The 57671-nt window shown below is 47.2% G+C and carries 48 protein-coding genes and 1 riboswitch (2 of these 49 running past the window's edge); of the genes, 26 read left to right on the top strand and 22 right to left on the bottom strand.

What is annotated here, in order from left to right; all coding sequences use genetic code 11:
* The 5 genes from OI18_RS10825 to OI18_RS24435 all read right to left on the bottom strand — a co-directional run.
* Window positions 1–271, bottom strand: partial view of a pirin family protein gene (locus OI18_RS10825; protein ID WP_039139806.1) — the start only. 599 nt of this gene lie to the left of the window's left edge; only the first 271 of its 870 coding nucleotides appear in the window; the start codon lies at window positions 269–271; its stop codon lies beyond the left edge, outside the window.
* Between the two features lie 63 nt (window positions 272–334).
* Window positions 335–919: a Crp/Fnr family transcriptional regulator gene (locus tag OI18_RS10820; RefSeq protein ID WP_240312757.1), complete on the bottom strand. Its 585-nt coding sequence runs from the start codon at window positions 917–919 to the stop codon at window positions 335–337.
* 9 nt (window positions 920–928) lie between these two features.
* Window positions 929–3133 carry a PAS domain S-box protein gene (locus tag OI18_RS10815; protein WP_082037925.1) on the bottom strand — a complete coding sequence of 735 codons (2205 nt, stop codon included), beginning with the start codon at window positions 3131–3133 and terminating at the stop codon, window positions 929–931.
* Complete coding sequence (locus OI18_RS10810; protein WP_039139802.1) at window positions 3130–3564, bottom strand: response regulator; 435 nt, start codon at window positions 3562–3564, stop codon at window positions 3130–3132. The genes OI18_RS10815 and OI18_RS10810 overlap by 4 nt, the downstream gene beginning before the upstream one ends.
* Window positions 3565–3614: 50 nt before the next feature.
* The gene (locus OI18_RS24435) at window positions 3615–5981 is read right to left on the bottom strand and encodes a PAS domain-containing sensor histidine kinase (RefSeq protein WP_082037924.1); all 2367 of its coding nucleotides are present in this window, start codon (window positions 5979–5981) and stop codon (window positions 3615–3617) included.
* Between the two features lie 259 nt (window positions 5982–6240).
* On the opposite strand from OI18_RS24435, the gene OI18_RS10800 reads away from it, so the two are divergent.
* On the top strand, window positions 6241–6876 hold the full coding sequence (locus OI18_RS10800) for a response regulator (protein ID WP_039139801.1): 636 nt from the start codon (window positions 6241–6243) through the stop codon (window positions 6874–6876).
* Here the strand turns inward: OI18_RS10800 and cobT are convergent.
* The 3 genes from cobT to OI18_RS24525 form a co-directional block, all read right to left on the bottom strand.
* Window positions 6863–7891: a nicotinate-nucleotide--dimethylbenzimidazole phosphoribosyltransferase gene (gene cobT, locus OI18_RS10795; RefSeq protein WP_052273090.1), complete on the bottom strand. Its 1029-nt coding sequence runs from the start codon at window positions 7889–7891 to the stop codon at window positions 6863–6865. The genes OI18_RS10800 and cobT overlap by 14 nt on opposite strands.
* Before the next feature lie 20 nt (window positions 7892–7911).
* The gene (locus tag OI18_RS10790; RefSeq protein ID WP_039139800.1) at window positions 7912–9858 is read right to left on the bottom strand and encodes a TonB-dependent receptor plug domain-containing protein; all 1947 of its coding nucleotides are present in this window, start codon (window positions 9856–9858) and stop codon (window positions 7912–7914) included.
* A gap of 110 nt (window positions 9859–9968) precedes the next feature.
* Window positions 9969–10186: riboswitch (cobalamin riboswitch) on the bottom strand.
* On the bottom strand, window positions 10158–12212 hold the full coding sequence (locus OI18_RS24525; RefSeq protein WP_052273089.1) for a TonB-dependent receptor plug domain-containing protein: 2055 nt from the start codon (window positions 12210–12212) through the stop codon (window positions 10158–10160). Its footprint overlaps the riboswitch before it by 29 nt.
* Window positions 12213–12288: 76 nt before the next feature.
* Here OI18_RS24525 and OI18_RS10780 point away from each other — a divergent pair, with 76 nt between their 5' ends.
* The 5 genes from OI18_RS10780 to OI18_RS10760 all read left to right on the top strand — a co-directional run bounded on the left by OI18_RS10780 (window position 12289) and on the right by OI18_RS10760 (window position 18853).
* Window positions 12289–13650 (top strand): APC family permease, encoded by a 1362-nt coding sequence (locus OI18_RS10780; RefSeq protein WP_039139799.1) that lies wholly within the window; start codon window positions 12289–12291, stop codon window positions 13648–13650.
* A gap of 29 nt (window positions 13651–13679) precedes the next feature.
* Window positions 13680–14840 carry a trans-sulfuration enzyme family protein gene (locus OI18_RS10775; RefSeq protein WP_039139798.1) on the top strand — a complete coding sequence of 387 codons (1161 nt, stop codon included), beginning with the start codon at window positions 13680–13682 and terminating at the stop codon, window positions 14838–14840.
* An 81-nt stretch (window positions 14841–14921) separates the two neighbouring features.
* Window positions 14922–16391 carry a TolC family protein gene (locus OI18_RS10770; RefSeq protein WP_052273088.1) on the top strand — a complete coding sequence of 490 codons (1470 nt, stop codon included), beginning with the start codon at window positions 14922–14924 and terminating at the stop codon, window positions 16389–16391.
* A gap of 35 nt (window positions 16392–16426) precedes the next feature.
* Window positions 16427–17812 carry an efflux RND transporter periplasmic adaptor subunit gene (locus OI18_RS10765; protein ID WP_039139796.1) on the top strand — a complete coding sequence of 462 codons (1386 nt, stop codon included), beginning with the start codon at window positions 16427–16429 and terminating at the stop codon, window positions 17810–17812.
* Window positions 17813–17815: 3 nt separating this feature from the next.
* Complete coding sequence (locus OI18_RS10760) at window positions 17816–18853, top strand: NAD(P)H-dependent glycerol-3-phosphate dehydrogenase (protein WP_039139795.1); 1038 nt, start codon at window positions 17816–17818, stop codon at window positions 18851–18853.
* A 9-nt stretch (window positions 18854–18862) separates the two neighbouring features.
* On the opposite strand, the gene hemW is transcribed toward OI18_RS10760, so the two are convergent.
* Window positions 18863–19987, bottom strand: coding sequence for a radical SAM family heme chaperone HemW (gene hemW / locus OI18_RS10755; RefSeq protein WP_039139794.1), 1125 nt, complete (start codon window positions 19985–19987; stop codon window positions 18863–18865).
* Between the two features lie 51 nt (window positions 19988–20038).
* Between hemW and OI18_RS10750 the strand changes: the two genes are divergently transcribed.
* From OI18_RS10750 to porN, 8 genes are all read left to right on the top strand, one after another.
* Window positions 20039–21805 carry a ShlB/FhaC/HecB family hemolysin secretion/activation protein gene (locus OI18_RS10750; RefSeq protein ID WP_039139792.1) on the top strand — a complete coding sequence of 589 codons (1767 nt, stop codon included), beginning with the start codon at window positions 20039–20041 and terminating at the stop codon, window positions 21803–21805.
* Between the two features lie 14 nt (window positions 21806–21819).
* Window positions 21820–22800, top strand: a complete 981-nt coding sequence (locus OI18_RS10745; RefSeq protein WP_039139789.1) for a DUF4271 domain-containing protein — start codon at window positions 21820–21822, stop codon at window positions 22798–22800.
* A 36-nt stretch (window positions 22801–22836) separates the two neighbouring features.
* Window positions 22837–23631: a uroporphyrinogen-III synthase gene (locus OI18_RS10740; RefSeq protein WP_052273087.1), complete on the top strand. Its 795-nt coding sequence runs from the start codon at window positions 22837–22839 to the stop codon at window positions 23629–23631.
* Window positions 23632–23761: 130 nt separating this feature from the next.
* Window positions 23762–25819 (top strand): thioredoxin domain-containing protein, encoded by a 2058-nt coding sequence (locus OI18_RS10735; protein WP_039139787.1) that lies wholly within the window; start codon window positions 23762–23764, stop codon window positions 25817–25819.
* A 155-nt stretch (window positions 25820–25974) separates the two neighbouring features.
* Window positions 25975–27264 carry a T9SS ring complex lipoprotein PorK/GldK gene (porK, locus tag OI18_RS10730; protein ID WP_039139930.1) on the top strand — a complete coding sequence of 430 codons (1290 nt, stop codon included), beginning with the start codon at window positions 25975–25977 and terminating at the stop codon, window positions 27262–27264.
* A gap of 117 nt (window positions 27265–27381) precedes the next feature.
* On the top strand, window positions 27382–28149 hold the full coding sequence (gene porL / locus OI18_RS10725) for a type IX secretion system motor protein PorL/GldL (protein WP_039139785.1): 768 nt from the start codon (window positions 27382–27384) through the stop codon (window positions 28147–28149).
* A gap of 73 nt (window positions 28150–28222) precedes the next feature.
* On the top strand, window positions 28223–29755 hold the full coding sequence (porM, locus tag OI18_RS10720) for a type IX secretion system motor protein PorM/GldM (protein ID WP_039139782.1): 1533 nt from the start codon (window positions 28223–28225) through the stop codon (window positions 29753–29755).
* Between the two features lie 25 nt (window positions 29756–29780).
* Entirely contained in the window at window positions 29781–30827 is a 1047-nt protein-coding gene (porN, locus tag OI18_RS10715; RefSeq protein ID WP_039139779.1) for a type IX secretion system ring subunit PorN/GldN, read from the top strand.
* Window positions 30828–31172: 345 nt separating this feature from the next.
* On the opposite strand, the gene uvrC is transcribed toward porN, so the two are convergent.
* Genes uvrC through gpmI form a run of 7 tightly spaced genes read right to left on the bottom strand, consistent with a single transcriptional unit; the run spans window position 31173 to window position 39969 of the window.
* A complete protein-coding gene (gene uvrC, locus OI18_RS10710; protein ID WP_240312756.1) occupies window positions 31173–33056 on the bottom strand; it encodes an excinuclease ABC subunit UvrC in 1884 nt (627 codons plus the stop codon).
* Window positions 33034–33624, bottom strand: a complete 591-nt coding sequence (locus OI18_RS10705; RefSeq protein ID WP_039139778.1) for a hypothetical protein — start codon at window positions 33622–33624, stop codon at window positions 33034–33036. The genes uvrC and OI18_RS10705 overlap by 23 nt, the downstream gene beginning before the upstream one ends.
* Before the next feature lie 24 nt (window positions 33625–33648).
* The gene (locus OI18_RS10700; protein ID WP_039139776.1) at window positions 33649–35031 is read right to left on the bottom strand and encodes a hypothetical protein; all 1383 of its coding nucleotides are present in this window, start codon (window positions 35029–35031) and stop codon (window positions 33649–33651) included.
* Window positions 35032–35088: 57 nt separating this feature from the next.
* Window positions 35089–35667 (bottom strand): RNA polymerase sigma factor, encoded by a 579-nt coding sequence (locus OI18_RS10695; RefSeq protein WP_039139774.1) that lies wholly within the window; start codon window positions 35665–35667, stop codon window positions 35089–35091.
* 60 nt (window positions 35668–35727) lie between these two features.
* Window positions 35728–37929 (bottom strand): TonB-dependent receptor plug domain-containing protein, encoded by a 2202-nt coding sequence (locus OI18_RS10690; RefSeq protein ID WP_052273086.1) that lies wholly within the window; start codon window positions 37927–37929, stop codon window positions 35728–35730.
* 1 nt (window position 37930) lies between these two features.
* A complete protein-coding gene (locus tag OI18_RS10685; RefSeq protein WP_039139772.1) occupies window positions 37931–38422 on the bottom strand; it encodes a heme-binding domain-containing protein in 492 nt (163 codons plus the stop codon).
* 20 nt (window positions 38423–38442) lie between these two features.
* A complete protein-coding gene (gene gpmI, locus OI18_RS10680) occupies window positions 38443–39969 on the bottom strand; it encodes a 2,3-bisphosphoglycerate-independent phosphoglycerate mutase (protein ID WP_039139771.1) in 1527 nt (508 codons plus the stop codon).
* A 185-nt stretch (window positions 39970–40154) separates the two neighbouring features.
* Here gpmI and OI18_RS10675 point away from each other — a divergent pair, with 185 nt between their 5' ends.
* From OI18_RS10675 to OI18_RS10665, 3 genes are all read left to right on the top strand, one after another.
* Complete coding sequence (locus OI18_RS10675) at window positions 40155–40544, top strand: DUF4783 domain-containing protein (protein WP_082037920.1); 390 nt, start codon at window positions 40155–40157, stop codon at window positions 40542–40544.
* A 109-nt stretch (window positions 40545–40653) separates the two neighbouring features.
* Window positions 40654–41514, top strand: coding sequence for a carboxylating nicotinate-nucleotide diphosphorylase (nadC, locus tag OI18_RS10670; RefSeq protein ID WP_039139767.1), 861 nt, complete (start codon window positions 40654–40656; stop codon window positions 41512–41514).
* 24 nt (window positions 41515–41538) lie between these two features.
* Window positions 41539–41883 (top strand): translation initiation factor, encoded by a 345-nt coding sequence (locus tag OI18_RS10665; RefSeq protein ID WP_039139765.1) that lies wholly within the window; start codon window positions 41539–41541, stop codon window positions 41881–41883.
* 100 nt (window positions 41884–41983) lie between these two features.
* Here the strand turns inward: OI18_RS10665 and OI18_RS10660 are convergent, their stop codons facing one another.
* Window positions 41984–43435 carry an NADP-dependent isocitrate dehydrogenase gene (locus OI18_RS10660; RefSeq protein ID WP_039139926.1) on the bottom strand — a complete coding sequence of 484 codons (1452 nt, stop codon included), beginning with the start codon at window positions 43433–43435 and terminating at the stop codon, window positions 41984–41986.
* A 145-nt stretch (window positions 43436–43580) separates the two neighbouring features.
* On the opposite strand from OI18_RS10660, the gene apaG reads away from it, so the two are divergent.
* Window positions 43581–43967 carry a Co2+/Mg2+ efflux protein ApaG gene (gene apaG / locus OI18_RS10655; protein WP_039139763.1) on the top strand — a complete coding sequence of 129 codons (387 nt, stop codon included), beginning with the start codon at window positions 43581–43583 and terminating at the stop codon, window positions 43965–43967.
* A gap of 24 nt (window positions 43968–43991) precedes the next feature.
* Here apaG and OI18_RS10650 read toward each other — a convergent pair whose 3' ends face one another.
* A complete protein-coding gene (locus OI18_RS10650; RefSeq protein WP_039139761.1) occupies window positions 43992–45761 on the bottom strand; it encodes a peptide MFS transporter in 1770 nt (589 codons plus the stop codon).
* Between the two features lie 160 nt (window positions 45762–45921).
* Between OI18_RS10650 and purD the strand changes: the two genes are divergently transcribed.
* Both purD and OI18_RS10640 read left to right on the top strand, forming a co-directional pair.
* On the top strand, window positions 45922–47205 hold the full coding sequence (gene purD, locus OI18_RS10645; RefSeq protein ID WP_039139760.1) for a phosphoribosylamine--glycine ligase: 1284 nt from the start codon (window positions 45922–45924) through the stop codon (window positions 47203–47205).
* Between the two features lie 30 nt (window positions 47206–47235).
* The gene (locus OI18_RS10640; RefSeq protein ID WP_052273085.1) at window positions 47236–48231 is read left to right on the top strand and encodes a tryptophan 2,3-dioxygenase; all 996 of its coding nucleotides are present in this window, start codon (window positions 47236–47238) and stop codon (window positions 48229–48231) included.
* Between the two features lie 7 nt (window positions 48232–48238).
* On the opposite strand, the gene OI18_RS10635 is transcribed toward OI18_RS10640, so the two are convergent.
* Both OI18_RS10635 and OI18_RS10630 read right to left on the bottom strand, forming a co-directional pair.
* Window positions 48239–49084, bottom strand: coding sequence for an alpha/beta fold hydrolase (locus OI18_RS10635; RefSeq protein WP_052273084.1), 846 nt, complete (start codon window positions 49082–49084; stop codon window positions 48239–48241).
* A gap of 30 nt (window positions 49085–49114) precedes the next feature.
* A complete protein-coding gene (locus OI18_RS10630; protein ID WP_039139924.1) occupies window positions 49115–50266 on the bottom strand; it encodes an MFS transporter in 1152 nt (383 codons plus the stop codon).
* Between the two features lie 207 nt (window positions 50267–50473).
* On the opposite strand from OI18_RS10630, the gene OI18_RS10625 reads away from it, so the two are divergent.
* The 6 genes from OI18_RS10625 to OI18_RS10600 all read left to right on the top strand — a co-directional run bounded on the left by OI18_RS10625 (window position 50474) and on the right by OI18_RS10600 (window position 57178).
* On the top strand, window positions 50474–51499 hold the full coding sequence (locus tag OI18_RS10625) for a rod shape-determining protein (RefSeq protein ID WP_039139756.1): 1026 nt from the start codon (window positions 50474–50476) through the stop codon (window positions 51497–51499).
* A gap of 17 nt (window positions 51500–51516) precedes the next feature.
* Window positions 51517–52371, top strand: coding sequence for a rod shape-determining protein MreC (mreC, locus tag OI18_RS10620; protein WP_039139754.1), 855 nt, complete (start codon window positions 51517–51519; stop codon window positions 52369–52371).
* Window positions 52364–52897 (top strand): hypothetical protein, encoded by a 534-nt coding sequence (locus tag OI18_RS10615; protein WP_039139753.1) that lies wholly within the window; start codon window positions 52364–52366, stop codon window positions 52895–52897. Before mreC ends, OI18_RS10615 begins: the two co-directional genes overlap by 8 nt.
* A gap of 77 nt (window positions 52898–52974) precedes the next feature.
* Window positions 52975–55074, top strand: a complete 2100-nt coding sequence (gene mrdA / locus OI18_RS10610; RefSeq protein WP_039139752.1) for a penicillin-binding protein 2 — start codon at window positions 52975–52977, stop codon at window positions 55072–55074.
* Window positions 55071–56414: a rod shape-determining protein RodA gene (gene rodA, locus OI18_RS10605; protein WP_039139751.1), complete on the top strand. Its 1344-nt coding sequence runs from the start codon at window positions 55071–55073 to the stop codon at window positions 56412–56414. Before mrdA ends, rodA begins: the two co-directional genes overlap by 4 nt.
* Before the next feature lie 29 nt (window positions 56415–56443).
* A complete protein-coding gene (locus OI18_RS10600) occupies window positions 56444–57178 on the top strand; it encodes an MBL fold metallo-hydrolase (RefSeq protein WP_039139750.1) in 735 nt (244 codons plus the stop codon).
* Here OI18_RS10600 and OI18_RS23765 read toward each other — a convergent pair.
* Window positions 57175–57576 carry a hypothetical protein gene (locus OI18_RS23765; RefSeq protein ID WP_052273083.1) on the bottom strand — a complete coding sequence of 134 codons (402 nt, stop codon included), beginning with the start codon at window positions 57574–57576 and terminating at the stop codon, window positions 57175–57177. The genes OI18_RS10600 and OI18_RS23765 overlap by 4 nt on opposite strands.
* Window positions 57577–57583: 7 nt before the next feature.
* On the bottom strand, window positions 57584–57671 hold the 3' portion of the coding sequence (locus tag OI18_RS10590; RefSeq protein WP_039139748.1) for a hypothetical protein. Its footprint extends 671 nt past the window's final position; 88 of the gene's 759 nt are visible here — the last part of the coding sequence; its start codon lies beyond the right edge, outside the window; its stop codon occupies window positions 57584–57586.

Genomic DNA, 57671 nt, shown 5'->3' with positions numbered 1-57671 from the left:
TCCCACTGTTGCCTGTACTGTCGTGGTGGGCGACACTACCTTTATATGCAATGGTGACAGTTTCAAATCCTTTGTGTGGGTGAACACCAACTCCTTTGACGGTTTCCGATGGACCAAAGTTATACTCAGCGTTGAAGTCAAGCATCAGGAACGGACTCATCCGCTGCTGCGTAATGCCAGCCCCCGGTATATAGTTGAATACGCGGAATCCGTCACCAACCATGCCAGGGCGTGAAGGCCTGGAACTGATTTTTTCTATTGTCTTTTTCATATCGCTCGTTAATTTAACGACTCAAAAGTACAATGGGGATACAGGCAGGGCCAATAACCTAGGTTAAGCCTGTTGCTTTAACATCTTGCTCAGGAATTCGGGCGTAACGCCGATGTAAGAGGCAATCATTTTTTGTGGCAGCTGCATGATAAGTGTGGGGTATAACTCACAGAATGTGGAATAGCGATCTTTGGCAGGAAGGCTAAGGTTGTTGATCAGCCTCTGCTGGTAGGCTGCTATGGCATTTTCAGCAAGGATCCTGAAGAAGCGCTCAAATGCAGGAATTCGGGTATAAATATCATCCAGCTCCGGCTTGGGGATTATGGCCAGTTCGCTGTCATAGATAGCGTCTATATTAAGTAAAGCAGGTTCCTGGTAGATATAGCTTTTCATATCACCCACCCACCAGCCGGGAGGGGCAAATTGCAGGATATGCTCGAACCCGTTCCTGTCAATTGAATAGAGTTTCAGGCAACCGGACAACACGAATGTAATCGCCCTGCTCACATCACCTTCCTGCAGGTACAATTGTTTCCTCTTAATCTTTTTGTACTGGATTCTTGACAGGAAAAATGCTTTTTCTTCTTCAGACAGTTTTACCTGAGCGGATATTTTCTCCAGCAAAAGGTCATATTTCATTTGTGCCATTCAGCAAATCTACTCTTCCATACTGAAAGTGACAATGAGATTACAACCGGCACCTGGCGAAGTATGGATGTCAACTGTGCCGTTAAAAAGGGATGCACGTGTTTTGATGTTCAGGAGTCCCACTCCGGGTTGTTTCTTTGTAGAATCGAAGCCGGCACCATTGTCGCGGATCGATAGTTCAACCTGGCTTTCATCCCTGGTAAGGGATAGATCTATTTCAGTAGCCCTGGCATGTTTCTGAACATTGGTAAACTGTTCCTGCACGATGCGGTAAATGGTCAGCTTCAGCTTATCGGGAAGGCCCTGTTCGCAAAAGTTTTCCAGGTTATGGGAGATGGAAATTTCTGTGATCCTCGACGTAGTTTCAATGATGTGGTCAAGGGCGTCACTGAGTTCGGAATCGTGAAGTGGTGGAGGTATAAGCGAATGTGACAGGCTCCTGATCTCGTCAATGGCCGCATTGATCAGCTTGTCGGTTTTTTTAAGGTGCGGTCCCGACATGCCGACTTCATTAAGGGCAAGGCCAAGATACAGGCGGGAACTTGCAAGGATCTGGTTGATGTTGTCATGCAGTTCGCGACCGATCTCCTGGCGTTCATTTTCCTGTGCAGAAATTACGGCATCGGTTATTTCCTGTTGCTTTTCGACGCGTTCGCTTTCCAGCTGCTTTTCAAGTTTGATCCTTTCTGTTACATTGTTTCCCAGTGCAAGTATTGTGGGTTTGCCCTCATACTCGATCCGGTGAGATGCAAATTCTATAAACATTTTTTCGCCGTTTTTATTGAAGAGCCTTGTGATCCTGGTCTGCCTGAAATTTGGATCTGCAAGTACTCTTTCCGCGAGTTCGCGGATATGTTCCGGTTTTTCCGCAATCCTGTTCATAATGGTGGAAGACAACAGCTCTTCGCGCGTATAACCGGACTGCCTGATGGTAGCATCATTTACTTCAAGCACACGAAATGTCTGCGGGTCCCAGATGATGATAGAGGCGGGGTTGTTATCAAAGAGATACCTGAAACGCTCTTCCGATTGCCGGAGATTCTGCTCCGCATTTTTTCGTTCATTGATATCGCGGTAGTTCACCACAATTCCGCCCACGGCGGGCTCATGCAGCTGGTTATGTAACGTTGCCTCAACCCAGCCGTAAGTGCCATCGGCTTTTCGCATCAGCTGTTCCACATATTGCGCCGACTCTTTTTCTGCAACAATCTGCTTCATTACGAATATCATCCGTTCGCGGTGAACCGGGTGAACGAGGTCGTATGCATTCATGCCAATTGCGTCCTGGCGTCTGTATCCCAGGATGCGGGTTCCGGAGGGACTGAAATCGCGGATGATACCGGTAGAGTCTACTATTGCCAGTCCATCCCAGCTGTTTTCAATCAGTGAACGGAATCTCATTTCGCTGTTCCGGAGGTTTAACTCCGTAAGTTTCTTCTCAGTAATGTCCTGGCTCGCACCAATCATTCGTATTGCCGTACCGTTTTCATCCCTGATGATATGCCCACGATCCAGGATAAACGCATAGCTTCCGTCATCGCGGCGAACCCGGAATTCAAATTCGAAATTCTCAGCGTCCTGGGAGATCCTAAGTGCATGGATGGCCTTCGATACTCTTTCCACATCTTCAGGATGAACCCTGCTGTCCCAGTCCGACTCAGTTCCCACTTCTGATTGCGGGGCTTCGGATTTAAGGATCTTTTTCCATCCTTCCCTGTTCCGGTAAACTGTTCCTGTCTCAATGTTCCAGTCCCATACCATGTCATTTGTTGCCCGGCTTACAAGGTTGTAGCGTTGAATGCTTTCCTGCAATGCCTGCATGCTGTGCATTCTTTCAATACTATAGAAGATGGTTTTTGCCAGCAGTTTTCCGTCGAAGTCACCTTTTAGCAGGAAATCCTGCGCTCCCAGTGTAATTGCTTCGAGTGCCATCCTGGTATCGGCGACTCCCGAAAGTATTACCACCGGAATGCCGGGTGCCTGGTCACGGATCGTTTTGAATGACCCGATACCGTAGCCGTCGGGTAATGACAGGTCGAGAAGTAAGATGTCGACCTGGTGTTTCTCCAATAACTGTACAGCTTCCCTGATTGTTCCTGCGGCATAAATATGATTGTACGTGATGCCACTCGACCGGATCAGCTCACGCAATAACACCTGGTCTCCAGGATTATCTTCAACCATCAGTATGTTCATTAGGAAATTGCGTATCATACCTGGTTTTTCGGAAGTGTTACTGTACTGTTCCAGAATCCCCCGACCTTGTGAACCACATCTGCAAAATCCCTGTAGCTGACAGGTTTGGTGATATAGCAGTTTGCGTGGAGGTTGTATGCGTCAAGAACATCATTTTCGGCAGATGAAGTAGTCAGTATGACGACAGGAATTTTCTTCAGCAGATCATCGTGTTTGATCTTATTTAGTACCTCCTTGCCATTTAGTTTGGGAAGATTGATATCGAGCAGGATGAGATCAGGGGTTTCAACCGAGAAATATCGCCCCTCTTTTTTAAGGAACAGCCAGGCATCCCAGCCATTATTGATGACTGTAACCCGGTTTTTCACTTTACCTTCTTTCAACGCCTCGAGTGTCAAAATAACATCTCCTTCATTATCCTCAATAAGCAATATGTGAATTTCCTTCATTTACCTGGTGATTATAGGGTATGGATAGTTGTAAAAATACCACAATCGGATCATTTCGGGAGCGAAAAGTAAAAGCTGGAACCCTTGCCTGCTTCGGATTCCACCCAAATTCGCCCGTTATGCTGTTCAACTATTTTTTTACAGATTGCCAGACCGATACCGGTACCGGAATATTCGCTTTTCGAATGCAGCCGTTGAAACAGGATAAAGATTTTTTCTGAGAACATCTTGTCAATCCCTATCCCGTTATCCTTAACGTAAAACTCCCATGATGCAGCTTCTTCTTTTACGCCGATGCTGATTTGCAGCCTCTCTTCACCGTGATATTTCAGTGCATTGCTGATTAAATTCAGCATAAGTTGTGCCAGTTGAGTTTTCCTGGTGTTGGGAAGTACTGGTAGTGTCCCGGTTATGATCACCGCATTCAGCTCTTCAATCCGCTCATTCATTACCTGCAGGGCTTCGGCCATTACTTCGTTCATGTCCGTATTGCCGGTTAATTCTTTGTTCGAACCGGCACGCGAGTATTCGAGCAGGTCGAGGATAAGCTGTTTCATCCGGTTGGCTCCGTCTACGGCAAAATGGATGTATTGCAGGCCTGTATCATCAAGCAGCGGAGTGTATTTTTTTTCGATCAGCTGGAGGAAGCTGGTAACCATCCGCAGCGGTTCCTGCAGGTCATGGGAAGCGATGTATGCAAATCTTTCCAGTTCGGCATTCGATACCGCCAGTTCGGAGGCGCGTTCACTTAGTTCTTCGTTTATGGAGAAAAGTTTTTCTTCAGCTTTTTTTCTTTCGGAAATGTCGCGAATAAATGCACAAAAAAAATCTTCACCGCCCTGGCGTATAGCCGAGACAGTTAGTTCTATGGGGAATTCGTTGCCCATTTTGTCAATAGCGCTGAGTTCTATCAACGTATTTAACATGTCACCGGTTCCGGTGTTGCGGTACACTTCGATTCCGCGTTCATACCATTTGCGATAGAAGGCCGGTACTACCAGGTCAACGACGTTTGTTCCTGCGATTTCTTCCTCCTTCCAGCCGAAGATCTTTTCTGCCTGCGGGTTCCAATACGTAATATTACCATTCAGGTCAATACAAATGATTGCATCCAACGCTGCGTTCATGATCAGCCTGCTCTTCTCTTCACTGGCCCTGATGATCTCTTCTGTTTTCTTCCTTTCCGTAATATCCTGTACGGTACCTTCCAGCCTGATGGCATTGCCGTTTTTATCTTTTGTTACTGTGCCTCTTTCATACACATACCGGACGCTCCCGTCAGGAAGCATGATCCGGTGTTCCAATTCGAGATCGGATTCACCGTTGAGTGCCTTCTGCTGGTGACAGTCAAATTTTTCCAGGTCATCCGGATGAATTGTCGCCCTGAAACTGTCAATGCTTAACTTAAAGTAATAAGGACTGGTGCCCCAGATATTATATACTTCGTCTGTCCAGAACAGTGTATTGTTAACCAGGTCCAGATCCCAGTAACCCAATCTTGCGATCTTCTGTGCCGCTTTCAGATTTTGATTGAGACGCAGCACCTGGTATTGGTGATTGATCTTTAGTGTAATGTCCCTCGCAAAACAGGAAATTCCAATCACTTCCCCATCGTTGTAAAGCGGATTAAGGCTGAGGTCCCACCATACTTTCTGGTCCGGATCGGCGTGATCACTGTGCATGTCTACCTTGAATGCTTCGCCCCGGAACCCACGGTCGTATAAACCTTCCCAATAGGCCAGGTGTTCAGGAGAATATTTGTCCTTCATCATCAGTGACTCCCCGATCCGCAGTTCAACGCCCGTTACAGTCCGCATCCGGTCAAGAAAGGCATTGTTTGCCATGATCAGCCGGTAATTCCGATCTACACTCCAGATGAGATCGTCTGTGCTGTTAAACAGCGCTTCCCTGAACTGCCTTTCAAAGTCGTCCTGTACTTCGGACAGGTGTTTTTCGCTGATATCGTTTGCTAATACGAGTGATGCTTTACGCCCACTATATTCAATCTGGTGTGAAGTGATCTCCACATATATGGCTTCGCCATTTTTTTTGAAATGTTTCCAGGTGCCGCGATAAACAGTGTTCAGGCCTTCCGTTTCCCACGTCAGTGTTTTCAGCTTTGGAATGTCAACAATCGGCCGGATATCCTTGATGGACATTTTCAGAAATTCTTCCCTGCTGTACCCATAATGACAGATTGCCCTTTCGTTTACTGCGAGAAATTTCTTGGATTCAGTGTCAATGATCCACATAGGCATCGGGCTCTTCTCGAATATTTGCCTGTATTGAACCGACAGATCATCGTTCAAACGCGAAAACTGTTCTTCCCTTTGCTGCAGCAGGGCTTCAGCCTTTTGCAATTGCTTTCGCAACTGCTCCAGTTCTTCCTTCATTTGTTCATTGACTTCCCTGTTCATGACCGCAATGCTTGTGAATGAATATAGATAATGATATAAAAAAAATGGACACAAAATCTCCTTGTGAAAAAGAAATTTTGTGCCCTTGCTGTCTCCTAAAACCTTTTAAGGACGATCTGGTAGGTCAGGGATTCAGTTTTTCGGTTTGGACTGGATACTGGACTTAACAACGGATGGTTGCGAGTGCAAATATCGGAAGGCAGGTGATTTTGATCAATAGTAAAAAGATGTACTTTAGTGTCGTTAGATTTCTACACTGATGAGGAATTTTTTATTGATCGACGATCATGAGATAGTCAGAGCGGGAATTGCAAGTGTATTGTCTGAATTGTTTAAGCCAAGTAACATCTATGAAGCCAGTGACGAAGCGACAGCAATTCAGCGGCTCAAGGAACGTCCTTATGATCTCATTATCATGGATGTATATATCCCGGGTACAGACAGCTTCGGTCTGATGGAATACATCCGTGCCCAATACCCTGAATTTCGCGTGCTGATTTTTTCCATGAGCGCAGAAAACATTTATGCAAGCCGCTTCCTGAAGGCCGGCGCCAAAGGTTTTGTCTCAAAGAATTCCGGCCTTGCGGAACTGAAAAAGGCCATCGACCTGGTGCTGAATAACCGTAGATATATCAGTAGTGATCTTGCCGAGCACCTGGCATCAGGACTTAATGATAAAAATTCGACTAGCCCGTTTGAAAAACTGAGCGGTAAAGAATTTGAAATTACCATGATGCTGATCAGTGGAAAAACTACGACGGAAATCTCCCGCCAGCTTGGGATCAGCACATCTACAACGGGAACGCATAAGGCCCGCATCTTTACCAAGCTGGGTGTAAAGAACCTGCTTGAACTCGTTGAGATGGGAAATGCTTTTAATCTCAGGAAACAGTAACAGCCGGATGTTGCATTTCACCCAGCTCATTCAACACTAGTACAGCAGATTGAATTAAAGGGATTGCAAGAGCGGCTCCAGTGCCTTCACCCAACCGCATTCCAAGTTGCAGCAGGGGTCTTACCTTGAGGTAATGGAGCATGCGATGGTGACCCTGCTCACCGGATACATGTGCGAAAATACAGTTGTCGATTACGGATGGCTGCACTGCATGGGCAATGAGCAATGCGGCAGTAGAGATAAATCCATCCACAACGATCACCATGTTATTTTCAGCCGCCGCCAGGTAGGCTCCCGTCATCATGGCGATTTCATACCCGCCAAAATATTGGAGTGTTTTTAACGGTGACTTTAATTGTACTACAGATTCATGCTGTTGCATTACCTGTCTCAGCGTCTGGAGTTTTATGGCTAATTGTACATCGTTTGCTCCTGTTCCCCTGCCTGTACATTTTTCCAGGGGCTCATGGGTGATGGCTGACATGATCAATGCAGCCGACGAAGAATTGCCTATTCCCATTTCACCAAAGCCGATAGTATTTGAGCCGCTTTTTGCAATGCTCTCAACGAGATGTTTTCCGATAGCTATTGCCCTTTCCATTTCTTCAAAGGTCATAGCGGGACCTTCCCTGTAATCCCGCGTTCCCGGGGCTATCCGGGCATCGATAAAGCAAGCTGTGTTTTTTAAATGCCCCAGATCAGCATTCACTCCGGCATCAACAACTTTAAATGAGATGTTGTGCTGGCGGCAGAGCACGTTGATAGTTGCGTCGCCGTTCACAAAATGTTCCATCATACTGCCGGTTATTGCGGCAGGATAAGGATTCACAAGTCCGCTTGCGGTAATCCCGTGATCGCCTGCAAACAGTACGATGCATGGATTCACGATAGCCGGATCGGGCCGTCCCTGGATGAGACCCACTTTAATCGCGATCTCTTCAAGTAGTCCCAATGATCCGACTGGTTTGATCTTGTTGCTGATCCTTTGCTGTAATGCTGATCTGAGGTCTTTCATAATGCTTGATTGTGAGGGATCTATTTCCCCCAGTTGAACACAATTCCACCTGTCAGCAGGAAAGGTATTGAGTTGTATCCCCTGATCTCGGTGAACTTTTTATCCGTAAGATTCTGGGCATTGGCAAATACTCTTATCCGATCATCCGGGGAATAGGATAATTGTGCGTTGAAGATCACATAAGCATCGAGTTTTACATCCGGAACCTGGTAACCGCCGACATCATACCTGCTGCTAACATATTTGCCGCCAACAGCTGCATAAAATCCGTTCCTGAACTGGTATCCTGCCTGCAGGTTTAACTGGTGGTCAGGCCTTTTCAACAGGTAGCTGTAGCTGCTGTCTTTGAATGTAAGCCTGCTTTGTGAATCTTCCGTCGGATCGAGATAGGTATAATTTCCGGTAATCACCAATCCTCTTACAGGAGTCCAGCTGCTTTCCAGCTCGATACCGTTTACCGTCTGCTCATTGATATTGAAGTACTGGAAGTTATTATAGTCGAAATCAAGTCCGTCTGTAATGTTCCGGTGAAAGAAAACTACCCGGTTGCTGATCCTGTCATGCTGCTGCTGGATTCCCACTTCAAATGTGGTGCTCTTTTCAGGTTTCAGGTCCTTGTTGCCATAGGAAGAATACAGCTGGTAAAGTGATGGTGTTTTGTATGCAGAAGCGATGCTTCCGAAAACCCTCAGGTTGCTGTTGATGCTGTATGACGGATTGAATGTGTAGGTGAAATTTTCGCCGTACCTCGAATGTTTATTGTATCGGCCGCCGAGTTCAATGTTCAGTTTTTCTGACCGGCTCCGGTAGAACGCAGATGCGAAACCGGAGTATTGGTACAGTGATGTGTCATTGAAGGCGCTTTCGAAAGGGCCCCAGGCACTGATCGAAAGATATTCATTGTTCATGCTGCTGAACCGGTAATCCCCGCCGGCAAGAAAGCTGACGCCGGCACCAAGATTATATGTGGCGAATGCTTCAATAAACTGGTTCCTGCCAAAATAGTCATCATTCGAAAATTTGCTGAACCCGCCCTGGTGAAGGCTGTCATCATTGATTATCCTTTTGATATCACTGTACTGGTAGGTTGCGTTTACGAACAACCTGTTACGGTTGTATTGAAGTTTGCTACCTGCGATGAGGTTTTTACTCCTTGTTGTGAAGTCACGGTCATCAGTAAATGCCGAAGCGTCATTATCTGTCCTGTAGTTGTTGTAACGGAAAAAGCCAGCAAGGGATAATGCAGGTACAAACTGGTACTTCAACAGGGCCCCGGTGTTGTATCCATCGAATCCATCGTTATCATAATTGTTCGTGCCTGTGCTGTCCTCCGCTGAAGAAAATCCGCGCGTTTTAAGGCTGTTGTAAGTAGCGGAATACGATAGCTTTCCAGTCTTGCCGGCAAGTTGCATACCTCCGTTGAGTGTGCGGTTATTACCGGCACTTACCATTCCCTTCAGGTTCAAGGGACCAGCCTGGTCCTTGCGCTGGGTAATGATGTTGATCACACCAGCCACAGCATCACTGCCATATAAAGTTGACTGTGCACCCCTGGCGATTTCAATCCGCTCCACATCGTTCAGCGAGAGCAGGTTCAGATCAAATTCGTTGCTGATCAGTGACGGATCATTTACCGGAATGCCGTCGATCAGAACCAGTGCCCTGCCGGATGCGGCTCCGCGCACATAAATTGTCTGGTTGGTACCCATTGTATTAAGCGCACCGTTGATGGTAATGCCCGCCTGTTCATTCAATACCTGTCCAAGGCTCTTACCTGCTGATTTGTTGATCTGATCTTTATTGATCACTGTAATTACCTTGCCCGTAGTGCTTTGTTTCTGGGGTGTTTTGTTTGCAGTAACCACCACTTCGTCCAGTGTTTTGCGGGTTGTGCTGTCGTTGTTGTCCTGGGCAAATGCCTGGCCGCTGACCATTGCAGCAGCCACCATGATCCATTGTTTTTTCATGTGTAGAAAAAAATAGGTTGTTGTGACTGCTTCCGGAAAAAGGAATAGAAGAAATATAAATGACCGGCACCCCGGTCTTTTACATTAGCAGCTTTTCTCCCGAAAGCGAAAATGAATGTTATGGCCTGGCAGGTCTTCTGGCTTGTTTGCTGTTGAATACCTTCCCGCCGTTTGATCCGGCAGTGGTGTGAAGATTGAACAGGTCAATGCAGATAAACTACTATTGACAAAAACTTACAGCTACGGGGATAGCGCCGGAATTGCACCGGACTTCCCTTTTAATCTGGTGAACATATTATTCACCTGAACCGGGCGCGCTGCGAAGGTAAGTCCTTTTTCAAATGAAACCCGAGGCCCACGTAATAATTCCTTTTTGCTGCTGCATTGTAATAACGTCCTCCTGCTGCATTGATATCATTTCCCAGGCTGTATGTTACATTCAAAAGATTATCGGCGCCGGCGAACCAGCTGAAATTCCTGAACAGCTGACTACCTATCCTTGCAGCCACAAGATGAAATGCATCAGCTTTTTCTGTGTTGCCATCATTCAGCCAGATGGGATCAGTATACTGATAGCTGCCATGGATATATGAATTCCATGGTCCTTTCACATCTATTCCTGCCTGGAAAACCTGCTTTGCCACTCCGGGAATGCGGTTGCCGCTGAACTCGGTTTGCAACTGTACGAATTCATCATAAGTATATTGCTGAAGTGCATAACTGAGCCATGCCTGGATGCCCCAGGGTCGATCAGGGTATGATAGTAAATTATAAGTGATATAGGATTCAAATCCGAACTGTTTTGTGGAACCCGCGTTCTCGAAATAGTCTGCACCGCTGCCATCGCGACGCTGTACAATTGCATCATTCAGGCGGAAATAATATACATTCAGGTCATACCACAATTTTTGATTGAGGATGCGTCCCCTGGCTCCAAGTTCATAATTCCAGCCCCATTCAGCCTGGAGCCCCGAGTTGATGATACTTGTAGACGGCAACAGTTCGGAGGTAGTGGGAGGGGAGAAACCTTTGGCGACCACACCGTAGACGGTGACAGCCCCAAATTGTTTTGATAAAGCAAACCTCGGGGCCCATTCGCCGTTGTACCGGGTTTCAAAGATTGTGTTCGGAACTACCGTCTCACGCCTGATCTCCACACTGTTCCGGTTCCAGCTTAGACCTGCAGACGGTACCCAGCCGCCCGGTAACATGAACTTTACCTGTGCAAAGACCAATGCATTCTGTGGAGTGATCGCATCTGCTGTCTGCAGGCTGTCGGGTTGTCCGCCGGCATTTTTAAATACCTCGGTTTTGAAATGTCCCTGCTGGTATTCGCCGCCGCCCGTCAGTATCATGACGGATTTCCCTATATCCCGGCGGTAACTGGTACTGAACCTGCCCCCATAATGAGGTTCGGTCCTTTTTTCATAATTACGGATAGTTGGATTTGTAACACCTGTCCATGCGCCATACACGGCGAAATCAAACTTTAAATTATCAGTTGCATTAATTTGTTCATGTATGCCACTATAGAAAGTTTTTTGCCTGATTGCCGCATTAGCTGTTTCAGCCGACGGGAACATTCCCGCGGCCGGCCTGGCCTGCCGTGGATTGTCTTTGTATTGTGAAAGTGTAAGCGCGCCCGGTGTCTGGTACCAGAGATCGCTGTACAATGCCAGGATTGAAAGCGACGCTTTCTCTCCCTGTTTTATTTTGCCCGTCCAGCTCCCATATGTACGTCGCATACTTGTGTGATCCCTGTATCCATCGCTGTGCTGGTTACTGAACTGGATTCGGTTATCCATTGCTGTTGAAGAAAGATCAGCTGCCGCATCAAACTGGTTCAGTCCATAGCTGCCATGCAGAAAGCGAATGTTAAGCAGATCCTGAGCGGCGGTATCACTGCTGCCAATCAGTACACCACCTGTTCCGGCCCCGTACGCGCTTCCGGCGGGTCCCTTTTGGATTTCCAGTGTATTGAATGCCAACGGGGAAAACAGGTTCAGGTACGTATTCCCACCTGGATCGGTGAAAGGCAGCTGGTTATAATATAAACGGACGTTCCGGACACCAAAGGGAGAGCGGAGTGAGCTTCCCCTGATGGCCAGCCTGTAACTTCCCGGCGAACGCTCTTCCATTCTTACTCCCGGTATGGTGTTAAGTGAAGGAAGCATGACGGCGGGTGAATATCGTTCCCAGTCAGCCTGCCTGACAAGGCCAACAGCGGAGGATGCGTTTCTGTATGGTACTGATTGGAGGTATCCCTGCACTATCACGGAATCCAGTGAGGTTACCTGGGCGATATTATTAAATGAGAAAAGTAAACATATGATAAGGATGCGAATTGATTTCATGCAATAAAGTTAAGCCTGTCTCCATCAATCCTCAGTCATTCATTCGCCGATTCACATATTCTCCTATCTTCATTGGATGACCAGCAAGAACCAATTAAAACTGTTTGACCTTACGATGATCGTTATCGGTCTCGTTATCGGGATGGGGATTTTCAGGACTGCTACCACATCGGCGCAGGCTGCGCTTACTCCCGGCGTTTACTTTGCCGCATGGATAGCAGGCGGCGTCATTGCGCTTTGCGGTGCGCTGACTTATGCCGAAATAGGATCAAGGTTCCCTATCACCGGGGGATATTATAAGGTTTTTGCTGAATGTTATCACCCTTCGGTCGCGTTTGCGATCAACTGCATTATCCTCATCTCAAATGCTGCATCGCTCGCCCTGGTGGCATTGATCGGCAGTGAATATATATCCCAGTTGCTCTTCGCAACACCACCGACAGATTTCGTAAAAGCCCTGATAGCAATGGGAGCAGTGGCAATTTTTTATGGCGTAAACCTTGCCGGTCTCCGGATGAGTTCGCAAACGCAGAATGTGCTGATGCTGATCAAAATTTCAATGATCGTAGTGCTGATAGCGGGACTTTTTTTCCCGGGGGCAGACAGTTCTCCAATCACCTCTTCCCTTAAGCCCGCTGCTGATGCCGCTTTTACGACAATGGATTATATTAAATCTTTTGGCATTGCATTGGTCGCGGTGTCGTTTACCTATGGAGGTTACCAGCAGACAATCAACTTTGGTGAGGATGTGAAGGACCCCCGCAGGACCATTCCCCGCGGAATATTCATCGGTATCCTGGTGATTATTGGCCTGTACCTGCTTGTGCAGCTGGCTTACGTGCACATGATTGGTTTCTATCAGCTCAAAACTACCAGCGGAATTGCCGCTGTTGTGGCAGAGAAGATGTTTGGCGCAACCGGGAAGTTCATTTTTACCATCCTGCTCTTCCTGGCTGTACTGGCCTATGTGAATGTATTGCTATTAAGTAATCCGCGGGTAATGTATGCGATGAGCAAGGATGGAATTCTACCTGCGGCGTTTAAAAAAACAGATCAGAAGCGGGACGTGCTCACCGTGAGCCTTACCGCTTTTGCTGCGGCAAGCATCCTTGTTCTTTTCTTCGCCAATACTTTTGATAAGATTCTTGGATTTACCATTTTCCTTGATTCCATAGGGATGGCATTTTCTGCTGCGACCATTTTTATCCTTCGCAAGCGTACCCGGCATCTTGATAACACCGGCATTTATACCATGAAACTATTTCCCCTGATGCCGGTCATATTTATTTCAGCCTATGTGTTCGTGGGAATCAGTATTCTTTTAAGTACTCCGCATCTTGCTTACACCGGGCTTGCTGTTTTCGCCCTATTTTTACTGATTTATTTCCTGGTAGTGAAGGGAAAGAAGCCCGGACAGCAGGTTAAATCAGCGTTGTAACCCAAACCCAAAAAACATTTACAGAATTTATGGATCTCTCTTATATATTGAATGAACTTGGAGAGGAAAGAAGCCAGTATTTCAATGCAGTGGCTCCGCCGATCATGCAGACAAGCAATTTTGCATTCCGCAAAGTTGATGAATTAGGAAAGGCTTTTGACGATGAAATGAGCGGCTACCTCTACAGCCGCGGCATCAATCCTACACTCGACATCTTGCGTCAAAAACTTGCAGCGCTCGACGGCGCGGAAGATGCGCTGGTATTCAACAGCGGCGCTGCAGCTATTTTTGCAGCCGTTCTGGCGAATGTGAAAACCGGTGATCATATTGTTTCCGTTAAGAGTCCCTATACCTGGGCACAACGGATGTTTGATGTGATCCTTCCGCGTTTTGGTGTGGAAACCACTTACATCGACGGAACACAGATTGAAAACTTTCACCAGGCAGTTCGTCCGAATACTACCGTTATATACCTGGAATCCCCGAACAGCTGGTCTTATGCCCTGCAGGACCTTCGCGCGGTGGCTGCCTTTGCCAGGGAGAAGGGCATCGTGACGATCTGTGACAATAGTTACTGCACACCAGTCTACCAGCGGCCGGTGGAAATGGGGATTGATATTTCCCTGCAGTCTGCCACCAAATACATCGGCGGTCACTCAGATGTGGTAGCCGGGGTCATCAGCGGTTCGCATGCCATGATGAAAAAGATCTTCGACAGTGAATACCTGAATATCGGGAGCGGGATCCAGCCTTTCAATGCATGGCTGCTGATACGCGGATTGCGTACATTGCCAATCAGGTTGAAGCAGGTAACGGAAACCACCAGCCGCGTAGTGGAATACCTTAAAAACCACCCAAAGGTCGAAGAAGTAATTTTCCCGCTTGACCCCTCTTTCCCTCAATATGAGCTGGCAAAAAAGCAGATGGATGGCGGCTGCGGCCTGCTTACCATCGTATATAAAACAGATTCCCGCAAAGAGATCGTGCGGTTCTGTGAATCACTTCAGCATATGATGATGGCTGTTAGCTGGGGCGGGCATGAAAGCCTGATTATTCCAAGATGCGCAGGAATTAAGCCGGAACATTTCAATCCTGAAAAAAAGGAGCACCGGATGATCAGGATCTACCTGGGACTGGAATCCGCAGACTACCTGATCGCAGATCTGGACCAGGCTTTCGGGGCCGGGTGAATGGGTGAATTCACCATTCTTCAAATTACCGTTTCCCTTGTGAGCGTGAATTCTTTATTTTTAAGCCCTTAACCGTTTTTCATGAAGATTCTGAGAAAGATCTCATTGTTATTGCTGTCCGGTACCCTGGCTGGAATGCAGTCACAGGCCCAGGATTTGTGGGACCTGCGTCGCTGCGTTGAATATGCACTGCAGAATAATATCTCTGTTCGACAGGCTGATATACAAAAAAAAGATGCTGACCTGGTATACAACCAGAGTCTGAAGTCCCGGATTCCCAATGCAGATTTTAATACGAATACCGGTTTGCAGTTCGGACGTTCAATCGACCCCACAACCAACCTCTTCACTAACCAGCAGTTATTGTTCCAGGGATTTCAGTTCAATACAAGTGTAACCATTTTCAACTGGAACCAGGTGAATCATAGGATTGCTGCGAGCCGCCTGGAGACACAGGCATCTGCCGCTGATGTGGAAAAAACGAAGAATGACCTCGCTTTAAGTGTAGCCACTGCATATCTTACCGCCCTTCTTTCCAAAGTACAGATAGATATTGTAAATGTACAATTGAAGCAAAGCCAGAACCAACTGGGCGACACGCGTAAACGGGTATCAGCAGGTTCATTGCCCGAATTGAATGCAGTTGACCTGGAGGCCCAGGTTGCCCGCGACAGCTCAACTGTTATTGGCGCGGAAGCACAATATGCATTGAACCTGATCGCGCTGAAGACACTTCTGAATATAGATGCATCTCAGCCTTTCGCAATAGCAGTACCACCGGTGGAACTGATCCCCGTTGAACCAATTGCAGACCTTGAACCAGGTTTCGTTTATGGCATGGCGGTTAAAAACTTTCCGCAGCAGAAAGCAAACGAACTCAGACGACAGTCTCTTGAACGTGCTATCAAACAGGTTAAAGCCGGGCTCTACCCCTCGTTGTTTGCGTTCGGCGGCCTTGCTTCAAACTTTGCGAATTCAAATATCAAAACAACCGGGGCGGAATTTATTGGATACCGTGACCCAAGTCCGTTAAATGGCGTTGTAAATGTAGATGGTACATTAATTCCGGTTCAGGCACCTGATGTGAAAATCATTCAGAAAAATATCGGCCTGGCTGAAATGTGGAGTGGCTGGGGTTCACAGATTTCGAACAACTTCAGGCAGAATGTCGGACTTGGTATTAATGTTCCTATTTTCAGCGGATACCAGGCGCGCACCAGTTACATGCGGTCAAAACTAAACCTGAAGGATGCCAATCTTATAATTGAACAGGCAAATCTTAATTTAAAACGGGATATTTACAACGCATACACCAATGCCGTGTCGTCTTTGCAGAAATTTAATGCCAGCAAGTCGACAGAAGCGGCCGCCCAACGATCCTTTGATTTTGCTACCCGCCGTTATGAACTGGGAATGTTATCAACGCTCGAACTGATCACCAGCCAGACAAATTTAACCCGTGCTAAAATTGATGTGGCCAATGCGCAGTTTGATTATGTGTTCAGGATGAAAGTGCTGGAATTTTATAAAGGGCAGGGCATCCGTCTTTAACCTCCTAAACCCGTCAACCTACATATATTTGAGATATGAATAAGAAAGTTATCTGGATCATCATAGGCGTTTTTGTTTTGATCGCTGCACTCTTTGGCATGAAGAAAGCCGGTGTACTCGGCAAGGAAGAAGGCATCAGGGTCAGCACCGAAAAAGTGGAAAAGCGAACTATTATTGAGACCGTGAATGCCAGTGGTAAAGTTTACCCTGAAGTTGAGGTGAAAGTGAGTTCAGATATTTCCGGTGAGATCATCGATCTGCGTGTAGAGGAAGGGGATAGTGTTAGCAAGGGACAGGTTCTCGCCCGCATTTTTGCCGATGTGTACCTGACGCAGCGCGACCAGGTAGCTGCTGACGTTATGAGGCAGCAGGCACAGGTTGATAACAGCCAGGCGCAGCTTGAGGCACTTAAGTCAGCCCTGAGCCAGGCAGACGCCCAATATAAAAGACAGCAGCAACTTATGCAGGAAAAAGTAATCTCCCGTTCTGAATTTGAACAGGCGGAGAATGCTTACAACACTGCAAAGGCGAATTATAATGCTGCATTGCAGGGTATCAGGGGAAACCAGGCTGCAGTAAGAAGTGCACAGGCCAACCTTGAAACAGCGAATAAAAACCTTGGCCGCACCACGATTGTGGCCCCGATGAATGGCGTTGTTTCCCTGCTGGCGGTGAAGAAGGGGGAACGCGTTGTGGGTACAGCGCAAATGACCGGTACGGAAATGATGCGGATCGCAGACATGGATAAAATTGAAGTCCGCGTGGATGTGGGTGAGAATGATATTCCCAAAGTACATCTCGGCGATTCAGCTTTGGTGGAAATTGATGCGTACAACACCCGCAAATTCAAAGGCATCGTAACCCAGATCGCAAGCAGCAGCACAACGCTGGGAACGGCCACCGCTGCCGCCTCTACTGATGTAACAAACTATAAGGTACATATCCGGTTGCTGCCGGAATCCTATAAAGATCTGCTCGACCCTTCACGGCCCAAGAATTTCCCGTTCCGCCCGGGCATGAGCGCGAGTGCTGATATCCAGACCAAACGTGCAGAGAATGTTTTGGCTGCCCCGATCAATGCAGTTACAACCCGTGAAAAGGATTCAGACAAGGCAGTCGCTGAAACAAAAACTTCCGTAGCGGCCAATGAAGATGCCAATAAGCCGGAGGAAGAGCGCAGGTCGATCAGTTCCGAACTGGATGAAGTGGTTTTTGTACTGCAGGCAGACAAAACAACGATCAAGCGGATAAAAGTCCGGACGAATATCCAGGACATCAACTATATCGAAGTACTGAGTGGCCTGAAGCCGGGGGATGAAGTGGTTACAGGTCCCTATTCGCTTATTTCAAAATCATTGAAAGATGGTGATAAAGTGAAGATTGTTAAAAAGGAAGAGTTGTTTGAATCTAAAAAGAAATAAAGCATGCGGTTGGGCATAATAGGCAGTGGAAGCTGGGCGACGGCATTGGCTAAGATCGTTACGGATAACCGGCTTCCGTTGAACTGGTGGGTTCGGAATGAGCAGATCGTTCAACACTTATCACAGCGCAAACACAATCCCCATTATCTTTCATCGGCGACTTTCGATACCTCCAGGATCCGGTTGAGCACCGATATCAGTACTATCGTAAAAGACAGCGATGTGCTCGTTGTTGCAGTGCCTTCTTCCTTTGTGGAAGAAACACTCGCACCACTTTCGCCGGACGCATTTAAAGGAAAAGCAGTAGTCTCGGCCGTAAAGGGTATGCTTCCGGTACAGAATATTCTTCTTAATGAATGGTTCGCCCAGAAATTCAGTCTTCCCCTGGGTGATTATTTTACCATAATGGGTCCCTGTCATGCGGAAGAAGTAGCCAACGAAAAGTTGTCCTATCTCACATTTTCAGGCCTTGATGAAAGCAGGGCAGCATCAATCGCAGACAACTTCAGGAATTATTATATTAACACGGTTGTAAATGAAGATGTTATCGGCGTACAGTATGCAGCTGTGCTGAAGAATATTTATGCGCTGGGTGCGGGAATTGCCCATGGCCTCGAATACGGCGATAACTTCCAGAGTGTACTGATCGCGAATTGTGCAGATGAAATGGCCGGGTTTCTCCGGAAAGTCGGAATTAAACACGTGGAAGTTGGTGTGCACGACGGCGAAAATCCCATCACCCACAAAAAAGCGGCGAACTATGCAGCCTCTGTTTACATGGGTGACCTGCTGGTTACCTGTTATTCCTTATTTAGTCGAAACCGGACATTCGGCAATATGATAGGGAAGGGGTATTCGGTTATGTCGGCACAACTGGAAATGAATATGGTGGCCGAAGGCTATAATGCCAGCAGGTGCCTGCACGTCGTAAACCGTGAAGTAAAAGCTGATATGCCCATCGCTGAAACGGTTTACAGGATCCTTTGGCAACACCTCCCGCCTGCAAAGGGGTTCGAACTTATAGAAGAAACATTGATCTGATCGGGAAAATCAGCAAAAAAGATCGGCTGCTATACCATCCGCAAACAGCTTGCCTTCATTGGTAAGCCGGATGACACCGTTTTCCTGGATAAGTTGACCGGAACTTTGGTATTTGCCAATACGGTCACCCACAGCTTTCGCATATTCATCACCGTATTCATCGCTGATCTTTCGCATGTCCATGCCTTCAGCGGTCCGCAAAGAAGTCATGATGTACTCATTGATGCGGTTACTGGTTGTCAGTACCTCTTCTTCAGAAACAGGAATGTCCTTTTCAATCCCCTGCATGAAAAGCGCGTTGTTTGCCAAATTCCAGCTCCTGGTTTTACCATTATAAGAGTGTGCGCCCGGTCCGAATCCGAGGTAGGGCACGCCCTGCCAATATGCACTGTTGTGCCGGCTCCGGAACCCTGGCCGCGCAAAATTGGAGATCTCATAATGCTCGTAACCCGCCGCCCGTAGCCAGTCCATCAATAACAGGAATTGCCTCGATTGCTGCTCCGGGTCGGTATCGGCTGCCTGGTGAGTCCGGATCATTTTTTCCAGCCGGGTTTTCGGTTCAACGGTAAGTGCATAACAGGACAAATGAGGTACACCGAGACTAATGGCTTTCTGCACGTTCTCCTCCCAGGCTTTATCACTTAGCCCCGGCGTTCCGTAAATCAGGTCAATAGTCAGGTTGTTGAAACCTGCGTCACGAGCCAGCTGGATACCATTTAACGCTTCCCCGGAATTGTGAGCCCTGTTCATCCAGGCCAAGTCTTCATCGCGGAAAGACTGCACCCCGATACTGAGCCGGTTAATGCCCGATTTTTTCCAGGCTGCAAGAGACTCCCGGGTAATATCGTCAGGGTTAACTTCAAAAGTGATCTCGGCTCCGGCCGAAACATCGAAGCTTCTGAATAACATTTCCATCAGGTGATCCAGTTCCTCTTCCGTGAGTAATGAAGGCGTTCCCCCACCGAAGTAGATCGTCTCTACCGGCTGACCCTTAAGTTTATAGGCTTCCCGCGAAATTTCCTTCAATATCGCGTCTACCATTGCGTTCTTATTTTTCAATAGCGTAGAAAAATGGAAATTGCAGTAATGACATGCTTTTCTGCAGAAGGGGATATGAAGGTAGATGCCTGCCAAGGGGTGCGTATCAATTTATCTTTTACCGGATTTTCCGCAAAGGTAAGCAGTTTGAAATGGTTGACCGGACTGGTGCTTACCCTGTTCTGCCACACTGCATACTCCCAGTTTACGCTTAATGTAAAATCCGTTGAACGCGACCCTGTTGGGGTTGGTGCCGTAAACCTGACCACAAGTTTCAACGACCGCCAGGCCTGCATCAGGTATATCGAACAGATCCCTTCAAGCCTTCTTAAGAAAGGGTATGCGACCGCATCCATTGATAGCCTGACTGTTGACAGCAGCGAGGCGACTATATACCTGTATGTCGGACAGAAATACCATTGGGGAGAGATCAGGGTGCACGGCCTTCTGCCGCGGGAATTCCAGCAGACAGGAATACTTCTTCCGAAAAGCTCAGTGATGCCCTTCAATAGCCAGGCAATTGAAACAATGGAACATGAACTGTTGCTGTGGCTGTCAGATAACGGGTTTCCCTTTGCCAAAGTCAGGCTCGACAGCATCCGGGTCAGCGAAGGGCTTATTTCCGCCGTTCTTATGGTTGACAAAGGAATGCCTTATTTAATGGATAGTATCCGGGTGAATGGAAATGTGAAGATTTCTGAAAGGTTCCTGCACCGGTACCTGGATCTGCCAAAAGGTAGTCCCTATAAAAGAAAAACTTTTGAAGATATCAGTCCCCGGCTTCGCGAATTACCATTCTTACGCGAAAAAGAGCCATGGGTAATGAATTTCGGGGGTAACGGGGCAGTACTGGACCTTTTTCTTGAACAGCAGCGAAGCAGCCAGGTTAACGTATTGCTGGGCCTGCTTCCCACCACGGGCGCGGATGGAAAGAACAAGCTGCAATTTACCGGTGAAGCTACCCTGAACCTGAAGAATGCACTCGGAAATGGCGAAACAATCGGGTTGAACTGGCAACAGTTGCAAGTGAAATCACCGAGGCTGAACCTCTTATACCAGCAACCTTATCTTTTCGGGAGTGCATTTGGAATAAGTACCCAGTTTGACCTTTTCAAGAAAGACAGTTCGTTTCTGAATATCAATGGAATTATCGGGTTGCAATACGCAGTAAGCGCAAGGCAAAGCGGAAAAGTCTTTTTACAGTTGTTCAGGAGCAACCTGGTTACTGTGGATACACAACAGGTGAAACAGACACATAAGTTGCCCACTGATATGGATATGGGCATATATAACCTGGGGGTGGATTATGACCTGTTTACCACTAATTACCGGCGCAATCCCAGGAAAGGGTGGGAGGTTTTTGGGAGTCTTTCCGCAGGCACCCGTACCATTAAACGAAACAATGGCATACTCGAAATAAAAGACCCGACTTTCAATTACGCTTCCTTATATGATTCAGTAGACCTTAATTCTTACCAGTTCAGGTTGAAGGGGCGTGTGGCCAGGTACTTCCCGATCGGGAAACAATCCGCAGTACAGTTGCTGGCCTCCGGCGGCTGGGTTCAGAGTCCCTCGCTTTACCGGAATGAACTGTTTCAGCTGGGAGGCTATAAATTGTTGCGGGGCTTTGATGAAGAAAGTATCTATGCTTCAAGCTACCTGGTATCCACCCTGGAATACCGGTATCTACTGGGTATGAACTCCTACTTTTTTGTATTTACTGATCTTGGATTTACGGCAAACAACAGCAGCATGGGAAATACCACGAACAACTTCCTCGGTGCGGGGGTGGGAATTGCTTTTGAAACTACTGCGGGCTTTTTCAATATGTCCCTGGCTGCCGGGAAAAGGGACGATACAAAATTCAACCTCAGGCAAACCAAGATCCACCTCGGCTATGTGAATTATTTCTAAATTGCAGCCACTCAATGAAGCGACGTCTACTTTTCATTATATCCCTGGTGATCCTGAACGCTGTTCTCTTTGCGCAAAGCGTTGCAACACAGCAACCTGTACCAGCTAAAGACAGCATTGCCAGGCAAATTCTGCCGGCAAAACGAGACCCGGCCCGGCCACCAAAAAAGGACACGGCAAGGGTGCTTGCCAGGCCGGATAGCCTTGTGGCGCAAAACCTCACAGATTCAACAGCTGCAAAAACCCCTGTGGATTACAGCACATCCGCATATCACAGGGTCCTGAAGGAAAACCCCGGGTTTAATTTCTTTGGCAAAGCTGTGATCAGGACCATTACGGAGCGGCGGATCGCAGGCAAAGAGGGGCTTTTTTACCTTTTTAGTGGTTTATTTATATTACTCGCGCTGGTAAAAGCGGCGTTTGGCAAGTATTTCCAGAACCTGTTCGCCGTTTTCTTCCGGGCCTCCATGAAACAGAAACAGATCCGGGAACAGCTGCTTCAGACCCCGCTTGCATCGTTGTTACTCAACCTGTTATTCGTCGCTGTGGGCGGCTTGTATGCTGCCTTTATCATCCATAATCGTGGGGGTAGTCACGGTATTAGTTTCTGGCTCCTGTATGGTTATTGCGCAGCAGGACTGGCACTGGTTTACCTGGGAAAATTTTTTGTGCTGAAGGTCCTGGGCTGGACACTCCGGATGACGGCATCAACCGATACGTACATTTTCATTGTCTTCCTGTGTAATAAGATCCTGGGGATTTTTCTCCTTCCCGTGCTGATGGCAGCGGCTTTCGGTGATGCGGGGACTGTAACCGTGGCCATGACGGTTTCGTATGTACTGGTAATAGGAATTTTCCTTTACAGGTATATAAGTGCATACGGTTATATAAACAGGGAGGTTAGAACTAGCCGTTTCCACTTTTTTTTATACCTTTGTGCCTTCGAAGTAGCACCCTTACTGTTGATTTATAAGGTGTTATTGAAATTTGTGTAGAAGTTAATTAACTTTAAGAAATTTTAGCTCAACAAAATGCTAAAGAACGAGGCTAAGAAAGGAGCTGCAGCTCCGATCAAAAAAATCCTGATTACCCAGCCCAGGCCTGAAAGCGACAAGTCGCCTTACTTTGAATTGGGTAAAAAGTACGGCATTTCGCTTGACTTTCACCCTTTTATCCGCCTGGAAGGCATTCCCTCCAAGGACTTCCGAAAACAAAAGATAGACATCCCCCAGTACACGGCTGTGGTCTTTACGAGCCGAAATGCAATCGATCACTTTTTCCGGATCTGTGAGGAAATGAAAATCAGTATCTCCCAGGATACGAAGTATTTCTGTATCACAGAAGCTGTTGCACTTTACCTGCAGAAGTTTATCCTGTATCGTAAGCGCAAAGTTTTTTACGGGGCTGATGGTACGAACAAAAGCATGTTTGATGTCATTAACAAGCACAAGGAAAACGAGAAGTTCCTGTACCCCTGTTCTGAGAATCAGCAGGACAATGACATCGTTAACTGGCTGAAGACACATAAATGTGAATTCGTTACGCCATTCATGTACCGCACCATTTCCAACGACCTGCAGAGCGTCCTGGGCAGTCACGAATATGATATTATCTGCTTTTTCACGCCAAGTGGAGTGAAAAGCCTGTTTGATAGTTATCCTGGTTTCCAGCAGAACGGAACCCGGATTGGTGCTTTTGGGAACAATACTTCCAAAGCCGTGGAAGAAGCAGGTTTAGTGCTGGATATCAAGGCGCCGCTGCCACAGGCACCTTCGATGGTTGCAGCACTGGAGCAATATCTTTCGCTTTTGACTAAGAAAAAATAATTCGAACTAAGGGTTCGTCAGGAAAGCATCCCAACAGGGATGCTTTTTTTATTTCCGGCGTCTTTACTTAACCGTTATATGGCTGCTGTTATGGGGAAACCGTACATTGCATATCCAAAATTTTAATGCTGTGCAATTCACGAATCGCCTTGCTGCTGAAACCAGTCCCTACCTGCTTCAGCATGCACATAACCCGGTAGACTGGTACCCCTGGGGTGATGAGGCGCTGCAGGCCGCCCAACAATCGGATAAGCCAATACTTGTAAGCATTGGGTATGCTGCCTGCCACTGGTGTCATGTGATGGAAAGGGAAAGTTTTGAAGACGCGTCGGTGGCTACCCTGATGAATGAGCATTTTGTGAACATCAAGATCGACCGCGAAGAACGGCCAGATCTTGACCATATATATATGGATGCGGTTCAGTCAATGACCGGAAGCGGCGGCTGGCCGCTGAACGTTTTCCTGACCCCTGAAGGGAAACCTTTTTACGGGGGTACATATTATCCACCGGTCGCCGCCTTCAACCGGCCGTCATGGACTGATGTCGTGAATGGGGTTTCCAATGCCTGGCGCGATCGTCGGGACGAGATCAACCAGCAGGCAGAAAACCTGACCAGCCACCTGGTGAACGCAAGCCAGTTCGGGGTTGCGCAAAGTGCGGCAGAAGCAGCTGGATCGCGATCTTTTACTGAGGTACAGGTCCACGAAATCGCCGGGTTACTGATGAAAAATGCGGATAGGGCTCACGGTGGTTTCGGTCAGGCGCCGAAGTTTCCCCAAACTCATATCATCTCCTACCTGCTGCGTTATGAACATTTTTATAAATCCGGCAATGAACTTGAACAGGCACTACTGAGTCTTGATAAGATGATCGCTGGTGGAATTTATGACCAGTTGGGAGGTGGTCTGGCAAGATATTCAACAGACGGGGAATGGCTCGTTCCCCATTTTGAGAAAATGCTCTATGACCAGGCACTGTTTATCGGTGTGCTGGCAGACGCCTTCCGGCTTACTCATGATAAGAAGTATGAACGGGTGATACACCAGACGATGGAATTCATTCAAAGGGAAATGTTGTCGCCTGAAGGAGGATTCTATGCTGCGCTTGATGCCGATTCAGAAGGCGAGGAAGGCAAGTTTTATGTTTGGGAGAAAGGCGAATTTGATGAATTGCTTGGTGATGACTCAGACCTGGCCTGTGCCTGGTACGGTGTGACAGCAGGAGGCAACTGGGAGGGAGTTAATATCCTGACCGGAACCATGGAACCCGGGCAATTATCCGCCGCTTTCAACCTGGATCAAGCCCAAACGTCGGACAAACTGGATCGTATTTCTACTATATTAATGTCTGCACGTGACAATCGAATCCGTCCCGGTCTTGATGATAAGTTGCTACTGGGATGGAATGCCATGATGAATACCGCCTGCAGCAAAGCTTATGCTGCTACCGGAACAGAAGCTTATCGTGAACTGGCAATCCGGAACATGGAGTGGATGCTGAAAACTTTTAGTACTCAAAGTGGCGATCTTCTGCATACATATAAGAGCGGACAGGCAAGGTTTTTCGGATTCCTTGACGATTATGCATATCTGGTACAAGCTTTGATTTATTTACAGGAACTTACCGGAAACCAGGATTATATTATTCGGGCAGAAGAACTAACTGCCAAGGTAATGAGAGATTTTGGCGAAGCGGATAATCACTTATTTTATTATACGGACATTAAGCAGAAAGATGTGGTACTACGAAAGCGTGAAGTTTATGACGGCGCCCAACCTTCGGGCAACGCAATAATGCTTTTCAACGTTCAGTATCTTGGCCGGTTGCTGGACAAGCCACTATGGATTAAAAAAGCGAATGATATGCTGGAAAGCATGATGAAACTGGTGGTAAGATATCCTGGATCGTTCGGTTGCTGGGCATTGGAACTGATGCGGGCAGTCAGGGGTTCTGCAGAAATAGTGGTGGTCGGGCCGGCCGTGGATGATTTGCGTAGAGAAATATTATCTAATTTTATTCCCTTCCGGATCCTTCAGTCGGCCAGCCAGGAAAACCAGGCTTTCCCACTATTGCGAAACAAACCCTCCGCCCCTGATACGTGGATTTATGTTTGTGAGGATTTTATCTGTCGTCCACCGGTGACGTCAGTAAGGGAAATGATACACCAGATTCAGGGTAAACATTAAGATTTATTCGGTACGAATACAATAATCCCGTGTAAACGACCGTTAAATCCAGTACGAAACAACCGAAGAATAGGAAAGAGCTATAAACTTATAAACTTAGGATGCCGATGTTGACAAAACATTATATTTGCCCACTACCCTTTAATATTATGAAAATGAAGAACCTGTCCACATTGCTGACGCTTGCGGCCCTGTCCACGCTGGCAAGTTGCGGAATGTTTGGCAAGAACTCCAAAAAGGGAGCTTTGCCAAACGATGGCCAACTGCATGGTGTTGCGCCCGGTAACAAGTACTCAATGCCCAAGCCTCCTGGAATGGTATACATTCCACCAGGCACTTTTCATATGGGGCCAAGCGATGAAGATGTCAATTACGCATATACTGCCCGTAATAAGCAGGTATCCATCAACGGTTTCTGGATGGACGCGACCGAGATCACGAATAACGAATACCGTCAGTTCGTGCATTGGGTACGCGACTCTATCGCAGCTAAACTGATGGGGTATACGAAAAATGCTGACGGGGTAGATTATGTTGATTGGGCAAAGGCAAAGACTATCAAATGGGGCGATAAAGCAACTATCGAAAAGATCGACCAGATGATCCTCTCTCCTGAGAACAGGATCTTCGGCAAGAAAGAGATCGACGCATCCAAGCTTGTATTTCATTCCGAAACATTCGATACCAAAGACGCTGCTAAAAGGGAAAATGCGGGTAAGCCCCGTTCCCAGTTCATCGTAAAGAAGGATGTAAGGATCTATCCTGACACACTGGTATGGATACGCGACTTCTCCTATTCCTACAATGAGCCAATGACAAAGCGTTATTTCTCGCACCCTGCTTTCGGAAACTATCCGGTTGTAGGTGTCAACTGGAATCAGGCTACAGCTTTCTGTGAGTGGAGAACTCATTACCTGAATGCCTTCCTGGAAAGCAAGAAACGCGCACAGGAATCTGATTTCCGCCTCCCGACTGAAGCGGAATGGGAATATGCTGCACGCGGTGGTCGTTCACAATCAATGTTCCCCTGGGGTAACTATTACCTGAGAAATAAAAAAGGATGCCTCCTGGCCAACTTCAAACCCGGCCGTGGTAACTATCCCGAAGATGGTGGTTTCTACACAGTTCGTGCAGATGCTTACTGGCCTAACGACTTTGGTCTGTATAATATGGCCGGTAACGTGTCGGAGTGGACTTCCTCCCTCTATTACGAAGGCGGATATAACTTCCAGCACGACATGAACCCCGATATCCGTTATAACGCGAAGGATTCAGATCCTCCCCGTATGAAGCGTAAGGTATTGCGTGGCGGTAGCTGGAAAGATGTAGGATACTTCCTGCAGACCGGTACACGTTCTTACGAATACCAGGATACTTCGAAATCCTATATCGGGTTCCGTTCAGTTATCGATCTTCCTCCCATGCAGGGCAAAAGCAAAAAGTAAGCGTATCGCAAATCTCTAAAAGACAACATTTTACTGTAAAATAATTGGTCGAAAGACCAACCTGGCTATCATTTATCATTATCTAAACCCTTTTCAACGCAATTAAACTATTAAACTATGGCTGGTACATCTAAATCTACTGAAAGACTCGTAAACATTATCGTGTGCGTAGGCGCCGCGGTGGTAATCTTCGGAGCCTGGGCTAAGATCCTGCACAAGTCTTTCGCTGACATCATGCTGACCGTTGGTCTGCTGACTGAAGCCCTTATATTCCTCGTTTATGCATTCTTACCGCCTCCCGGTCAGGAAATGGCTGCACTTGCTGAAGCACTTCCTAAACTGTCAGGAGCCGGAGCTGGTAACCCTGCCCTGCAGAATCTGGACAAGATGATGCAAGAAGCAGATATTACCCCAACCAACCTGAAAAAACTGAGCGAAGGTTTCAATAAACTGGGTACTACTGTAAACCAGATGAAAGATGTTTCCGATGTTCTTGCAGCTACAAATGACTATTCTGTGAAAACAAAAGAAGCAACCGGTGCATTGTCACTAATGAAAGATGCGTATACAAAGAGCGCTGCGACTATGCAGTCATTCAATGATGCATCTGAAAGCACTAAACAATTCCATGGACAGGTTCAGACCCTGACAAAGAACCTCGGTTCACTGAACACAATCTATGAACTGGAACTGCAGGATACAAACAATCACCTGAAGGCGATGAACAGCTTCTACAGTAACCTGGCACAGGCATCACAGGCTATGCAGGGAAGTGTTGAAGATGCCAAGAAAACACAGGATCAGATTTCGCTTCTGGCCAAGAACCTGGGTAACCTCAACCAGATCTATGGCAACATGCTGAACGCAATGCAGGGCAGGGCTTAATATTGATTTTCACCAGCCTCTGTACCTATTGAAACTGTGAAAAACTGATTGACAACATTTAAATCCCAGATCCATGGCCTTACCTAAAGAGCCCAGGCAGAAGATGATCAACATGATGTATTTGGTGCTGACAGCATTGCTGGCACTGAACGTATCATCTGAGATTCTGAATGCCTTCGTAACCGTAAACAATAGCATTTCGACCGCCAACAAGGTGGTTGACGATAAAAACGCTTCAACATTCAAATCTTTCGATGCAAAGCTGAAGGATAACAAAACTGCTGAAAGAGCAGCAATCTGGCATCCTAAAGCCATGCAGGCAAAGAAACTGTCCGATGATATGTCAAAATATCTCGACGATCTGAAGCTTGAACTTAAAAAAGAATCAAAAGGAGAGAACCTCGGTACTCCTGAGGAACATTTCAGCCAGGACAACCTCGACGCTTCTACCCGTTTGCTGGTAGAAGGTGCGAAAGGTGACGAACTGTATAAGAAACTCTCTGATTTCAAAACCCAGCTGCTGGCAGTTATCCCGGAAGAGAAAGCCAACTTTGAAAAGTCACTTCCTCTTTCACTGGAAGTGCCGAAATCTCAAACCGGTTCTCACGGGAACAATGACTGGAAGTCTGCTTATTTCCGCATGACTCCCACTATAGCTGCTCTCACCATCCTGAGCAAATTCCAGAACGATGTAAAGAATTCGGAAGCACAGGTTGTAGATTTTGCACACAAGCAGATCGGTGAAGTAGAAGTGGTATTCGATGAATTCCAGGCCTTCGCCGGAACAAATTCAACTTACCTGATGCCCGGACAGGAACTGGAGATCACTGCTGGTGTTGGTGCATTCTCTAAAGCTGCTCGTCCGTCTGTATCAGTGAACGGTGCTGCTGTTCCGCTGGGTGCTGATGGTACTGCACTTTATAAAACAACTGTGAGTGGTGCAGGTGAGAAAACAGTTAACGTAAAAGTGAACTTCACCAAACCTGATGGTACTCCCGCTACTGTTGATAAGACCATTAAATACACTGTAGGTGTTCCATCCGGAGCTTCCGTGTTCCTGGAGAAAATGAACGTGGTGTACATGATGGTTGATAACCCGGTTATGATTTCTGCTGGTTCTGCCGGTAAAGAAAAGATGAGCGTTAGCTTCACAGGCGGCAGCATTACTCCTGCCGGTGGCGATCGTTACATTATCAAACCAAACAAGGCCGGTCCTGCAGAGATCAAAGTTACCGTTGATGGCAAGACAAGTTCATTCCCCATGCGTTGTAAAAACCTTCCTGACCCGACTGCAATGGTTGGTGCTAACAGAGGTGGTTCAATGCCGGCCGCTACATTCAAGGCAATGGGTGGTGTTCTTGCCAAACTTATGGACTCTGAATTCGACGCTAAATATGAAGTGATCAGCTATGTTGTTGGTGCAAATGGCGGAGCATTCCCCAACTACCAGCAATCTGCTAACGAAGGTCCACGCTGGAGTGGTGGTGCGGCTGGTATCATCAACCGTGCTACACCAGGATCGAGCATTTTCTTCGACCAGATCCGCGTGAAAGGTCCCGATGGCCGTGTACGTGAACTGCCCGGTATCTTCTTTAATCTGAAATAATGAATTTGACTAAAACAGGCATACAATGAAAAACCGTATCATTCAACTTTGTCTTCTTGTGGCAGCAATGGGACTGTTTGTGGAAACCGCAGACGCACAGGTGAAAAAGAATACGCGTACCACACGTAAGCGTACAGGAACTACTACCAAGAAAACAAGTACAAATAAAAACAACACAGGTAATGCCGCTGCGTTGACACAGGCGCCCGCACAGGATACTGTTCCTGCAGCTCCGCCGGTGGAAGCTAACCTTGACCTGGGTACCGTACGCAAATCATTGCGCAACGATAACGCCATTGAGCGTAACCTGGTGAAAGAACGTATTCCACTTACGTACGAGCATATCCGTGAGGATGATGCGGTGTATCGCCAGCGTCTCTGGAGAGAGATCGATGTTCATGAAAAGATGAACCTTCCTTTCATGTACAAGGCAGACGATGATAACGGCAACCAGCGGTTTATCAACATCCTGCTTGGATCAATCAAAAGCGGTGAACTGACAGCATTCAGCCCGATCGATGATCGTTTTACAACGCCCATCACCCTGAGAGAAATAACTGAACAGCTCGTTGGTAAACCCACTGTACAATCGATCCCCGACTGGGCTAATGACCCGGATGGTTCGAAAGGGATGATGAAGGACACTGTTATCCAGCAGATGTTCAATCCTGAAGACATCGAGAAATACTGGGTGAAGGAAGACGTGGTTTTCGATAAAGAATCATCACGCCTGCATGTCCGGATCCTGGGAATCGCCCCGCTTAAAACCATCAAAAACTCTGATGGATCTTTCCGGGACGTAACTCCACTCTTCTGGGTATATTATCCTGATATGCGTCCGCTCCTGGCCCGTTATGAAGCCTACAACGGCAAGAACTACGGTGCACGGGTGAGCTGGGAAGAACTGTTCGAAAGCCGGATGTTCGCCAGCAGGATTATCAAGTCGACCATCGATAACCCGGCCGACCAGATGATCGCCGGTTATATCAAGGATCCGATTCTCCGACTCCTCGAAGGCGAAAATATCAAAGACAAGATTTTCAACTACGAACAAGACCTTTGGTCATACTAATAAAAAGACCCCGCTTCGGCGGGGTTTTTTTTACTCAAAATCCGGATATTAATGCGCAAAATGGTGGTGGAAAATCAGGTTTCAGGCGGTAGAAAAAATGGCATAGTATTTTGAACAGGTAAGAAGAAGTTTTTAATTATCAGGGTTTCAATTCTTTGTCATTTTGCCGTTCACTGTCGAAGTTTTGCCTTCGATACAACGTTTAACAACAAACGAAAAATACCCATTAGAGGGTATTGCGAACCCACTTAATTAACGTATCTTTACCTCGGTTTTTCATAGGATATTGGATTTTAAAAACGGGGCTGGATTTCTATCCTGGCCCCTTGTTTTTTTAGGAATGTTTCAGTCTTTTTCCTGCAGGTTTTCACTGGTTTCGCCGGTTCCGTTGGAAAAATAATCCCACACAATTTTTGCCTTTGCCTGGCCAATTTCCCGGGTTAATATTTCCAGTGATTGTTGCCTTACATTCGCCACACTCCGGAAAGTTTTCAGTAACTGATCAGCAGTTGATTTTCCGATTCCTTTGATGTCTTCCAGTTCGTTACGGAAAGTTCCTTTACTTCTTTTATTTCGGTGAAAGGTTATTCCAAAACGGTGTACCTCGTCTCTTACCCGCCGGATCAGTTTCAACGACTCACTGTTGTAAGGAAGCTTTACTGATTCACTGTCGCCCGGGAAGAATATTTCCTCTTCGTTTTTTGCCAGGCCTACTACTGTCATCTTCCCTGTGAGGTCAAGTTCCCTGATGCTTTCCATGGCTGCTCCCAGCTGCCCTTTGCCGCCGTCAATTATCACGAGCTGGGGTAACGGTGTGTTTTCGTCCCTCAGGCGTTTATATCGCCTGAAAACCACTTCCTTCATGGTCGCAAAATCGTTGATGCCTTCCACCGTTTTGACATTGAAATGCCGGTAGTCCTTTTTGCTGGGCAATCCGTCACGGAAGCAAACCATTGCTGAAACCGGGAAGCTGCCCTGGAAATTCGAGTTATCAAAACATTCTATATGCACAGGTACTTCCTTCAGGTGCAGATCTTCCTGTAACCTGTATAAAACCTGTTTCTTTTCCATATCCGATCTGCCCTCAAGATGGAGGATCTTTTTCCTGCGGATCTCTTCCTGGAAATAGTTTACATTTTTAATGGAAAGGTCCAGGAGCTTTTTCTTTTCGCCTGCCTTGGGAATGGTTACCGTCAATCCTTCCAGGATATCGGGTAACGCAACAGGCGCAATCACTTCAGAGGCAAGGCTGTTGAATGATTCCCGAAGCTGCCCCACTGCAAATGCAAGTACTTCGTCTTCTTCCTCATCAAGATGTGTTTCAAGCTGGATGGTATGTGTCTGCACAATGGTTCCATGTTGTACCATAAGGTAATTAACATAAGCGGTGTCACCATCTTTCAGGATGGAAAACACATCAAGGTTCCCAAGGTGCCTGCTGACGATTACCGATTTTGCCTGGTAATTTTCCAGGTATTCGATCTTCTTTTGAATTTGCGCAGCCTTTTCAAACTCCATCAGTCGCGCATGTTGTTGCTGTTCTGTTCTGAACTGTTGGATTACCGGTGCAAGGTTGCCTTTCATCAGGTTCTTCAACTGTTGCAGGCCAACATTATAATCCTCTGAACTCTGCAAGCCCTCACAGGGGCCTTTGCAATTACCCAGGTGGTACTCCAGGCACACTTTGAATTTCCCTTTGCTGATATTGGTCTCAGTCAGGTTGAGCTTGCATGTCCGGATTGGAATCGTCATCCTGATGAAATCCAGTAATTCGCGTACTTTACCCACCGAGGTAAAAGGTCCGAGATATTCCGAACCATCGCTGATCCTGGTTCTTGTCAGGAAGACGCGTGGAAATGGTTCCTTTTTTATGACAAGGTAGGGGTAGGTCTTATCATCCTTAAGATTGATATTGTAACGGGGGGCGAATTGTTTGATGAGTGCATTTTCCAGCAGGAATGCATCCTGCTCAGAATCAACAATAGTAAATTCGATTCGCCTGATCCGCTGAACAAGCTCATGCGTTTTGTAACTCGTAAATGTTTTGGAAAAATACGAGCCCACCCGTTTTCTCAGGCTTTTGGCTTTTCCTACATATAAAAGGGTCTCGCCGGAATCAAAATATTTATAGATGCCGGGCGCCAGTGGAATGGTATGTGATATCTGCTGAAATTCTGCCTGCGTCATGTATGCTGATGCCTCCTGGTTATTCTGTGGGATCCCAGACAACTTTTAACTGTGATAAGGTGGACTTGCCCTGCGGCGAAGTGCTTGACTTGATCACCTGGTAAAAGTGGTCCGCTTTCCAATACAATTTTTCTTCGACTGCGGTGTTGCCGACCAGATAGCTTTTTTCCATATAGATCGTCCTGACCTTGTCGGAGCTGGCAGGGTCGGGTTTTAACACCACATCAACTCTCCTTAGGGGTAAATCGACCTCCTGCGCCTCATAAACAAAAGTTATGCTGGGAATGGATTGGTCAGCAAAGCTGCTCTCCCGGTATTTTCCTTTATAACGGATTTGGCTGATGTCATGTTCGAAAAATGGTGCTGCGAGCACGTTTGTTTCCTCCAGCGTGATTGCAGCGGTATCCGATCCATCAGGCCCCTGCCGATAGCGGGTTACCGGCATCTTCAGGGAATCAACGATATGCAGCTGGGCGCGGAGAAAATCACCTACCGGGAATACCGGTTCTTCCTTTGCTTCGCCTTTTTCAGCGGAACCGGGAGTTGTGTTACAGGAGGACGCGCAAAGAATTGTGGCCAGGAAAGCCACAACTGAAATTAATTTTCGCATTCGCCAAATTTAAGGAAGGTCGGGTTACCGGCGTAAGCTTTTGCTGATGCCGATCTTTACCCCGTATTCAACCAGGTTTTCCTTAATCGGGTACTGGCTTTGGTAAGTAGAGAAGAGATTATAACGGAACTGGGGACCAATCTGCCAGCGGACATCGCCTGACTGGTAAGAAATATATGCTTCCACACTGCTGGCAAGATTCCATTTCCGGATCAGTGATGGCTCTTTCACATAATTGGAAAGATTGCTGGTGAGCATGTACTGGTCGGTATTCAGCAGGTATGTCGGTTGCAGGCTGCCCGAAATATTCACCTGGATCCGGGCATCTCCAAGCAGTTTGAGGTCAGCCCCGATTGGCATGCCGATCTGCAGATATTGATTCTGGAGCCTGCTTGGCTGGTCACCGGAAAGGTTACGCAGGGTTGATGTGGCTACCAGGGTATCCTGGACGCCCAGGTCTGAATTGAGTGCAAGCGTTGCCTGTTCCGGATAATGTGCAAACGCCTCGATGGTATACCTGGTAAGGTTGATCTGCAGTCCTGTCCTGAATGCAAGGATCCTCGAAACCTGGTACCTTACACCGCCGCCAAGTTCAAATCCGACGGCAGGTTTATGGTTTACAAACTGGTTAACATTCAGGTGTTTCACCATAAGCGGTGAATTACCATTTGTATAATTTGATTTTCCTTCTGACAGGTTCCGGTAACCGATCGATGGCGCAAAATACATCAGGTAAGTAAGCCTGTTCTTGTTTTTGTTGTTCAGTTTAACTATACCTGGAGCCTGGGGAATCGGTGCATTCTCCGCTAGCTTTGTATGAGGGCCTTTGTCAAGCGGAAAAGCCGTGCCAGGTACCTCGATTGTAAAATCCTTCACCAGGTCAAACCGGTCCGTACTCCTGAGGGTGGCTGTTTCCGTTTCTTCAAATTCCGCCTCAGGCGCAAATGCCACACCTGCTGCAATTTCGTACGATGTTCTGACCACATCGATGCCGGCGGCCTCACGCCTGTTTCCAGTAGCAGAACGTTCCAGGTCAAGTGGGGCCAGTGCAAGCGGTGCGGCAATGCTGACCTTTGGCATCAGTGACTTTGCCCGGAGCTTTTCGATGATATCATTGACAGAAACGGTGGAGTGGCCTGAAGCTGAGCGGTTGACTGGAATGGTTGTTGCTGGTTTGGTATGGTTGCCATGCTGGCGCGGAGCATTGCCAACAGGACTGGTCTTCATCAGCCAGATAATGCCTGAGAATACCAGTAAGAGCATGACGATCAGGGCGACTCTTCTCCTTCCGGAGTGCAGGTGACGATATATATTCGTCCACACTCCATCAGAAGGGTACATTCTATGCTGATCGGCGTTGTCTCTTAAAAACTGTTCAAATTCGTCCTCAAAAAAATGTTGCTCCATCTTAATCCGGTTAGGGATAAAGTTTACAATTACTAACCCACTACCTATAGAGTCCGATTAACGCCCAAACGCTGCTAGAAGGGAGACTTTATCATGCGGTTTCTGCAAGATTTTTTTCCTGATAAGTATTTCTTCAAGCATTTGGCGGGCACGGGTATATTGGGATCGGCTGGTACTTTCTTCTATGTCAAGCACTGCCGCGATTTCTTTATGGGAATATCCTTCCAGGGCATACAGGTTCAAAACGGTTCGGTATCCGATCGGTAACATCCTGATACATTCAATCACCTGCTTTGCCTGAACGATGGAAGGAATGGACTCTTCCCTGGTCTGAACTCCTGAAGCGTGGATAATATCCACACTTTCATTGAACTTCTTATTCCGCTTCAGGTGATTGATGCAGGTATGCACCATTATCCTTCTTATCCAGCCTTCAAATGCGCCCTGGAAGCGGAATGTATGGATCTGTGAAAATACTTTGATGAATCCTTCCTGGAGCATATCCTCTGCGTCTTCGCGATTGTGTGCGAACCGGTAACACACCGACAGCATCTTATGACTGTACCGCTGATACAGTTCCTTCTGAGCCAGCGGATCATTGTGTAAACATCCATGTAACAGGACTTCTTCCGTCATAAGGGAGGTTATGCTATCGTAATTTATGCTTTTTTTCAAAGCAAAAGAATAATCAACAAGTCAGAAGGCGGCTTTTATTGCGATTATCATGTTCGATCCGGCAGCGACAATTCCGGATGAGTATGGACGGTAGCGCTGGTTGGTTATATTTTCCCAGCCAACGGTTACCTGTATCCTGTTTAACTGGCAACTGACCCGGCTATTCAGTGTGTACCAGGAGGGAGAGTAGGGGTTTCCGGCTTTATCACTGGCGTAGATATCCGTCTTAGCCTTTTCGGATGGCGCAAGGTCATCGGCACTAACTTCGCTGTTGTAAATGGCGTTCAGCTCAGCAGTGAACCGGCCTTTTGTATAAAGCAGGTAAGCAGATCCATAAAAGGGTGGTGCATGCCTGAGCGGAACCTGCTCATCTTTGGCATCATCAGTTTCTTTGCCGGTTATCCAGTTAGCCAGGGTACGGAATCGCAAGGACGGCAACAGGTTCACGTCAACTGCTGCCTGGATACCCCACACGGTAGCTTTCGCGGCATTCTGAAGTGCTTCAACCCTGCTCATTTCCCCGTCAAATTCTATGGAATCCTGCCCGTTGAAGGTAAATGGCCTTCTTACAATGGCGTTATCCAGGATAGTATGAAAAGCGGTCACCTCAACCCTGTAAGCGTTTTTAACCTGGCGCGAAGCGCCGGCTTCGAAGTTCCAGGCATATTCAGATCCAAGCTCCGGGTTCGGAACGGTAATATTTCCCGGTGCACTTTCGAAGAGCTTGCCTATGTCGTCAATATTCGGCATCCGGTAACCAGTCGAAATACTTCCATTGAGCTGCCAGCCTTCAGCAGGCCTGAACACCAGCCCTGTGTTGCCTGTAAGCGCTCCTTCATTCAACGAAACTTTTGTATAGGGGAAGGGGATGAACTGTTGACTGAACCGCGCATCCAGCCAGTTGTAGCTGTAACGGAGGCCAGCATTGACTGTAAATTTTTGCCTTAGGTTCAGTTTATAATTACCGTATAGGCCACTGGTTGCCCATGTGCTGCCATCAGGGTACCTGCTTACAAATGGTTCTTCAGCTCCCGAAACAATATCCCTGGTTGTACCGGTCGAACCAACTTTATTGTACACGACCTCGGTTCCATAATATAAAGTGCCTTTTGAAAGCGACTTGCTGGCATCCCAGTTAAAGCTATATGCATGTACTTTTTCTGCCTGGCGGTTCCGCTGATTGCGGTTCCGCGTTCTGTCAATCCTGCTCTCATCATAATCCTGGTAAGCCACGACAAGCTTGCTTTCATCATACAATTTCGTCCGTTTGCCAAGATCGGCACGTAGTGAATGCATACGCCAGATCATTGGCCCATAATTCCATTCTGCAAACCGCAATGCCCCATTCCTGTACTGGATAAGCCTGTCATAACGGGGAGCAATACCCGTGCCGCCATAAACAAAACTGTATTGTAGTTGGAGACCTTCTGTCGGCCTGAATGCGATCTTCTGAAGGAAATTGGTCTGGTCATAGCCACTGAAGCGCTGAGTCCGCGGATCACTGTTTTGGATGATCGAATCCGAACCGTTTATCCGTTCCACATATTCGGGGCGCAGGTAACGGTCCTGCCCGCCATGTTTACCCATCTGAAGGTCATCGAAGCCCGAAAATGTGGCGGATGTTACCAGTGCCCACTTTTTCCACCCCACTGCCACATCTCCATGAATGGTCTTTTCCCGGTCGGCAGTGGAATAACGTGCAAGCACATTCGCTTTTGTAAGCGTTTTGCCATCCTTCGCAAAGCGTGGTTCGAGTGTATGGAAATCAATTACGCCACCAATAGCATCACTGCCATAAATAAGTGAGCCCGGACCAAAAACAATTTCTGCCGTTTCCGTACTCAGCGCATCGATGCTGATTACATTCTGAAGGTTGCCACTGCGGTATATGGCATTATTCATCCGGACGCCGTCAACCACCAGCAGGATCCGGTTGGTGGCAAATCCCCGGATCATCGGACTTCCCCCACCCAGCTGACTTTTCTGCACGAAGACAGTCCCCGTTTGCGCGAGCAGGTCTGCCGATGTCTGGGGATTCATTCGGATGATATCATTCCTGCTAACCTTTACTACCTTATTGGGGATCTCATTGAGTTGTTGCTCCCACTTGTTATAGGAAACAATCACTTCTTCAAGTTCCCGGGCAGTAGTATCAACCGGCCCTTCCTGTGCGAAGGCAGTAACGACTTTAAAGTGCAGCAGGAAAAGCAGGAGGAATTTCAAATCATTGTTTTTTTCTGATCAGGCTGTCGATCGGGTACTTCGCTTTCATGTCATTCATCGCTTTCGAAGTCCAGTCAACAAGTAGTTTCTTTTGATCTCCTGTAAGCTTTGCATCATTATGCACCAGCGTATAAGAACTCAAAGGCATTTCATTTTCTTCTACCAGTTCGGCAATTTCTTCCAGCTTATGATACTTACGGCGAAGATTGTAGTTTCCGTATTCATCAAAGTTCAACTCCTTTTTTCCTTCGGATATATGATCATCGAGCCACCAGCCAACAGGCTGAAGAGATGCATACCAGGGATATGTTGTGGTGTTACTGTGACAATCATAACAACTGGTCTTCAGCAGCTGGTCAACATGCTGGGGTACGGAAACATGGTTGTTGATCCCGGCCGTGCCTGTAGCGCCCGCGGTATTGTCAAGCCGCGGCCTGAATAGTTGTAATACGACAAAAACAACCAGTAGCAGTAATAGGAACTTTTTGAACATACTTCGGAAGTTGGGGGGTATTAATGAGTAACGAGAATATTTCCTGTCATTTCTTTAGGAATCGGCAGTTGCATGAAATGCAGGATGGTGGGTGCTATATCAGCAAGCTTACCCGGGTTCACCGTTCCTTTCCAGTTTTTGTCGATAATGAAAAGCGGCACCAGGTTCAGGGTGTGTGCAGTGTTTGGCGAACCATCCTCATTTATCATATAATCAGCATTACCATGGTCTGCAGTAAGGAAAACCACATAGTCCTGCTCAAGGGCAGCTGTCACAACTTTTTCAACACACTGGTCAACGGTTTCAGCAGCTTTGATGGCAGCAGAAAAAATTCCTGTATGGCCCACCATATCTGCATTGGCATAGTTAAGGCAAATGAAGTCTGCCTTTCCGCCTTTAATTTCGGGCACCAGGGCATTGGTGAGATCCCATGCACTCATCTCGGGCATCAGGTCGTATGTAGCAACTTTGGGTGAAGGCTTCAGGATCCTTGATTCACCGGCGAACGGCGTCTCTCGGCCTCCGCTAAAGAAAAAGGTTACATGGGGATATTTTTCAGTTTCGGCTATACGTATCTGTGTTTTTCCATTCGCAGCCAGAACTTCGCCGATCGTGTTGTTGAGGTTGTCATTATCGAAGATCACATCTACATTCCGGAAAGTCTTGTCATATTCCGTCATGGTTGTATAATGCAGGTCGTCGAAATGCTTCATGCCCTGGTCAGGGAAGTCCGTCTGCGTAAGCACCTGGGAGATCTCCCGGCAACGGTCTGTCCGGAAGTTGAAACAAATGGCACTGTCACCATGTTGGATCCGCGCTATCGGCATACCCGCATTGTTGGTGATGACTACCGGCATAATAAATTCATCAGTAACGTTCCGGTCATAACTCTGTTCAATAGCCGAAAGGGCATTAGTTGACTTTTCACCTGTACCTTTCACCATTGCGTCGTAGGCAAGTTTCACCCGCTCCCAGCGCTTGTCGCGGTCCATAGCATAGTATCGTCCACTGACTGTCGCGATAGTACCTGTTGTCTGATCAAGGTGTGCCTGCAACGCTGTCATGTAAGTCAGCCCGCTTTTGGGATCAGTATCCCGGCCATCAGTAAATGCATGAATGAAAACATTGGTAAAATTCTCGCTTTTACAAAGACTGGTAATGGCTTTAAGGTGCGTTGTATGTGAATGTACGCCACCGTCGCTCACGAGTCCCAGCAGGTGAAGAGCTTTGCCGTTGGCTTTTGCTGTACGGATGGCGTTCAGTAAAGTCGCATTCTGTTGGAATTCCCCGTCGCGGATAGCTACGTTTATACGCTGCAGTTCCTGGTAAACGATCCTGCCGGCGCCGAGGTTCAGGTGACCCACTTCACTGTTACCCATCTGCCCTTCAGGCAAACCGACTGCTTCACCGCAGGTTACGAGCGTCGTATGCGGGTATTTATTATATAGACCGGAAACAAAAGGAACATTGGCATGCTGGATGGCATCGCTGGCGGCTACTTTTCCGAGTCCCCATCCATCCATAATAATCAGGATTGCTTTTTTCATTTTTTCTATTCGTCTTATCAGTTGCGTAAATCTAGTTGATTTTGCCCTTTCGGGGTTGGTAAACCCATAAAAATCAGCCAACTAACGTGACCTTCAGGTAGTTGGCACACTTTTGGGATAGTGTATGGTGCTGCAAAAATCCGTAATACCCCTGAAATCCAATAAAAACCTGTAAACGTAAACGTATGAAATCATTTTTTACATGCATCCTTTTGGCAGTGGGTATTCTGCTGGCGGGATTCACCAACAGACCCGAAATGGATTCGGTGGTGGTGGCCCTGAAATCAGGCAATGCCAACCTGCTTTCCCGTTACTTTGACAGCAGGGTAGATATTACGCTACCCGAAAGAAGCGACAACTACAGCCGCAGCCAGGCAGAAATGATCCTTAAGGATTTCTTTAACAATAATGGTGGTGTTAAAAATTTCGAGCTGAAACATCGTGGTGAGAACAACGGTGCAAATTATGTCATCGGTTTGCTTATGACCAACAATGGCCGTTACCGTACCACCCTTTTTATGAAGCAGAAAGGCGACAAACAGTTGCTCCAGGAAATGCGATTTCAGCAGGAGTGACAATAACAATATTATCCCCTTGAAAAGACGGGCCTGGCAGTTTCTTTCTGCAGGCCCTTTTTTAATTTCAAATTCACAAGATTTGCAACTCCACAGTTAGATTTGCTGCATGATAGCTTTTAACGACCTGCTGGACAAACTCATCAGGAATGCGCTGGCAGAAGACATAGGAGATGGTGACCACTCTACATTGAGTGTCATTCCCCCGGGGGCGAAAGGCACTGCTGTGCTGAAAATCAAGGAAGATGGTGTGCTGGCGGGAATGGAAGCTGCTGAAAAGATCTTCAGGCATATGCAGCCTGAGATTGATTTCAGGCCTTTCAAAAAGGATGGCGATGAAATGAAATCTGGCGAAGTTGCATTCGAAGTGGATGCGGATATCCATACCATTCTCCAGTGTGAAAGGCTTGTACTGAATTGTATGCAGCGGATGAGCGGAATAGCCGGACTAACGCGGCAGTATACCCGCCAGCTGGAGGGCTATCACACCCGTGTCCTCGATACCCGGAAAACAACGCCGAATTTCAGGTTGATGGAAAAATGGGCAGTGGCTATAGGTGGCGGAGTCAACCACCGGTTCGCACTTTATGACATGATCATGCTGAAAGATAACCACATCGATTATTGCGGGAATATCACAAAGGCAATTGAAAAGGCATGGGATTATGTCCAGCGATACAAACCTGGAATGGCCATTGAAGTGGAAACGCGTACGCTTAAGGATGTTAAGGAAGTGATCAGTGCAGGTAAAGGAAAAGTAAGCAGGATAATGCTGGACAATTTCACCCCGGACAATATTACAGAAGCCCTTTCCATTATCAACAGGCAGTTTGAAACGGAAGCCAGCGGTGGTATAAATCTTTCCAACCTTATTGACTATGCGAAGACGGATGTTGACTTTGTAAGCGTGGGGGCGTTGATCCACCAGGCACGAAGCGTTGACCTGAGCCTTAAGGCAAAGATTGTTTAATTTTGAGATTTTAATTTATCAGCCATGTCGAAGAGGAATAAAGCTGACAGGAATGGATTCGTTTTCTCAACCGATCCCACTTTCCGCTTTGAGCCGGAAGATGTTCCGCAGCACGAAACCATTGAACCCGGAAAGCAACAGCTCAGGGTTAAACTGGATAATAAACAACGCGGGGGAAAGATGGTTACGCTCGTCTCGGGATTCATTGGAACAGAAAACGACCTTGACCAGCTAGGTAAACAGGTGAAACAGTTTTGCGGCACAGGAGGAGCAGTGAAGGATGGCGAAGTGATCATCCAGGGCGATCAGCGCGAGAAGGTAATGACTTTCCTTCTTAAGAACGGCTATTCGAAATCGAAGAAAGTGTGAATAACTGCATGCACTTAATGGCGATTAGCCTATAAGTGAATAAGTGAATGCTTTATTCACTTATTCACTGGATACAATACCGTAGTTCGATCTATGACTTTTATTGCCCCTGCGCAAGGCTATAAGCCTTTTTGTCGCCCCATTTATTAAGGAGTTCTGTAGAACATACTTTGAAATCCTGCGCCAGCTTTTTGTATAATTCCAGGATGTCAGTCTGTGTAACATTAGCTTCACCCACACTTTCAAACCTGCAGCCGTACTGGTTAACCATATTGGTAAATACAGATCCTTTCGGCCATACCTGGGTACCACGGTTGCTCACATTCACAAGTTTAAACAGGTCGCCGGTATGACGAAGGCATTTTTCTGCCACCGCATTAGGCTGTTCGGTGCTTTCAATGAAAAAATCGACACCTACTACCTGCTCGTTTTCGAGTTCCTGCGTTATGATCAACGGGTTTTCTGCCAGTTTGAATACCGTCGGAGTAACAGGCTTGTTTGGCAGCAAGGGGCGTGCGCCATGGGCAGGTGTCTTGCCAAGGTTTCCAATGATCGCTTCAGCGAATTGGGTGGTATTAACCGAAGCAATATTCTTATCACCAAAATCACCGGTGTGGACTCCGCTTTCAAGAGTATAAAGAAGGGCATTCTCAATTACTGCCGCGTTCTCCATTAGTCCCAGGTGGCGCAGCATTGCAATGCCGCTAAGCAAGAGTGCCGTTGGGTTTGCTATATTGCGGCCGGCGATATCCGGTGCGGTACCATGTACGGCTTCGAAGATGCAAATATGGTCACCGATGTTTGCTGAAGGAGCAAAGCCCAGTCCCCCAACGAGGCCTGCGCAAAGATCGCTAACAATATCACCCTGCAGGTTGGTAAGTACTACTACATCAAATTCCTGCGGACGGCTCACCAGTTTCATACAGAGATCGTCAACGATCACATCGTCCGCCTTCAGGTTAGGATAATCCTTGGCTACTTCGTAAAAGACTTCAAGGAAAAGTCCATCAGTGATCTTCATGATATTGGCCTTGTGACCGCAAGTGATCCTGCGCGCACCGTTTTTACTGGCCATTTCAAAAGCATATTTGATCACCTGGAGGCTGCCGGGACGGGTAATAAAGCGGCGGCTAAGGGCAACATCATGCGTAAGCATATGTTCAATTCCGCCATAAGTGTCTTCAATATTTTCGCGAACGATTGTAAGGTCAATAGGGATTCCCGCTTTGCTGAAAACGGTGTCGACTCCATGCAGCGTCTGGAAGACCCGCTTGTTTGCATAGGTATTCCAGGTTTTGCGGGCTGTTACATTTACGCTTTTTACACCCTTCCCTTTTGGTGTTTCCATTGGTCCTTTGAAGAGGATGCCAAGTGATTCGATCGACTGTTGCGCTTCGGGTGTCATACCGTTAGAGAAACCTTTGTCAAAAACCCATTTGCCCATCTCCACGTTCTCATACTCCAGGGGCACCTTGTTGGCATTGAAAATTGTCAGGACGGCATCCATGATCTCAGGTCCGATTCCATCTCCTTTGGCAACAGCGATTTTCATATATTTCTTTTTGAGGATTTGATCTCCCTGCCTTTGCGGGAAGCGCTGCAAAGGTAAGTCAGTGGCAACATTGATTTATTAATTATTGAACAAAAAACTGCCGGCAGCGAGCGATTTTCTCTACCTTTAAAACAAATTCCACTGAATGAGCAGTACTACCACACAAGGTGTTGAGGTGAGTGTGGAAACCTACTATCAGCCCGATTATTCCAATCCCATGTCGGGCGAATTCATGTTTGCTTACAGGATCACCATCGACAACCACAACAATTTTTCTGTAAAACTGCATCGGAGACATTGGTATATTTTCGACTCAAACGGCGAATACCGGGAAGTGGAAGGTGAAGGAGTTGTAGGAGTTCAGCCGGTTCTTCAGCCTGGAGAACGTTACCAGTACGTCAGCGGATGCAACCTGAGGTCAGAAATGGGCAGAATGTCCGGTTCCTATCAAATGGAAAATGTCGACACCAAAAGATTCTTTGACGTCGACATTCCCGCTTTTGAAATGATTGTTCCCTTTAAATACAACTGAGTTTCACTGTCACTGTTTCACTCATTATCTAACTCCATGCATCATCCTTTTAATCAATGGAGTCAGTGCATATAGCATAAGTGCTGCAGTACCACAAAGTATCACGAACAACATAAAGAAGTCGTAAAGGCTTTCAATGGTGAACCCGGCGAAAGTCGGGTAGGTAAATGCAATTTTCTTTTCTGCCAGTATTGAAAGCTGTTCAGCTGTAGGTACTATTTTCTTGTCAAGAATGCCCTGCAGGTCAATTCCGGCTTTGGCAGCTTTTTCATAATTCTCCCCGGTCGGTGGTAACAATGCGCCCAGTGTACCAGTCAATGCGTAACCGGCGGCGTTCCCGATAAACCAAACTCCCATCAGCAAGGAAGAGAATCTTTTCGGTGCGAGTTTGGCAACAAGTGACAGACCGATCGGAGAAAGGCAAAGCTCACCCCAGGTGTGCATCAGGTAGAGTACGATCAGCCAGATAACCCCGATCTTACCAGTAGTTCCCAAGCCTTTTACCTGGCTTGCAATAATGAAATAGCCTATGCCGATAAGTGCCAGTCCTATTGCCTGTTTCACTGTTGAAATCGGCTCAAGTCTGCGCTTCTGCAGCTTGTCCCATAGTATACTGAATGGAATGGCAAATATGACTACAAAGACGCCGTTGAAAATTTGTACCATACTCGGCGGCATCGTCCAGCCGAAGATCCGCGTATCCGTTTGCCTTGCTGCAATAAATGTCAGCGATGAACCCGACTGCTCAAAGGCAGCCCAGAAGAAGATCACGAAGAACGCAACTATATAAAGTACCAGGATCCGGTGAGTTTCAACTTTAGTCAATGACTTATCGGTCAGGATGAAGATTCCCAGGCTGATCGCTGAAGCATAAATGAATGGATAGATAAATGTTTTGATGGGAGAAACTGCCAGCGCCGAAAAATAGGCTCCGAGGCCCGAACCATTCATTGGCATTTTTGCCGGGTCCCAGGAAATGTATTGGAAAAGGAAATATGTAACGACGAGCGTTATGCAGAGCACTGCGACTGACGTGTTGGAAAAATGCGCATGGGTAGCTTCGTCTTCGTGCACTTCATTCTTATCTGGTTTTCCGCCCACGGGCTTACCATCCGGGGTAACAACGTATTTATTTTTCAGGAAAAAGAATGATACTGTTCCGATAATCATGGCTATTGCCGCCGCAAGGAATCCCCACTTGAATGCACCCAGGTCGCGGACGAATGTAGCGGTTCCATCCGCTGCAACCACTTCATTTCTTACATCGCCGAAGAAAGGACAGATGAACTGGCCAAGAAATGCACCCATATTAATGCCCAGGTAAAATATGGTGAACGCAGAATCAAGCTTGGATTTCTGATCTTTTGGATAGAGTTGTCCAACCATCGAAGAAATGTTAGGCTTAAAGAACCCGTTTCCGAAGATCACGAACAGCAGCGCTGTCCACATCATCGTCTTTGAAAGATCAAGATTTGTTGCAAACGTACTGGCACTGGTAAACAAAATCAATTGCCCGATGGCCATTAGAGTACCACCCAATAAGATCGAGTTACGGTTACCCAGGTATTTGTCGGAAATATAACCTCCGAGCATCGGTGTCAGGTAACCTAACCCGAGGTAGCCACCATATATAATGGAAGCGTTTTCATCGCCCATCAGCAGTGCCTCTGAAAGAAAGAGGGTCAGGATGGTGCGCATTCCATAAAAGTTGAACCGTTCCCACATTTCTGTGCTGAAGAGAACGGCCAGACCTTTAGGATGTCCTTTTTTTGCAGCAATCATAGATTGACTCATCGGGGGGTGCGTGTTTTTTTAAGTTTAGAGCTTTTTTGAACGGCGGCAAAATAAGGATAAAATTGATATAGCCGCCATAGGAGCGGCCTTTGGCACCATTTCTCTATTTTCGCACCCGGAAAGGATTTGATTACTGTCATTCATATCAGAAACATTCATCATGAATATATTGATTTTGGGGTCCGGCGGCAGGGAACATGCGTTTGCCTGGAAAATTGCACAGAGCCCGTTATGTGATAAGTTGTTCGTTGCACCGGGCAACGCAGGCACCGAAAGCCTGGCCACAAACGTTCCGCTCTCCATAACCGACTTTCCCGCGATCAGGCAGTTTTGCCTTGACAATAAGATCGGGCTATTGCTTGTAGGTCCGGAAGAGCCGCTGGTAAAAGGAATCGTCGACTATTTCCGGCTGCACCCGGTTGAGGGTATGCCCGTGATCGGTCCATCGCAGTTCGGAGCCCAGCTCGAAGGTTCAAAGGCATTTGCAAAGGCATTCATGGAAAGACACCAGATTCCTACAGCTGCTTACCGGGAGTTTGATGCGGACAACTTTGATGATGGAATCGCATATATCCGGAATCATTCACTTCCTATCGTGTTAAAGGCAGACGGCCTGGCCGCGGGTAAAGGCGTCCTGATCCTTAACGATCGCCAGGAAGCCGAAAAGGAATTCGGGGAAATGATCAAACAAAGCAAATTCGGGGATGCCAGTAAAAAAGTGGTGATAGAAGAATTCCTGTCTGGTATAGAATTAAGTGTATTCGTGCTGACCGACGGAAAACATTATGTATTGCTTCCCGAAGCAAAAGATTATAAGCGGATAGGGGAAGGAGATACAGGACTCAACACCGGTGGAATGGGTGCTGTTAGTCCCGTGCCTTTTGCAGACGCCGGCTTTATGAAGAAAGTAGTTGACCAGGTAGTCGTACCTACAGTTGATGGCCTGAAAAAAGAGAAGATCGATTATCGCGGATTCATTTTTGTCGGGCTCATTATGGTGAATAACGACCCATATGTAATTGAATACAACTGCCGCATGGGCGATCCTGAAACGGAAGTTGTAATGCCACGCCTGGCCAATGACCTTGTCGAATTGCTTGTGGCAACCGGCAATGAACAGCTCGACCAGGTAACTGTTAGCCAGGATCCTCGTGTGGCCTGCACCGTTATGGCGGTGAGCGGGGGCTATCCCGGGGATTATGAAAAGGGCAAGGCTATAACCGGCCTCGAACTTCCGGTGCCCGTCGATTCCATCGTTTTTCATGCCGGCACATCCAGTAAGGATGGTAATACGGTGACCAGCGGTGGTCGTGTCCTTTGTGTTACATCTTACGGCGAAAATATCCCTGAAGCCCTGGGTAAATCACGCAAAGTGCTGGATCAGCTTAATTTTGAGGGAATGAATTATCGGCGGGATATTGGGTTTGAATTCCTCAAGCCGTAAACAAGAATTACAATCAGTAAAAACTCGGGGATGAAAGTGGTACATTATTCAGATTATCTGCAGTTGGAAAGGATCCTGGATTCGCAACAGCCCGAAAGTGGGCTGGTGGGAAAACCAGCGCATGATGAAATGTTATTCATCATTATTCACCAGGCGTATGAACTCTGGTTCAAGCAGATCATGTACGAAGTGGAATCAGTGAATGGCATTATGCAGCAGCCTTCCCTCAATGATAATTCCCCGGAATTGCAGACTGTCGTTCACCGGTTGCAGCGCGTTGTTACTATTTTAAAAGTACTGGTGCAGCAGATCGATATCATGGAGACCATGACTCCCATGGACTTTCTTGATTTCCGCGATATGCTGAGGCCTGCGTCAGGTTTTCAAAGTTGGCAATTCAAAGCGCTGGAAGCAAGGCTGGGACTGCAATTCCAACATCGCCACGGACAGGAATACTATATCTCGCAGTTAAGGCAGGAGCAGATCGACCTTATTAAAAAAGTGGAATCAGAACGCCCATTGATCAGCCTGTTGAACAGCTGGCTGGAACGCATGCCCTTCCTTGATATCGAAGCGCAGTGGTGGGATAATTATACTAACATATATACGGAGAGCCTTTCTGATAACGAGAAAGCCAATCTTGAAGGGTTTCACCGGGTCTTTGACAATATTGAGCAGACTGAACGTCAATTGTCGGCCAGGGCCGGCAGGGCAGCTTTGTTTATCATGCTATACCGGGGTTACCCCATTCTCCAACTACCCTTCCAGTTATTGAATGTGCTGCTGGAAATTGATGAACAATTGAGCACCTGGCGTTATCGTCATATGAATATGGTGCATCGGATGATCGGAACCCGTGTCGGAACAGGAGGCAGCACGGGCAAGGAATACCTTAAAGGTGCTGTTGACAAACATTATATATTCAGGGAAATCGCCCAGCTCACAAGTTTTCTTGTGGAAAGGAGAAAGTTGCCTGCCCTGAGTCAAAACATGGAACGAAGACTGGGCTTCGATGCCGGCGCATGATCATGATTCAGTAAAACCTCTTTTGCGGGGTGTATGATTCATAATTCTTTTTGAAGAAGTCGTCAACTGTCGTATTGAACACTTCTTTATACCTGACGGGAGTGCTGTGCCCTGAATTTGGCAATATCCATAAATACGCTTTCGGAATATGCTGGTAGATCGCCATCGTGTGTTCTTCACGGATCACATCATGATCGCCGCCGATAACGAGTGTCGGGCATTTTACTTTAACCAGGTCTGTAAGCGCAATATGCGGCTCATCGAGCAGCAGGTGGAATAACTTCTTAAGGTGTTTGTCCTGTTTGCTGAGTTCACCTTTTTTATTCAGTGAATCATTCATCGGTTCAATAATGCGGATAATATCTGGATAAACTGCGGTGCTGTCCGGCCACAGGTTGGCTCCCGTTACCGCGAGCTTCTTTACCTTTTCAGGGTGCCGCATGGCCAGTAACAAGCCATTGATACCGCCATCGCTCCAACCTAAAACGTGTGCAGAATCGATGTGCATCGAATCGAGCAGGACTGCAAAATCATCGGCCATCTGCTCATAGCTGAGTGAATCGCCGGTATCAACCGACCTGCCGTGTGCGCGGCTGTCGGCCAGTATCACCCGGTATTTCTTCATGAAATAGGGAACCTGGTTCTGGAAATCCTTCATTGATCCTCCATTTCCGTGAATGATCAGCAGCGGTTGCCCGGTACCGTAAGTTTCGGTATACATGCGGAATCCCCGCATGGAATAAAACTTCCCGGTCTTACTATTCCCGGGTGAAATGGCAGGGGATGTAGCCACAGCCTGGCAAAGGGCTGCAAGTGACAGAAACTGCAGGCAGTAAATCAGGATATATCGCACTTCAGAAAGTTAATCGTAAAAGGCGAACATTTAAAATTTTCGTAATGCAAGGGCAAGCAGGGCAATCAGGGCCAGTAAGGCAGAAAAACCGAAAGCTGCAGCAGGGCCAAAACCGGTCCACAACAGCCCGGCAATAGTACTTGAAAGGAGTGTGCAGATACTTTGTGCGGATGTGTACAGGCCAATAGCAGTGGCTGTCTTCCCCGGGTTGGCCAGGTTGCTGATCCATGCTTTCGAAAGACCTTCTGTGGCAGCCGCGTAAATTCCGTAAATAAAAAACAGTACATAAACCAGGAAGGTTTTGCTGACAAAGGCAAAACCCGCATACGTAATGCAAAAGGCGATAAGTCCCCCGGTCATCACTTTCCGGTAGCCCCACCTGTCGGCCAGGACACCCATTGGATAAGCAGCAAGAGCATACACTACATTGTAAAAGATATAGGCACTGATGGTAATTACATCACTGCCGGTAAGGTTTTTGGCCTGCAGTAACAGGAACGCATCTGAACTATTTGCAACGGCGAAGATCAACAATGGCGTGATTAGACGATGGTAACTCTTTCCGGCATCTTTCCAGTAGCTGAAATAAGAGAAGAAGCCGCCGGATGATTTTGCAGGGAGCGGTGATGTTGTTTCCTTCAGAAGGAATAGCAGGATCACGGCAATTAACCCGGGAATCAGTGCCCAATAAAACAGTGAAGTATAATTTCCCGGGTAATGCTGAAGGAAAATTAAAGCGGCAACGGGTCCGAGAATTGCTCCTGTTGTATCCCATGCCCGGTGAAAACCGAAAATCCGCGCCCTGTTATGTGGTTCTGACTGGGCGGAAAGCACTGCATCCCTTGCTGCGGTGCGGATCCCTTTACCGAGCCTGTCAGTAACACGTGCAAGAAAAATCCACCATGGGTAGGTAAGAACAGCCATCATGGGTTTGGAAACTGCGCTTAGGAAATAGCCTGTGCGTACAAAGGGTAATCTTTTCCCGGAATCATCGGACCGTTTGCCAAAATATCCTTTACTCAACCCTACCGTAAATTCTGCTATACCTTCGAGTATGCCTATAAGCGCTACTGAAAAGCCTGTTTGCTTTAAATATACGGGTACAACCGGGTACAGCATCTCACTGGCAAGGTCGGCGAAAAGGCTTACCAGGGCAAGGATCCAGACAGTTTTACTGATCATTGAATTAGCTTTCTGCATGTTATTCTGGAATCAATCCGGAAAAATTTAATATGTTCAAGCATTAAAGCCTGATTACGTGCCGTTTACCAAAGGTTGGTGATTTGTGGAAAAAATAGTGGTAATCAATGTCGTCTACTTTGATAAATCGGATTATTTGCATCAATTTTGCTGACATTATATCCTGACTAAAAATCTGACCTCAATAAAATGGGATTATTCAACTTTCTTACCCAGGAAATCGCGATGGATCTGGGTACAGCCAATACCCTAATCATACATAACGATGAAATTGTAGTGAATGAGCCTTCGATTGTTGCACTGGACCGTAATAATCCGAAGAATGTGCTGGCGGTAGGCAAGCGAGCCCTGATGATGCACGAGAAGACGCATGAAAGTATCCGGACCGTTCGTCCGTTAAAGGATGGTGTGATAGCCGACTTTAACGCGGCTGAACTCATGATACGGGAAATGATCAAGATGATCTATCCCAAAAAACCTTTATTCCCACCAAGCTGGCGGATGATGATCTGCATCCCGTCCTCGATCACGGAAGTGGAAAAACGGGCTGTTCGCGACAGTGCGGAACAGGCAGGCGCAAAAGAAGTATACCTCATTCATGAACCCATGGCTGCTGCACTCGGTATTGGTATCGATGTAGAAGAGCCGGTTGGTAACATGATCATTGACATCGGTGGTGGTACTACCGGCATCACGGTAATTGCCCTTGCGGGAATCGTGTGCGACCAGTCCATCCGTATTGCCGGTGATGAATTTACCGCAGACATTATGGAAGCGCTTCGCCGCTACCACAGCCTGCTGATTGGAGAGAGAACTGCTGAGCAGATCAAGATCCAGATCGGTGCTGCCATGAAAGACCTGGAAAATCCGCCGGATGATATTCCCGTTAACGGCCGTGACCTGGTAACTGGTATCCCCAAACAAATCATGGTCAGCTTCCAGGAAATCGCGGAAGCTCTGGATAAGAGCATCTTCAAAATTGAAGAAGCCATCCTCAAAGCGCTCGAGACTACACCACCCGAACTCGCAGCGGATATTTACCGCCGTGGGCTGTATATAACCGGGGGTGGTGCTTTGTTGCGCGGACTGGATAAACGCCTGAGTCAAAAGATCAAGCTGCCGGTGCACGTTGCCGATGATCCGCTGAAAAGCGTTGTTCGCGGTACAGGTATCGCGTTGAAGAACTACGACAGGTATCCTTTTGTAATGCGCTGATAAGCTGAAGCGGCAGTATGCGTAATATATTTCTCTTCATTCGCAGGTATTTCAACTTCCTGTTTTTTCTTGCGCTGCAGGTGCTGGCCCTTTCATTCCTGTTCCGGTACAACCGGTATCATGAAGCTGCCTTTATGAGTGTAGCCAGCGAAATCACCGGAAGCGTCAATACCAGGTACAACACAGTCGAATATTATTTCAAGCTAAAGAAGGCAAATGAGTCGCTGGTTCAGGAAAATGTGCACCTGCGCGAGCTGCTGAGAAGCAACTACCAGGGCGCCGATACCACCCGTCAGCTGGTGGTCGATTCCATCAGGGTTGATTCACTCGTGCTGGACCAGAAATATTTTTACCGGGATGCCAAAGTAGTGGGCAGCTTCGTTACGACGCAAACCAATTTTTTCACCCTTCATCGCGGATTGAACCAGGGGGTGAATGTAGATATGGGTGTTATTGGTCCGAGGGGAGTTGTAGGCAGAATAGTGAATGTGAGTTCTAACTTCTCTACGGTTATGACAATGCTGAGCCGGCAATTCAAGGTGGATGCGAAACTGAAGACCTCAGGCGACAGGGGAACCATAAGCTGGGACGGAATCAGTCCACAGTTTGTACAAATGAGAAATATCCCGAAAAACGTCAAAATCAACAAAGGCGATTCAGTTATTACGAGTGAACTCTCTTCCATTTTCCCGGCGAATATCCTTGTTGGTACCGTTGATACTGTAGTGAATGATCCGAGTACCAATTTCCTTACCCTCAGGCTTCGTTCCGCTACTAATTTTTCCACGGTACAACATGTATATATAGTTCAGAACAAGCAACTGGAGGAACAGAGAATGCTGGAAGCTAATACCCGCAAGACAAATGAATGACCTTTTAAAAAATATCTTCCGCTTTTTTGCATTCATCCTGGTGCAGGTGTATATCCTTCATAAGATTCCGCCATTGCACCGGTTCATCGTACCATATCTTTATTTTCTGTATGTGCTCTGGTTGCCTTTCAGCCTGGGTCGCACCTGGCTGATGATAGTGGCATTTGTTTATGGACTGTCACTCGACTACTTTTTGTTAACACCCGGCTTACATGCTGCTGCCTGCGTGCTGATAGCATATGTCCGCCCGTTCCTCGTCAATATCCTGATCAGGCAGGAAGGTGCCGAACAGAGCTATGGCGCACCCTCCATTCATAGTATGGGATTGGCGCCCTATTCACTCTTTGTACTGGTACTGACCTTATTACATCACGGCTACCTTGTCTTCCTGGAATGGATGGAGTTTGGCAACTTCTGGTATTTCCTTGGTAAAGTCGGGGCCACCACTGCGGTCAGCCTGTTGTTGATCCTGATCACTGAATTACTGTTTTACCGCAAGGAAAGGTACCGGACAAACACTGCATAACAGAATTCCGGCCGAAAGTTGTAGATTTTGGATTGGGGAGTTATGTAATTTCGCAATCTGCAATTTTCAATATATCTATGTCTGTATTCAACCAATCACGTTCCACAGTAATCCGGCTGATCTTTGCAGGCATATTCATCGTTATTCTGGTGCAGCTGGTGAACCTTCAGCTGTTTTCCGGTAAATACAAAACACTTGCGCTGAATAATGCCGTATACCCGAAAGTAAAATATCCCGACCGCGGGATCATTTACGACCGCAAGGGCAAGGCCATTCTCAACAATACGATCATGTATGACCTGGAGGTAACGCCCACACAGATTAAAGGTGTGGACACTAATTACCTCTGCCAGTTACTGGGCATCGATACCGCGGAATTCCGGAAGCGGATCATTACTTCCATCATAAAGAACGGCCGTTATCGCCCCAGTATATTTGAAGACCTGCTTCCGCCCGTAGTACACGCACGCCTGGAAGAGAACATTTACAAGTTTCCGGGATTCAGCCTCGTGGAGCGCCCGGTGCGCACTTATCCTTTCAGGGCAGCGGCTCATATCCTGGGTTATATCGGCGAAGCAGATTCCAATATCATCAAGCGTTCAGATAATTTTTACCGTCTCGGTGACTTCGTTGGAAGAAGCGGGCTCGAACAGTACTACGAGAATGTGTTGATGGGGAAGCGGGGTGTTGAATACATGATCAAGGATAATAAGAACAGGCTTGTCGGTAAATACGAAAATGGAGCTTTCGACACAGCTGCTGTAGCCGGTAGGAACCTGCGCACTTACCTCGATATTGAAGTTCAGCAACTCGCAGAAAAACTTATGAAGGGCAAGGTCGGTGGCCTTGTTGCCATCGAGCCCAAAACGGGTGGCATTATAGCAATGGCCTCCGGACCAAACTATGATCCCAACATGCTGACAGGGCCCGATAAACAGAAGAATTTCAACAAGCTGTTTCTTGATGTAAGCAGCCCGCTCCTGAACCGGGCCATCAAAGGACAATATCCGCCAGGGTCAACATTCAAACCGCTCGGTGCGCTGGTAGCGCTTGATGAGGGCGTAATTTCACCATCGTTCGGAATAGGGTGCAACGGTGCCTACTACGGGTGCGCAAGACCGGTTAAATGCCTTCACAGCAACCCCGGGCATGCTGCGAACCTTCGGCTGGCAATCGCCAATTCCTGTAACTCCTATTTTACACACATCTACCGGTTGGCTGTAGACGCAAACAAGTTCGGAAATGTCAAGAACGGTTACCAGGAGTGGAAATATTATATGAACGCATTTGACCTTGGGGTACGGGTAGGCGTTGACCTGCCAAGTGAAGACAAAGGCAATATCCCCGACAGTTCCGTGTATAACAAGGTTTACCGCAATTCGTGGAATTCATGTACAAACCTTACGCTCGGGATCGGGCAGGATATGATGCTTGCCACACCGCTCCAGCTCGCCAACTCGATGTGCATCATTGCCAACAAGGGATATTATTATACTCCTCACTTCGTGGACAAATTCGACCTTGAAACAGCTGAAGATACCTTAATGAACAAATTCAGGCAAAAGCATGAGCCGCTTACCAAAATTTCTGATGAAGCATTTGAAGCCGTAATGTCGGGCATGCAGGATGTGGTGGAAATTGGTACAGCAAAAATGGCACAGCTTCCTGGTATTAATGTTTGTGCTAAAACCGGTACGGCTGAAAACTACCGCGTGATAGACGGGAAAAGGACAAAGCTGAAGGACAACTCGGTTTTCGTTTGCTTCGCCCCTCGTGAAGATCCAAAAATCGCTATCGCTGTGGTTGTCGAAAACGCAGGCTATGGTGGCACCTGGGCTGGTCCTATCGCCGCCCTGATGATGGAAAAGTATCTTAACGACACCCTTCGTCCGGAGCGCATTAAAGAAGTGGAACGAATCGCCGCAGCAGACCTGATGCCGGGATGGGTGATCCGCGAACAATACAAACAGGATTCGATCCGCGCGTTCAAATGGTTTAAAATGACCAATGATACCAGCGTGATCCGCCGGTTCCTTGAGCGTGGAGCAACATTTCCAAAAGAACAACCGGAAGAAACTCCTCCGGCACCGGAGAGAAGAACAGTAAAAATGATGAACGAAGCGATCCTGCCGGCAGAAAAGAAAAATAAAACTCAACGCACCCATCCGATATCATGAGCCAACGCAAACCTGAAATATCAAAAGGCATCGACTGGTTGCTCGTATGGTTGTACATCATACTGGTCAGCGTCGGAATCCTCAGCATTTTTGCAACCACATATAAGGAAGGCGATTCTATCATCCAGTCATTCCTTTCATTAAAGACAGATTACAGCCGCCAGCTCCTGTATTTTGGGATCGGTGGGGTACTGGCCATTTTTATTTTGCTGACAGACAGCAAATTCTTTACAGCGACTGCAAACCTCTGGTATGTATTCGGGATTGTATTATTGCTCCTCGTGTTCCCGTTCCATACAGAAGTAAAGGGAACAAAATCAATTATCAGGTTTGGTGGATTCCAGTTGCAGCCTGCTGAGTTATGTAAGGTGTTCGTAAACCTGGCACTGGCTAAATACCTGTCACGCGTGGAAACGGATTTTTCCAGGCTTCGTTCGCAGATCATCGCTGCCGCCATCGCTATACTCCCGGCCATGATCACGATAATGCAGCAGGAAACAGGTCTTGCGCTGGTTTATTTTTCTTTCTTCCTGGTAATGTTCAGGGAAGGTCTGCCGGCTGCAGTGCTCATCATAGGATTTTCCCTTGCCGTGTTAGTGGTGGCAACCCTGCTGGTTGACCCTAATACACTTGCGATCGTACTCACCTGTATAGCAGCAGGGGCCATTTATTTCCTGCGACGGCAGATCAAGCGGAAACGGCGGATCCTTTTCCTCATCATGGGAATCTGGTTTGTTTGTGTAGGTATCCAGCGTTTTGTTGTGCCCTATATCTTCGAAAATGTGCTGCAACCCTACCAGGTTAAACGCATTTATGATACGATCGGAAAAGATTATGTGCCTACTGATGCAAATGCGGCACTCGATATCGAAGCCAATACGACTACGAAGAAAAAAGATGACGGAGATTACAACGTAAAACAAAGCAAGATCGCTATCGGAAGTGGCGGCCTGTTAGGAAAGGGCCTGCTGAAGGGCACCCAGACCCGTTATGACTTCGTACCGGAACAGCGAACAGACTTTATTTTCTGTACCATCGGGGAAGGTTTTGGTTTCATCGGCAGCATGGTGCTGCTGGGTATTTATTTTCTCCTGCTGATGCGGATCGTCAGTATCGCCGAACGACAACGAAGTGTGTTCAGCAGGTGTTATGCCTACGGGGTGGCATCTGTGCTCTTCTTCCATATTGCGATTAACCTGTGCATGACCATTGGTCTTGCACCGGTTATCGGGATCCCATTGCCCTTTATCAGTTACGGGGGAACTTCATTGCTGACATTCACCATGCTGTTGTTCATCCTGGTGCGACTTGATGCAGACAGGCAGATGGTTCTCCGCTGATTATTTCATCAAATTCAACTCGCCGTTACATGAAGATTATACCGCTGTCCGAAGGTTCATTTACGATTGACAAGACCAAGATGTTCGTTCCTTTCGATACATCATCTGATGACCTTCAATCGCGCAACTCCGGAAGCCTCCTGGTCGAAGTACAGCCCTTTGTTGTGGTTACGAGCGAGGATGTATTGTTGCTCGATACAGGTTTGGGATTTATGAAAGACGGTGTGATGCAGCTACATGCCAACCTTATGAATGCAGGCATAAATCCCGGGGAGATCACCAAAGTGCTGATGTCTCACTTACATAAGGATCATGCCGGTGGAGTCAGTAAGAAAGCAAATGGCGATAGTGGGTACTGCGAAGCCTTTCCCAATGCAAAATATTATATCCAGCAGAAAGAGCTGGAGTTTGCATTTGAAAAAGGGCTACCCAGCTATATTCCGGCTGAGCTCGAATGCCTGAAGGATGCGTCAAATGTGGTCCGCCTCGACGGGAACGGTGTTATAGACGGTTATATTAAATACGAATTGGTAGGTGGTCACAGCCCTTATCACCAGGTGTTTACAATAGTTGATGGGGGAGAAACAGTTTTCTTTGGTGGCGACAATGCACCACAACTACAGCAGATGAAAAGTAAGTTCGTGGCGAAATATGACTACGACGGGAAACTGGCAATGGAACTGCGTCAGAAATGGTGGAAACAGGGGCAGGAGGAAGGTTGGAAATTCCTGTTCTATCACGATATCAAAACACCCGTCTATTAATCGTTTTTCCGGTTGCCGTTACGCTGCTGGCGCCTTTCCATTAATTCTTTCTGGACATAGCCATAGAATTCCTTTTCTGCCCTGAAGAACTCGTTTGCTTTTTCAGGTGAAAGGGCTTTTGAGAATTCAGACTGGTACTTTTTCCGCACCGCCAGCAACTTTTCCTCGCGGTCCAGTTCATCTCCGCCACGACTTTCCCGGCGTACACTTTTCAGCTCGTTGTTATATTGGTTGTACACCGGCCAGAATCTTTGCGCTTCGTCTGATGTGAGATTCAGTTTCTTGGTTAGATAGGCAATCTTGAGCGTTTCAAGCTGCTCGCCGCCCTTACCCTGTTGAGCAGGAGCGGTAAGTGCGGTAAGCAGGAAAATTCCAAACAGTATAAAAATCCGTTTCATAAATGCGCTAATTGTTCAGTAGTGCTTTATCCGGTTGATCTGCCAGGTATTGCTGCAAAGCTTCGTCGCTGACATTATCAAAAAGATAGTGCATA

Origin of the sequence: Flavihumibacter solisilvae, assembly GCF_000814475.1 — a bacterium.
Lineage (GTDB): Bacteria > Bacteroidota > Bacteroidia > Chitinophagales > Chitinophagaceae > Flavihumibacter > Flavihumibacter solisilvae.
Note: the sequence above shows the minus strand (reverse complement) of the source record. Positions and strands in the feature narration are given on the sequence as shown.

Bases quoted from the DNA above. Each gene is read 5' to 3' on its own strand.
- OI18_RS10820 (WP_240312757.1), bottom strand. From the start codon at position 919: ATGGCACAAATGAAATATGACCTTTTGCTGGAGAAAATATCCGCTCAG.
- OI18_RS10815 (WP_082037925.1), bottom strand. From the start codon at position 3,133: ATGATACGCAATTTCCTAATGAACATACTGATGGTTGAAGATAATCCT.
- OI18_RS10810 (WP_039139802.1), bottom strand. From the start codon at position 3,564: ATGAAGGAAATTCACATATTGCTTATTGAGGATAATGAAGGAGATGTT.
- OI18_RS24435 (WP_082037924.1), bottom strand. From the start codon at position 5,981: ATGAACAGGGAAGTCAATGAACAAATGAAGGAAGAACTGGAGCAGTTG.
- OI18_RS10800 (WP_039139801.1), top strand. From the start codon at position 6,241: ATGAGGAATTTTTTATTGATCGACGATCATGAGATAGTCAGAGCGGGA.
- cobT (WP_052273090.1), bottom strand. From the start codon at position 7,891: ATGAAAGACCTCAGATCAGCATTACAGCAAAGGATCAGCAACAAGATC.
- OI18_RS10790 (WP_039139800.1), bottom strand. From the start codon at position 9,858: ATGAAAAAACAATGGATCATGGTGGCTGCTGCAATGGTCAGCGGCCAG.
- OI18_RS24525 (WP_052273089.1), bottom strand. From the start codon at position 12,212: ATGAAATCAATTCGCATCCTTATCATATGTTTACTTTTCTCATTTAAT.
- OI18_RS10780 (WP_039139799.1), top strand. From the start codon at position 12,289: ATGACCAGCAAGAACCAATTAAAACTGTTTGACCTTACGATGATCGTT.
- OI18_RS10775 (WP_039139798.1), top strand. From the start codon at position 13,680: ATGGATCTCTCTTATATATTGAATGAACTTGGAGAGGAAAGAAGCCAG.
- OI18_RS10770 (WP_052273088.1), top strand. From the start codon at position 14,922: ATGAAGATTCTGAGAAAGATCTCATTGTTATTGCTGTCCGGTACCCTG.
- OI18_RS10765 (WP_039139796.1), top strand. From the start codon at position 16,427: ATGAATAAGAAAGTTATCTGGATCATCATAGGCGTTTTTGTTTTGATC.
- OI18_RS10760 (WP_039139795.1), top strand. From the start codon at position 17,816: ATGCGGTTGGGCATAATAGGCAGTGGAAGCTGGGCGACGGCATTGGCT.
- OI18_RS10745 (WP_039139789.1), top strand. From the start codon at position 21,820: ATGAAGCGACGTCTACTTTTCATTATATCCCTGGTGATCCTGAACGCT.
- OI18_RS10740 (WP_052273087.1), top strand. From the start codon at position 22,837: ATGCTAAAGAACGAGGCTAAGAAAGGAGCTGCAGCTCCGATCAAAAAA.
- porK (WP_039139930.1), top strand. From the start codon at position 25,975: ATGAAGAACCTGTCCACATTGCTGACGCTTGCGGCCCTGTCCACGCTG.
- porL (WP_039139785.1), top strand. From the start codon at position 27,382: ATGGCTGGTACATCTAAATCTACTGAAAGACTCGTAAACATTATCGTG.
- porM (WP_039139782.1), top strand. From the start codon at position 28,223: ATGGCCTTACCTAAAGAGCCCAGGCAGAAGATGATCAACATGATGTAT.
- porN (WP_039139779.1), top strand. From the start codon at position 29,781: ATGAAAAACCGTATCATTCAACTTTGTCTTCTTGTGGCAGCAATGGGA.
- OI18_RS10705 (WP_039139778.1), bottom strand. From the start codon at position 33,624: ATGCGAAAATTAATTTCAGTTGTGGCTTTCCTGGCCACAATTCTTTGC.
- OI18_RS10700 (WP_039139776.1), bottom strand. From the start codon at position 35,031: ATGGAGCAACATTTTTTTGAGGACGAATTTGAACAGTTTTTAAGAGAC.
- OI18_RS10695 (WP_039139774.1), bottom strand. From the start codon at position 35,667: ATGACGGAAGAAGTCCTGTTACATGGATGTTTACACAATGATCCGCTG.
- OI18_RS10685 (WP_039139772.1), bottom strand. From the start codon at position 38,422: ATGTTCAAAAAGTTCCTATTACTGCTACTGGTTGTTTTTGTCGTATTA.
- gpmI (WP_039139771.1), bottom strand. From the start codon at position 39,969: ATGAAAAAAGCAATCCTGATTATTATGGATGGATGGGGACTCGGAAAA.
- OI18_RS10675 (WP_082037920.1), top strand. From the start codon at position 40,155: ATGAAATCATTTTTTACATGCATCCTTTTGGCAGTGGGTATTCTGCTG.
- nadC (WP_039139767.1), top strand. From the start codon at position 40,654: ATGATAGCTTTTAACGACCTGCTGGACAAACTCATCAGGAATGCGCTG.
- OI18_RS10665 (WP_039139765.1), top strand. From the start codon at position 41,539: ATGTCGAAGAGGAATAAAGCTGACAGGAATGGATTCGTTTTCTCAACC.
- OI18_RS10660 (WP_039139926.1), bottom strand. From the start codon at position 43,435: ATGAAAATCGCTGTTGCCAAAGGAGATGGAATCGGACCTGAGATCATG.
- apaG (WP_039139763.1), top strand. From the start codon at position 43,581: ATGAGCAGTACTACCACACAAGGTGTTGAGGTGAGTGTGGAAACCTAC.
- OI18_RS10650 (WP_039139761.1), bottom strand. From the start codon at position 45,761: ATGAGTCAATCTATGATTGCTGCAAAAAAAGGACATCCTAAAGGTCTG.
- purD (WP_039139760.1), top strand. From the start codon at position 45,922: ATGAATATATTGATTTTGGGGTCCGGCGGCAGGGAACATGCGTTTGCC.
- OI18_RS10640 (WP_052273085.1), top strand. From the start codon at position 47,236: ATGAAAGTGGTACATTATTCAGATTATCTGCAGTTGGAAAGGATCCTG.
- OI18_RS10630 (WP_039139924.1), bottom strand. From the start codon at position 50,266: ATGATCAGTAAAACTGTCTGGATCCTTGCCCTGGTAAGCCTTTTCGCC.
- OI18_RS10625 (WP_039139756.1), top strand. From the start codon at position 50,474: ATGGGATTATTCAACTTTCTTACCCAGGAAATCGCGATGGATCTGGGT.
- mreC (WP_039139754.1), top strand. From the start codon at position 51,517: ATGCGTAATATATTTCTCTTCATTCGCAGGTATTTCAACTTCCTGTTT.
- OI18_RS10615 (WP_039139753.1), top strand. From the start codon at position 52,364: ATGAATGACCTTTTAAAAAATATCTTCCGCTTTTTTGCATTCATCCTG.
- mrdA (WP_039139752.1), top strand. From the start codon at position 52,975: ATGTCTGTATTCAACCAATCACGTTCCACAGTAATCCGGCTGATCTTT.
- rodA (WP_039139751.1), top strand. From the start codon at position 55,071: ATGAGCCAACGCAAACCTGAAATATCAAAAGGCATCGACTGGTTGCTC.
- OI18_RS10600 (WP_039139750.1), top strand. From the start codon at position 56,444: ATGAAGATTATACCGCTGTCCGAAGGTTCATTTACGATTGACAAGACC.
- OI18_RS23765 (WP_052273083.1), bottom strand. From the start codon at position 57,576: ATGAAACGGATTTTTATACTGTTTGGAATTTTCCTGCTTACCGCACTT.